Source organism: Candidatus Omnitrophota bacterium, assembly GCA_016209275.1.
Taxonomy (GTDB): domain Bacteria; phylum Omnitrophota; class Gorgyraeia; order Aquiviventales; family Aquiviventaceae; genus JACQWM01.
In genome coordinates this window covers 1-57,536 of record JACQWM010000004.1, presented here as the reverse complement: position 1 = coordinate 57,536, position 57,536 = coordinate 1, and the positions used below count along the sequence as shown (strand labels likewise).

At 62.2% G+C, this 57,536-nt stretch carries 53 protein-coding genes (1 of these 53 running past the window's edge); all 53 read right to left on the bottom strand.

Going from position 1 to position 57,536, the window contains the following annotated elements:
- Nucleotides 1-698 carry the 5' portion of a putative sugar O-methyltransferase gene (locus tag HY737_00780; GenBank protein MBI4596920.1) on the bottom strand. Its footprint begins 367 nt before the window's first position, so 698 of the gene's 1,065 nt are visible here — the first part of the coding sequence; it begins with the start codon at nt 696-698; its stop codon lies beyond the left edge, outside the window.
- Nucleotides 691-1,722: a Gfo/Idh/MocA family oxidoreductase gene (locus HY737_00775; GenBank protein MBI4596919.1), complete on the bottom strand. Its 1,032-nt coding sequence runs from the start codon at nt 1,720-1,722 to the stop codon at nt 691-693. The genes HY737_00780 and HY737_00775 overlap by 8 nt, the downstream gene beginning before the upstream one ends.
- Nucleotides 1,722-2,720, bottom strand: coding sequence for a hypothetical protein (locus HY737_00770; protein ID MBI4596918.1), 999 nt, complete (start codon nt 2,718-2,720; stop codon nt 1,722-1,724). The genes HY737_00775 and HY737_00770 overlap by 1 nt, the downstream gene beginning before the upstream one ends.
- Nucleotides 2,710-3,423, bottom strand: coding sequence for a class I SAM-dependent methyltransferase (locus HY737_00765; protein ID MBI4596917.1), 714 nt, complete (start codon nt 3,421-3,423; stop codon nt 2,710-2,712). Before HY737_00765 ends, HY737_00770 begins: the two co-directional genes overlap by 11 nt.
- Nucleotide 3,424: 1 nt before the next feature.
- Nucleotides 3,425-4,501, bottom strand: a complete 1,077-nt coding sequence (locus HY737_00760) for a TIGR00180 family glycosyltransferase (protein ID MBI4596916.1) — start codon at nt 4,499-4,501, stop codon at nt 3,425-3,427.
- The gene (locus HY737_00755) at nt 4,501-5,619 is read right to left on the bottom strand and encodes a TIGR00180 family glycosyltransferase (protein MBI4596915.1); all 1,119 of its coding nucleotides are present in this window, start codon (nt 5,617-5,619) and stop codon (nt 4,501-4,503) included. Before HY737_00755 ends, HY737_00760 begins: the two co-directional genes overlap by 1 nt.
- Nucleotides 5,616-6,680, bottom strand: a complete 1,065-nt coding sequence (locus tag HY737_00750) for a TIGR00180 family glycosyltransferase (GenBank protein ID MBI4596914.1) — start codon at nt 6,678-6,680, stop codon at nt 5,616-5,618. The genes HY737_00755 and HY737_00750 overlap by 4 nt, the downstream gene beginning before the upstream one ends.
- Nucleotides 6,677-7,804 carry a DegT/DnrJ/EryC1/StrS family aminotransferase gene (locus HY737_00745; protein ID MBI4596913.1) on the bottom strand — a complete coding sequence of 376 codons (1,128 nt, stop codon included), beginning with the start codon at nt 7,802-7,804 and terminating at the stop codon, nt 6,677-6,679. The genes HY737_00750 and HY737_00745 overlap by 4 nt, the downstream gene beginning before the upstream one ends.
- Before the next feature lie 32 nt (nt 7,805-7,836).
- Complete coding sequence (locus tag HY737_00740) at nt 7,837-8,340, bottom strand: GNAT family N-acetyltransferase (protein ID MBI4596912.1); 504 nt, start codon at nt 8,338-8,340, stop codon at nt 7,837-7,839.
- 62 nt (nt 8,341-8,402) lie between these two features.
- Nucleotides 8,403-9,407, bottom strand: a complete 1,005-nt coding sequence (locus tag HY737_00735; GenBank protein MBI4596911.1) for a radical SAM protein — start codon at nt 9,405-9,407, stop codon at nt 8,403-8,405.
- Complete coding sequence (locus tag HY737_00730; protein ID MBI4596910.1) at nt 9,404-10,696, bottom strand: class I SAM-dependent methyltransferase; 1,293 nt, start codon at nt 10,694-10,696, stop codon at nt 9,404-9,406. Before HY737_00730 ends, HY737_00735 begins: the two co-directional genes overlap by 4 nt.
- Nucleotides 10,693-11,673, bottom strand: coding sequence for a GDP-mannose 4,6-dehydratase (locus tag HY737_00725; GenBank protein MBI4596909.1), 981 nt, complete (start codon nt 11,671-11,673; stop codon nt 10,693-10,695). Before HY737_00725 ends, HY737_00730 begins: the two co-directional genes overlap by 4 nt.
- A 3-nt stretch (nt 11,674-11,676) precedes the next feature.
- A complete protein-coding gene (locus HY737_00720) occupies nt 11,677-12,744 on the bottom strand; it encodes a GHMP kinase (protein MBI4596908.1) in 1,068 nt (355 codons plus the stop codon).
- A complete protein-coding gene (locus HY737_00715) occupies nt 12,737-13,195 on the bottom strand; it encodes a dTDP-4-dehydrorhamnose 3,5-epimerase family protein (GenBank protein ID MBI4596907.1) in 459 nt (152 codons plus the stop codon). The genes HY737_00720 and HY737_00715 overlap by 8 nt, the downstream gene beginning before the upstream one ends.
- Nucleotides 13,192-14,241 (bottom strand): SDR family oxidoreductase, encoded by a 1,050-nt coding sequence (locus HY737_00710; protein ID MBI4596906.1) that lies wholly within the window; start codon nt 14,239-14,241, stop codon nt 13,192-13,194. The genes HY737_00715 and HY737_00710 overlap by 4 nt, the downstream gene beginning before the upstream one ends.
- Complete coding sequence (locus HY737_00705; protein ID MBI4596905.1) at nt 14,234-15,433, bottom strand: HAD-IIIA family hydrolase; 1,200 nt, start codon at nt 15,431-15,433, stop codon at nt 14,234-14,236. The genes HY737_00710 and HY737_00705 overlap by 8 nt, the downstream gene beginning before the upstream one ends.
- A gap of 8 nt (nt 15,434-15,441) precedes the next feature.
- Nucleotides 15,442-16,047, bottom strand: coding sequence for an SIS domain-containing protein (locus HY737_00700; GenBank protein MBI4596904.1), 606 nt, complete (start codon nt 16,045-16,047; stop codon nt 15,442-15,444).
- Entirely contained in the window at nt 16,048-19,377 is a 3,330-nt protein-coding gene (locus HY737_00695) for an ATP-binding cassette domain-containing protein (GenBank protein ID MBI4596903.1), read from the bottom strand.
- Nucleotides 19,374-20,396 carry an NAD-dependent epimerase/dehydratase family protein gene (locus tag HY737_00690; GenBank protein MBI4596902.1) on the bottom strand — a complete coding sequence of 341 codons (1,023 nt, stop codon included), beginning with the start codon at nt 20,394-20,396 and terminating at the stop codon, nt 19,374-19,376. Before HY737_00690 ends, HY737_00695 begins: the two co-directional genes overlap by 4 nt.
- A gap of 13 nt (nt 20,397-20,409) precedes the next feature.
- Nucleotides 20,410-21,723: a radical SAM protein gene (locus tag HY737_00685; protein MBI4596901.1), complete on the bottom strand. Its 1,314-nt coding sequence runs from the start codon at nt 21,721-21,723 to the stop codon at nt 20,410-20,412.
- Nucleotides 21,708-22,721: a glycosyltransferase family 2 protein gene (locus HY737_00680; GenBank protein ID MBI4596900.1), complete on the bottom strand. Its 1,014-nt coding sequence runs from the start codon at nt 22,719-22,721 to the stop codon at nt 21,708-21,710. The genes HY737_00685 and HY737_00680 overlap by 16 nt, the downstream gene beginning before the upstream one ends.
- Nucleotide 22,722: 1 nt before the next feature.
- The gene (locus HY737_00675) at nt 22,723-23,745 is read right to left on the bottom strand and encodes a kinase (protein ID MBI4596899.1); all 1,023 of its coding nucleotides are present in this window, start codon (nt 23,743-23,745) and stop codon (nt 22,723-22,725) included.
- Nucleotides 23,742-25,265, bottom strand: coding sequence for a cobalamin B12-binding domain-containing protein (locus HY737_00670; protein MBI4596898.1), 1,524 nt, complete (start codon nt 25,263-25,265; stop codon nt 23,742-23,744). Before HY737_00670 ends, HY737_00675 begins: the two co-directional genes overlap by 4 nt.
- Before the next feature lie 9 nt (nt 25,266-25,274).
- Nucleotides 25,275-26,207: an NAD(P)-dependent oxidoreductase gene (locus tag HY737_00665; GenBank protein ID MBI4596897.1), complete on the bottom strand. Its 933-nt coding sequence runs from the start codon at nt 26,205-26,207 to the stop codon at nt 25,275-25,277.
- A 7-nt stretch (nt 26,208-26,214) separates the two neighbouring features.
- Entirely contained in the window at nt 26,215-27,156 is a 942-nt protein-coding gene (locus HY737_00660; protein ID MBI4596896.1) for a decaprenyl-phosphate phosphoribosyltransferase, read from the bottom strand.
- Nucleotides 27,156-28,202 carry an alpha-ketoacid dehydrogenase subunit beta gene (locus HY737_00655; GenBank protein MBI4596895.1) on the bottom strand — a complete coding sequence of 349 codons (1,047 nt, stop codon included), beginning with the start codon at nt 28,200-28,202 and terminating at the stop codon, nt 27,156-27,158. The genes HY737_00660 and HY737_00655 overlap by 1 nt, the downstream gene beginning before the upstream one ends.
- Complete coding sequence (locus tag HY737_00650; GenBank protein ID MBI4596894.1) at nt 28,199-29,188, bottom strand: thiamine pyrophosphate-dependent dehydrogenase E1 component subunit alpha; 990 nt, start codon at nt 29,186-29,188, stop codon at nt 28,199-28,201. Before HY737_00650 ends, HY737_00655 begins: the two co-directional genes overlap by 4 nt.
- Entirely contained in the window at nt 29,185-30,132 is a 948-nt protein-coding gene (locus HY737_00645) for a GDP-L-fucose synthase (GenBank protein MBI4596893.1), read from the bottom strand. Before HY737_00645 ends, HY737_00650 begins: the two co-directional genes overlap by 4 nt.
- Nucleotides 30,133-30,136: 4 nt before the next feature.
- On the bottom strand, nt 30,137-30,766 hold the full coding sequence (locus HY737_00640; GenBank protein MBI4596892.1) for an SIS domain-containing protein: 630 nt from the start codon (nt 30,764-30,766) through the stop codon (nt 30,137-30,139).
- An 18-nt stretch (nt 30,767-30,784) separates the two neighbouring features.
- A complete protein-coding gene (locus HY737_00635) occupies nt 30,785-31,771 on the bottom strand; it encodes an NAD-dependent epimerase/dehydratase family protein (protein MBI4596891.1) in 987 nt (328 codons plus the stop codon).
- On the bottom strand, nt 31,743-32,714 hold the full coding sequence (locus HY737_00630; protein ID MBI4596890.1) for a GDP-mannose 4,6-dehydratase: 972 nt from the start codon (nt 32,712-32,714) through the stop codon (nt 31,743-31,745). The genes HY737_00635 and HY737_00630 overlap by 29 nt, the downstream gene beginning before the upstream one ends.
- Entirely contained in the window at nt 32,684-33,730 is a 1,047-nt protein-coding gene (locus HY737_00625) for a Gfo/Idh/MocA family oxidoreductase (GenBank protein MBI4596889.1), read from the bottom strand. The genes HY737_00630 and HY737_00625 overlap by 31 nt, the downstream gene beginning before the upstream one ends.
- Nucleotides 33,727-35,139, bottom strand: coding sequence for a UDP-glucose/GDP-mannose dehydrogenase family protein (locus HY737_00620; GenBank protein MBI4596888.1), 1,413 nt, complete (start codon nt 35,137-35,139; stop codon nt 33,727-33,729). The genes HY737_00625 and HY737_00620 overlap by 4 nt, the downstream gene beginning before the upstream one ends.
- On the bottom strand, nt 35,139-36,119 hold the full coding sequence (locus HY737_00615; GenBank protein ID MBI4596887.1) for an NAD-dependent epimerase/dehydratase family protein: 981 nt from the start codon (nt 36,117-36,119) through the stop codon (nt 35,139-35,141). The genes HY737_00620 and HY737_00615 overlap by 1 nt, the downstream gene beginning before the upstream one ends.
- Nucleotides 36,116-36,715, bottom strand: a complete 600-nt coding sequence (locus HY737_00610) for an HAD family hydrolase (GenBank protein MBI4596886.1) — start codon at nt 36,713-36,715, stop codon at nt 36,116-36,118. Before HY737_00610 ends, HY737_00615 begins: the two co-directional genes overlap by 4 nt.
- Nucleotides 36,716-36,728: 13 nt before the next feature.
- Nucleotides 36,729-37,718: a hypothetical protein gene (locus HY737_00605; protein MBI4596885.1), complete on the bottom strand. Its 990-nt coding sequence runs from the start codon at nt 37,716-37,718 to the stop codon at nt 36,729-36,731.
- Complete coding sequence (locus tag HY737_00600) at nt 37,715-38,419, bottom strand: NTP transferase domain-containing protein (protein MBI4596884.1); 705 nt, start codon at nt 38,417-38,419, stop codon at nt 37,715-37,717. The genes HY737_00605 and HY737_00600 overlap by 4 nt, the downstream gene beginning before the upstream one ends.
- Nucleotides 38,420-38,425: 6 nt before the next feature.
- Complete coding sequence (locus HY737_00595; protein ID MBI4596883.1) at nt 38,426-39,571, bottom strand: DegT/DnrJ/EryC1/StrS family aminotransferase; 1,146 nt, start codon at nt 39,569-39,571, stop codon at nt 38,426-38,428.
- 31 nt (nt 39,572-39,602) lie between these two features.
- Nucleotides 39,603-40,241 carry a winged helix-turn-helix transcriptional regulator gene (locus tag HY737_00590; GenBank protein MBI4596882.1) on the bottom strand — a complete coding sequence of 213 codons (639 nt, stop codon included), beginning with the start codon at nt 40,239-40,241 and terminating at the stop codon, nt 39,603-39,605.
- Nucleotides 40,242-40,373: 132 nt separating this feature from the next.
- Nucleotides 40,374-42,191, bottom strand: coding sequence for a glycosyltransferase family 39 protein (locus HY737_00585; GenBank protein MBI4596881.1), 1,818 nt, complete (start codon nt 42,189-42,191; stop codon nt 40,374-40,376).
- Entirely contained in the window at nt 42,188-43,123 is a 936-nt protein-coding gene (locus tag HY737_00580; GenBank protein ID MBI4596880.1) for an SDR family oxidoreductase, read from the bottom strand. Before HY737_00580 ends, HY737_00585 begins: the two co-directional genes overlap by 4 nt.
- A gap of 6 nt (nt 43,124-43,129) precedes the next feature.
- Nucleotides 43,130-44,380 carry an L-2-hydroxyglutarate oxidase gene (lhgO, locus tag HY737_00575; GenBank protein ID MBI4596879.1) on the bottom strand — a complete coding sequence of 417 codons (1,251 nt, stop codon included), beginning with the start codon at nt 44,378-44,380 and terminating at the stop codon, nt 43,130-43,132.
- A gap of 119 nt (nt 44,381-44,499) precedes the next feature.
- Nucleotides 44,500-45,618, bottom strand: coding sequence for a DegT/DnrJ/EryC1/StrS family aminotransferase (locus HY737_00570; GenBank protein MBI4596878.1), 1,119 nt, complete (start codon nt 45,616-45,618; stop codon nt 44,500-44,502).
- Nucleotides 45,596-46,558, bottom strand: a complete 963-nt coding sequence (locus tag HY737_00565) for an SDR family oxidoreductase (GenBank protein ID MBI4596877.1) — start codon at nt 46,556-46,558, stop codon at nt 45,596-45,598. Before HY737_00565 ends, HY737_00570 begins: the two co-directional genes overlap by 23 nt.
- Entirely contained in the window at nt 46,558-47,904 is a 1,347-nt protein-coding gene (locus HY737_00560; protein ID MBI4596876.1) for a nucleotide sugar dehydrogenase, read from the bottom strand. The genes HY737_00565 and HY737_00560 overlap by 1 nt, the downstream gene beginning before the upstream one ends.
- Entirely contained in the window at nt 47,853-48,749 is an 897-nt protein-coding gene (gene rfbD, locus HY737_00555) for a dTDP-4-dehydrorhamnose reductase (GenBank protein MBI4596875.1), read from the bottom strand. Before rfbD ends, HY737_00560 begins: the two co-directional genes overlap by 52 nt.
- Complete coding sequence (gene rfbB / locus HY737_00550) at nt 48,676-49,707, bottom strand: dTDP-glucose 4,6-dehydratase (protein MBI4596874.1); 1,032 nt, start codon at nt 49,705-49,707, stop codon at nt 48,676-48,678. Before rfbB ends, rfbD begins: the two co-directional genes overlap by 74 nt.
- A 145-nt stretch (nt 49,708-49,852) precedes the next feature.
- On the bottom strand, nt 49,853-50,620 hold the full coding sequence (locus HY737_00545; protein ID MBI4596873.1) for an NTP transferase domain-containing protein: 768 nt from the start codon (nt 50,618-50,620) through the stop codon (nt 49,853-49,855).
- Between the two features lie 3 nt (nt 50,621-50,623).
- The gene (locus HY737_00540) at nt 50,624-51,091 is read right to left on the bottom strand and encodes a dTDP-4-dehydrorhamnose 3,5-epimerase family protein (protein ID MBI4596872.1); all 468 of its coding nucleotides are present in this window, start codon (nt 51,089-51,091) and stop codon (nt 50,624-50,626) included.
- Entirely contained in the window at nt 51,072-52,379 is a 1,308-nt protein-coding gene (locus HY737_00535) for a UDP-glucose/GDP-mannose dehydrogenase family protein (GenBank protein MBI4596871.1), read from the bottom strand. Before HY737_00535 ends, HY737_00540 begins: the two co-directional genes overlap by 20 nt.
- A 36-nt stretch (nt 52,380-52,415) precedes the next feature.
- Entirely contained in the window at nt 52,416-55,328 is a 2,913-nt protein-coding gene (locus HY737_00530; protein MBI4596870.1) for a hypothetical protein, read from the bottom strand.
- Nucleotides 55,307-55,981: a fructose-6-phosphate aldolase gene (gene fsa / locus HY737_00525; protein ID MBI4596869.1), complete on the bottom strand. Its 675-nt coding sequence runs from the start codon at nt 55,979-55,981 to the stop codon at nt 55,307-55,309. The genes HY737_00530 and fsa overlap by 22 nt, the downstream gene beginning before the upstream one ends.
- A gap of 148 nt (nt 55,982-56,129) precedes the next feature.
- Nucleotides 56,130-57,374, bottom strand: a complete 1,245-nt coding sequence (locus HY737_00520; protein MBI4596868.1) for a GGDEF domain-containing protein — start codon at nt 57,372-57,374, stop codon at nt 56,130-56,132.
- Nucleotides 57,375-57,536: the final 162 nt, after the last annotated feature.

The window sequence follows — 57,536 nt, the reverse complement described above, 5'->3', positions numbered from 1 at the left end:
CGCGAGATGGACGGCAACTGAGCGATCTGCGCCATGCCGGCGATCCGAGCCTGAGGAAAACTTCGTCCGAGAAAGTAGCGAGCCAAGAGCAGCTGCTCTGGAAAATCCACAAGGATTGACCGGGCCGCCGGATATTCGCGCTTGAGCACATAGGAAAACACGCCATAGCCGCCGCCGATGGAAAGTTCGGTGAACCCCGCCCCATGGGGCGGGGTGAGCTCCCCGCTGAGACGGCTGCCTAAGACCCGTTGCAGCAGGCCAAGAAAGTAAATGTGCCTGAACCAGCGATACGTGAACTGGTAACCGTCGGTGCGAAAGACGTACGGGTGGCCCACCATCGAGCACGGATGTTTTTTCAGCAAGGCGTCGTAGCCATGGGTTTTGAGGAGGGCGAGATTTTCACGAAGCATCTTCACCGACCCTCGCCGTCCTCCGCCGAGAAGCGTCCAGCGGTTCCACCACTGCAGCGAGAAGGACGGGACATCTTTCAGAAAGATCAGCAGCTTCCTGAAATTGCGCAGCCGCTCCGTGTCGATCGTGCCATCAGGTCGGATGAACCGCCCGGGCTGCTCTTTCACCTGCAGCGCCCATTCCGATGTCAGGCGATCCCCGCGATGCTCAAGCAATCCGCACTCCCGGTAGGCGGCCAGATCCTGCTCGATGCCCGCCATCAGCTCGGCTGGTTCTCTCTCAATCATCGTAGCCAAAGACCGATTCGCCAAACCGCGTCAATACGGCGGCATCGCGCAAGGACATCAGAGGAACGCCAGCTCTGATGCCGGGATCCAGCATGGCTGCGACTTCCTCAACAATCCCGACTTTGATCTCAGGGGCGAATGCCGCCACCGGCACTTCCTCCCAGACCCCGAGCGCTGATGTCCTTCTGAAACACTGCTCGAGCGGGCAGAACCGATACGATGAGACCGCCGTATGCAGTTCCACCGACCAGCGGCCGGTGGAGCCCCAATCTGCATGGTAGCTAAACGGGATCCCGCGCACCGAGACACCGGAGCCGACAAATACTGCACCCGTCGGATGCCAGGGCAATGATCCGGCGCGCTGCCCGTTCCACGTCGATGGCCAACCGATCAGCCCGTGGGCCATGCTCATCACGTGCAGGCTGTTGGCAATCCCCCATCGCCGCAGCTCCTCGGCAGGAAACCGCTGGGGCCAATCCGGTTTGATCATCTCGGTGAATGTGTAGGTGCACGAGGTGATCCCACCGTCCTGTGCCGCCCGTGCGCGCGCCTCATGGAACGATGGATAGCTCACCCGGTTGTACGCGCATGCCGCATCCACGCCCTGGCGCTCCAGCCGATCCGCCAGCCGCTCGATTTCATCCGACCGCAGCGCGATCGGTTTTTCGATGAGCAGCCGCCGAAAACCTAAAGCGGCGAGCCGGTCGGCCGCAGCCGCCAAGAACGCGGTCGGCGTGGCAATGATGCCTAACTCATCCGGTTGGGGACGGCACTGCAGATGCTCGAATCCTCCGCTGATGGCTTCAAGACCCTCGAGCGGCTTCAGCGGCTCGATCGACTGCGGCGACCGAGAGCAGACCCGCACGCGGCGCAGGTGAAGGGCTCGCAGCGCTTGGACAAACTGCTGGCCCATGGTGCCATAGCCGATCACCGTGGCCGTGTTACCGCGAAGGTCGGTTGCGGCAAGCGCGGCGGCAAGCTCGGCAGAGGACACGAGCGGCTGCGCGTCCAATGGCATGCTCATCAGGTCACCGGAACCAGCTCAAGATCCCGCTCCAGAAGGCGGCTGAAATGCGGCTGCAGCTCGCCGAGGATCAACCGGTGCGCCACCAACGATTCCTCAAGCGTCGGCAGCGCGCACCGTCTTTGCGCCAAGATGTCAGCGGCAAATCGCTGCGTCATCTGGCTGACCATGATCTGATCCTCAAACGGCACGCTGCGCCATGACCAGCGAGAGGCGGCGTCGCTCTCCACCGCCCATCGCTGGATATGGTCTACGACGCATCGATACGATCGAGTGACGATCGTGATCTGCTCAGACAGCGCATGATCGGCCGCGTAGGCCAGCGTGAACCGGCTGCCGTCTTCGGTCCGTCCCTGCAACGTGCCGCTGAGATCATACTGCCCGCGCTTGGTTCGATGGAGCACCGGATCAATGGACGCCCCGGCCGGCTCGATGCAAGTGGCCCCGGTATAGAACGCAAATAAGTCCGCGTTATGGATGCCATTCGTCACGAGCCCGAGGTTGCCTCCGGTCACCGTCATCATGATGGGCGAGGAAGCCTCCAGCCGCTGCTTGACGCGCTGATGAAACGGGTAAGCCCGAGTTTGGCAATTCACCCATGCCGCACAGCGCCGTGTGCTCAAAAAATCCACCAGCTCTTCGATGGCGCGCAGCGATTGCGCGACGATTTTTTCAAGCAGGAAGTTCGTGTAGCCAAGCGTTTGGGCCACCTGACGAATGAGCTCGCACCGGCCCTCGGCTTGCGTCGCCACGATGCACAGCGCTCCTGCCGGCGTGGCCTCTGCCAACGATGAGAGCCAACGGATCGAGGTCGATGGATTCCCAGGAGCAAGTTCCCCCAGCCGCTTGCGTCCCAAGGCCAAGGCCTCTGGCCTCGGATCGACCACGTCGATGTCTGTCACCTGCGGCAGGCTCGCAATCGCCTGCAGGTGGCGGCTGCCCAACTCGCCGCAGCCGATGAGCAGCACGCGCGCGCCCTCAGACCCCTTAGGCTTCATAGAATGCGATCCCCAAGTTCTTGGTGCGCTGAATGGTGCGCAGTGTGCGCCGCGTGCCATCAAGCGCGCCGGAGGACAACCGGCGCAGGAATTCCGGAACGCCGTACTGGCCTTTGACCGTCAAGCCGATATCATGAAACGCCACCAGCCCGCCCGGGCGGACCAGCGGGCTGTAGAGCAGCCAATCGGTGAGCACTGAGTGGTACTGGTGATCGCCGTCGATGAACAACAGATCAACACCATCCGAAGCGCTCTGATACGCGTTTTGCACCGTCGAGGGTTCATAGCTCATGCCGATCAGGAAGGCGCTGCGCCGGTCATCCAAGACCCACCGCTTGTAGAACCGGCGCATGCTCGTGCCGAAGCTGCGCACGCGCTCATGCGATTTTTCGATCGTGATGACGCGGTTGAAGATGAGCCGCCACAGAAAATGCGTGCTGCCGTAGTAGCCCAGGCCGACTTCAAGCGCGGTCGCGCAGTGTTGGCGCTTGAGCAGCACATCGACAAACTCCTGAATCTCATCCCGGTCCTGCTGAATGCCGGCGTCATCCGGGATCATGAAGGCATCCATCGGCACCCAATCGCTTCGCTCATACCGGCCGTTGCCGTGTGATGCCACCCATGCATCGAGCTGCTCCATGATCCCGGCGGTGGTCTTGCGAGAGGCTCTCACCCGCGGGCGCTGCTGAAGTTGGGTCGTCATGCTACGCTCCATTCCATTCTGTGGCCACCGCCACTCGATACACCGGAAGAAAATCCGCCGCGTACCGCGAGGAAGGCCGCAGCAAGGCGGCCAGCGAGTGCGGATCGTGATAGCGCTGAAACGTCTGGTGAACCGCCCGCCAGGCCTGCCGAGCCGCCGGGATCCGCGCTGCCGCCACTCGTAACCGCGAGGGCGCAGCCGGGGCTCCGCGGCGCTGCTTGCGCCACTCATCGCCGATGATGCGCGCGAGATACGGCCAAAACACGCGGGCCACTACCCGGCTCGCGTCCTCGGCGCTGATCCCATCTTGCCGGATGAGCTCATCGATAAGGCGTTGGCGGAACGCCTGGAACGACGGATACCACGACGGGTGGGCGATCCAATCATACACATGCGGAAATCGATAGCTGTCCTCATGCACCTGGTGGATGAGCGAGAGCCTGGGGAGCGCTTTGACTTTGCCGCGGATCACCGACACCGACACGGCGATCAGCTCATCTTTAAACATGTTGCGATTCTGCACGCCCTCAAGCGATGAGAGCCCCTGAAACATCGCTTGCCACGTTTCCGTGCGGTGCACCGAATACAGCAAGGTGTAGAGGCTCGCCGTGAAAAATTCCTTCAGGCGTTGCGCTCCGGTTGATGCGGAAATCACGGCTTGCGGATACGAGGCCACGACACCAATCGCACCCTGCGCGCCATTGCCCTCGGTCTGAAACCGCAGCCCCTCGCCGTGCGCGGCACTATACTCTGGATGCGCGTCCAAAAACTCGGCACAACGCTTAAGCCCGCTCGGGCAGAGGAAATCATCATCGCCCAAAAAGACGCTATACGGCGTCGTGATGCGCCGGCTCAGCGATTCCAGGGTCGCGCAGGAGCTCAATCCCGGGCAGAGGTGATGCTCAACATTGACCAGCGACTGCACCGACCTGACCGTCGCTTGCGTGCGCTGGACATGCTCAGGATGGCTGGCATCGCCGATCATCACCCGATACGGCATGCGGACCTCCGCGCAGTAGCGCAGGAGGCGGCCCACAAAGTCTGATCGATCCTTGGTCGGGACGCACAACGTCAACATCAGACCGCCACCGCCTCCCCTGACGGCTGTTCAACCGTCTGCCTGAGGTCCTCCACGGCCCGCGCCACCGCCATGAAATCGGTGTGGTACGGTGATGACGGATGCAAGAGGGCGGACAGCGACCACGGGCGCTGATAGCGGTCAAACATGGATCGCGCAGCCCGGCCGCTGCGGCGGAGCCAGGGAATCGCTCGAGCCGCTCTTCGCAGAGACGAAAGCGTCCCCTGGCGGCTCGGACGGCGAAGCTCTTTCTCCCGTACCCCCATCATGACCTTGGCCAAGTAGGACCAAAACACGTCTCGGACGATCTGGCGCGCCTGCTCCATCGGCAACTGATCTTGCCGCATGAGCTCTTCGCTGACACGATCCTCAAAAATGCGATACGAAGGAAACCATTCCGGATCGGTCAGCCACTCGTAGACATGGGGCACTGGCGTGTTGCGCTGATGGACCTGGCGAAACAAGTAGAGGCCATCGAGCGCTTTGACTTTGCCGCGGACCGCAGAGACGCACGTCGCGAGCACTTCGTTCTTGAATCCGTTTTGCGTCTTGATGTCTTCCATCGCGCCCACCCCGGTGAACATCGATCGCCAGATCGCGGCGCGATGGACCGAATAGATCAGGACGTACAAGCTTTTCATCACAAACTCGCCCAGCCGTTGGGCTCCGGTGTCGGTTTCGAGGACCGCTTGGGGGTACGGCCCGACCCTCCCGATCGGTCCGTGAGGATGGCCGCCTTCAGTTTGGAAGTGCAGCCCGATCCCGTGCGCCGCCCCGTAGTCAGGATGTCCCTCGAGAAACTCCACGCATCGCTCCAAGCCTGGCGGGCAGAGGAAGTCATCATCGCCCAGCAGCGCGCAGTACGGTGTGTCCAGCGTCTGATTCATGGCTTCAAAACATGCGCCCACGCTCATCCCTGGGTACTGCCGGTACACCACGTGCAACCGGCCCGCCAGCCGGCGGATGATCTGCTGATTCTGCTCGGCGCGCACCGGGTCGCTGGAATCGGCAATGGCGATTCGATACGGCGCAGACGCCGCCGCGTAGTACCGCAGCAGCCGCCCGAGGAACGCCGGGCGATTAATCGTCGGCACGCACAGGGTGAGCCATTCGCTCATGCAGCCACCATCTCAACGTCTTTCGTGGTCATCGCCTGATAGATCGGCAGCCAATCGGGCTCGGCCCCGCCCTTGCCGCCGCGCACCGCGCGGACGATTCCTCGAAGGCCGGGGATTCGGCGGGCCGCGCGGCGCCATCGCATCGACGCATCGCGATGTGTCATGCCGTCATGCGCGCGCCGCTTTTCCGTCAGCGCCCTCGCCGCATACGACCAGAAGGCCGCCTTCACGATGTCCCGCGCCTCATCCATGGTCAGGCGGTCTTCCTGGGAGAGGGCGGCCGCCACACACTCGCGGAACGACGCATAGGCCGAGGGAAAATTCGCCTCTGTCACCCAGTCAAACACATCGCTCGGCCGAGTTGCAGCACCTGCGCACAACCATGTCCACCACGCATCCGGCCCTTGATGCCCTTCCTTCACAAGATACAGCTGGTCCAACACTCCCACCTTGCCCTGGATGGCGTCCAGGCTCCCCAGCGCGATCTCGCCCCAGTTGTAGCCGAAGCCGCGCTCCACGCACTGCGCAACATTCCGCGCCAAACGCTCCGCGCGGTGGATGGCGTAGTTGAGCACGGTGTAGCCGCGCAGATGATCGTCAAGCCTTTCACCCGCGGTCGCGGCGGTGATGGCCCGCTGCCCATACGGCTGGCGTGACGGCACGCCATGGCCATTGACTTGTTCCACGGTCAGAAGATAGCTGCGGCCATGCACGACGCTGTAGTCCGGGTGCGCGTCTAAAAAACTCACACCGGCGGTCAGCGCGCGGGGCACGAGAAAATCATCATCCGCCCACACCACCACATACGGCGAGGCCACATGCGCTAAGCCCTCATGCAGCTTTTGCATGGGTGGTGTCGACGGCGCCCATCGCTCATGCCGGATACGATCTGCTTCCAGCGCGCGGCGCAGCTCCACTGATGTCAGCGGATCGCTGCTGGAGTCGAGCACACGCATCGGGTAGGGGCAGCCGACCGTCGCGGCATACCGCAGCAGCCGCAGCAGCTGGGGATGCCGGTTGTAGGTCGGGATCAGCACGGTCAGTGATTCAGTGCTACTCATACCAGGACCGCTTTCGCGGTTCGCGCCGTTAAAATCTCCATAAGCTGCTCGCAGACATAGTCCACATCCGCTTCGGTGAGCGCGGCGGACGATGGCAGGCAGATGCCGTACGGGGAGATCCGATACGACACCGGGTTAGCCTTGCGCATCGATCGGCCCCGGCCGTACGCGGTAAACGGCGGCATCGCGCTGATCGGATAGAAAAACGGGCGCCCGCCGATCTTCCGCTCAACCAGCTTCCTGACCAGCGCTTCCTTCTTTATCCGGTAGCGCGGGCTCACAATCCCGGTCACGATCCAAAACGTGCTGTTCACATGCGGGCCTTCCTGGTTCAGCTGCAGACCCTCGACACTCTTCAGCCGCTCGTGATACCAGAAAAAGTTTTGCCGGCGTTTCGCCACCAGCTCGTCGATCCGGCTCAATTGCGCCAACCCCAGGGCCGCCTGGACATTGGTCATCTTGTATTTGTACCCCAGCTCATAGGACCAGTAGAATTTTGATCGCTTGCCCTGCATCAGCAAGCCATGGTGCGCGAGCCCTTTGGCGCGCAGGTACAAGCGCTTGTCATTCGTGGCGAACATGCCGCCTTCGCCGGTGACCATCAGCTTCGTGCCATTAAAGCTGAAGACGTTGATCGTGCCGAAGGTGCCGGCTTTTTTGCCGCGGTACGTGGCTCCGGCCGACTCAGCCGCGTCCTCGATAATCGGAATCCCGCGCTTGGCGGCCATCGTCCGAATCGCATCCATCTCCGGCATGTTACCCAGCAGGCCAACGACCACAACGGCTTTCGTCCGCCGGGTGATCGCGCGCTCAAACGCCTCGGGCGAGATGCACCACGTCACCGGGTCGATATCCACCAAGACAGGCCGAGCACCCACATAGCACACCGGGGCTGCCGAGGCGACCCAGGTGATATCCGGCACGATCACCTCATCCCCTGGCCCGAGACGCAAGGCGAGCATCGCCAGGTGAATGGCCGCCGTGCAGCTATTCGTGGCCAAGCAGTAGGTCATCCCGGTGTACTCAGAGAATCGCCGTTCAAATTCTTCAATGTACTTGATCATGCCAAGATACCAGCCATCCCGGGCGGCCTGAGCCACTAACTGGACTTCGTGCTCCGTCATCGAAGGACCCGCCGATGGGATGAATGGGCGCGTCATATGCGCTGCTCAGTCGGATTCAGTGTTGCCACTCGAATGGAATCCACATATCGTCCGTCAGCGAAGAAATGTCCTCGATAGACGCCCTCGACCTGGAACCCCGCCTTCTGGAACAACCGGGCTGAGGCGTGGTTGGTCGCGTAATAGTCCGCGTGGATGCGGTGCAAACGCATCGTCTCAAACGCGTAGCGGCAGAGCGCGCCGACCGCCTCTGTGGCATAGCCTTTCGACCATTGGGTCTTGTCAAAAATGACGAAGCTCAGCTCCGCCCGCCGATGCACGGGATGGAAATTGAACAACCGCAGATTGCCGATATGGCGTCCGGTGTCTTTCAGGAAGATCCCCACCAAAGTTGACACCCCTTCAACGTTGGATCGCTCAATGAACTGCGCCACCCGCTGATGGTCCCACACCACGTGCCGCGCCTCGGTCAACCCCACCACCTCAGGATCGTTCATCGACGCAACATACACCGGCGTCACATCAGCGGCTGATATCATGCGCAGCGCCAACCGATCCGTAGTGATCGGCGCAACCTCTGTCGTTGGGAAGGCAAGACCCGTCATGGCGATGGCGCCGCGGACAGATTTAAGTAATTAATTCCTGAGATTCGGCTCGGCCCATACGTGCGACCGGGGATGTTGGTCCACACCAGCGACTCTTTGACCTCTAGCAATTGATCGCAGTTGCGGCAGTAGTCCACCGAATCGAAATCTCCGCGCACGTGCGCCGATCGCAAGGCGAGCATCGGCTCGCCGTTGACGATGTCCATGAGGGGCGTGTCTTGCGTATGCCCCAGGACCGCTTTGGAGTCCTGCCCCAGCACGAACGGGCACGGCACGACAGCACCCGATTTGCCGCCCAGTCCTCCGGCGCGAATCTCCAAGACCCCGCCCATCGGGCGTCCGCACGTGCGCTTGGGCCGGTCCTGAAAAATATTCTCCCGAGGGATCGCGTCTTTATACTGGCCGGACCAGTTGTGCTCCAGCCAGATTTCCGCCTGCACGCCCAGATACTCGACCCAATTGGTCACGTACTGCTGGGTCTGGTGCTCGCGCTGGTCATAGTCATGCACGAGATGGTTGGTTTGGAGAAAGGTGGCATACCCCTTCGTCTTCAGCAGTGCGACGCACGCTTTGAGCTGCTGCCGCACTTGGTCAAACGCGTCGATCGACATCCATTTGGCGTAGCTGTCCCGATCCCATCCCTGGCAGGACACTTTGCAAATCGTCAACCCGGCCTGGCAGAGGCTCTCAAAACGCTCTGGAGTCAAGCGGATCCCATTGGTGTAGATCATGCTCGTAATGCCCCGCTCATTGAGGTAGCGGACCGCCTCCTCCAAGCCGGTGTGCAGCAGCGGTTCGCCGGAGCCGCTGAGGTTGACATACTTCAACCCCACGGGAATCGCCTGGTCGATGATCTTGCGGAATTCTTCCAGCGGGAGCCGCTTCAAGAAATCCTTTTCCCGGCCGAACGACTGGGGGCACATGGGGCATTTGAGGTTGCAGCCTCCGGCCATCTCCAGGTTGATTTGCTTGATTTCAACGACGTGCAACTCGTGGCTCATGCACCCTCTCCTCGTGAAGCGGTGACCATCGGGGTCGCCGCGGAATGCCGAAAGCGCGAGCTTTCGGCTGTAATGAGGCGAACCTCAGGCACAGGAAGAAGAAATGTCCCCCCACGCCGCAGATATTCCTGTTGCTGATCCATAATTTCGTCGAGAAAATTCCAGGCGAGCACGACCACCACATCGGGCTGATCCTCAAGCAAGCGCTCTGCCGGCACGATTGGAATGTGCGAGCCGGGCGTGAACCGGCCCTGCTTGAGGGGGCTTCGATCCACGATGTAGTCGATCTCTTGCGGTCCCAACTCAAGAAACCCTAACAACGTGCTGCCTTTCGCCGGCGCCCCATAGCCGGCCACGCGCTTGCTCTCGGCGCGCAGCTGCCTCAACCGCTCCTTCAGCTGCCGCTTGATCTGCTGCGTGCGATCGGCAAACGCCCGGAAGGTGGCCAACCGATCCAAACCAGCACTCCGCTCGACGTCAAGCTGTCGAGCAACGCTCGGCTGCACACGCCCTTCACCCGTTCGCTGCACGAAGACACGCAATTGTCCATGATGGATCGGAAGCCGCTCGACATCCACGACCTGCATGCCGCAGCGCTCAAAGAGGCCCATCATGGGTGCGAGGGCCCAGTACGACACGTGTTCGTGATAGATGGTATCGAACGCTGCCTGCTCCAGCAGATCCAGCAGGTAATGCGCTTCGATGACAAAGACCCCGCCGGGGGCTAACGCGGTGCGAATGCCCTCCATGAAATCACGCAGCTCGGGAACATGCGGGAACGTATTGGTGGCGGTGATGGCTGAGGCTCGACCCCACCGCTGCGCGATCTGCGTGGCGGTTTGGCTATTAAAAAATCCCACGAATCGCTCCATTCCGCTTTCCGCAGCTAGTGCTGCAAGATTTTTGGCTGGATCCACCCCGAGCGTCTTCACCCCGTGGCGCTGGAATCCCCGCAACAGCGTGCCGTCATTGCAGCCGATGTCGACGACAAGGTCGCCCGCGCCCAGGCGGAATCGCCGTGCGACGACATCGCTGAGTTCGAAGAGATGCGCCGTCAGCGTCTCCGACGCCGATGACACATACAGATAGTCAGTGAACATGTCGCGGGGGGCGACGCGCTCCATCAGCTGCACATGCGTGCAGCCATGACAAAACCCGACGCGTAACGGAAACGCAGGCTCCGCCCGCGATAATTCTTCCTTCGTCAAAAATTTATTGGCCAATGCGGTCGTGCCAAAATCGAGAAATGCTTCCACCCGCGTTGACTCGCACACCACGCACGCCGTCATCGTTCGCCGCCGGCGGCGATCGGTGCTTGCGGCTGTGCCAGGTGCTCTAAGAGCTCGCGATGATCCGTGACCCACGCGATCGTCCGGCGCAGTCCTTCGTCTAATCCGATGCGCGGCTGCCATCCGAGTTTCCTTTTGGCCGCCGTGATATCCGCCGACATCTCAAGGATTTCATCCGGCCGCGTCGGCAAGGCGCCTCGGATCACGTTCACCGGATCGCCCATCAGCGTAAGAATCCGGTCGACCACATCGCGCACCCGCGTGCCGATCCCTGAGCCGATGTTGAAAACCGACCCGGCGGCGACCGGCCGCGTGGCCGCCAAGAGGAGTGCGTCCACCACATCGTCAACATACACCAGATCCCGCTGCTGCCTGCCGTCAGTGGTCCGGAGCTCTTCTCCGGCGAGCGCAGAGAGGATGGTCTGCGGAATCAACCGTCGCGGATGCTCCCACGGGCCATACGGCATGAACAGTCTCAGCTCAACAGCCTGGATCCCGTAGAGCCGAGCATAGGTGTGCATCCATATACTCGCCGTCGCTTTGGCCGCGCCGAGCGCGGTGGCTGGCCGCAGCGGTTGGGTCTCGGTGAGCCTGGCACCACTGCCGTACGCCGCGGCGGAGCCGGTCATGACGAACCGCGTCTGCGGCCATGATCGGAGGATCTCCAGCATGATCAGGGTTCCCTTGCCGATCGCGTCCCAATGCGTCTGCGCGCTGATCGTCGGAGGATTAAACGAGCTGCTCGCCAAATGCACGACCACCTCAGGACGCGCCGCGTCAACAGCGTTCGCAACACTCTGCGCATCGGTGACATCACCGTCGTGCAAGCGCAGCGACGATTCGACCTCAATCAGCCGCAAACGATTTGATTCGCGGCGGACCATCACGGTCACCTCATGGCCATCCGCCAGCGCGCGCCGGATGAAGGCCGCGCCGATCATCCCGGTGGCCCCGGTGATCAAAATGCGTTGGGTCATCGTCTACTCCATCGAGGGCAGCAGCACCCGAGAGCCGTGCGCCTCGTAGCGAATCGGCACCTCGGTGAGATCGGCCAGTGCGGCTCTGACCGCCTCTTGCCGCTGCGGTGGCGCGGTGAATAAGAGGAAGCCGCCGCCGCCGGCCCCGCAGATCTTGCCGCCCGACGCCCCGGCCTGCTTGGCGCGCTGATACCACGTTTCGATGCGCGCGTTCGTCATGTTGCTCGTCAACTGCCGCTTCAGATGCCACGAGGCGTCCAGGATGCGCCCAAAGCGCTCCGGGTCAAACCCGTTGCGCAAGAGCGCTTGGAGCTGCCGCGCATGCTCGCGCATCTGCTGCAAATACTCACGATTCGTTTCGGTCCGCTGTTGCTGCAGGCTCAGGATCGTGCTGGCATCCCGGCGGATGCCGGTCCAAAACATCAGTAAATGCGCAAACATCTCATCCAAGACCCCCTCGGCGACGTGCTGGGATTCCACCGTCACCCGGCCGTCGGCCTTAAAGTAAAACACATTCACGCCGCCGAAGGCGGCCGCGTAGTGATCCTGCTTGCCGATCGGCCGGCGCAGCACCTCGATTTCAATATGAGCCGCTTCCTCGGCCAGCGGTCCGGCGGCAATCCGCTCGCCGCGAAGCGCATGGAGCGCTTGCAGCAGGCCGACCGCGAAACTGCTGGAGGAGCCTAAGCCGGAAAACTCCGGCACGTCGGCGATCGTGCTGATGTACAGCGGCGGATCAATCCGCAAAAACCTCAGGCATTCGCGGGCGATGTGGTTCTTCACCTCATCCAAGCGCTCCACATGCTCCGTCTCGGAATAGTTGAGGCGAAAGCCTTCGTTGAACAAGCGCCCGTGCGGCTTGACCGTCACGTACAAGTAGTGGTTAATCGTCGTGCTCAGCACGGCGCCATCTTCGCGCGCATAAAAATCCGGCAAATCCGTTCCGCCGCCGGCAAAGCTAATACGCAGCGGTGTGCGCGTGACGATTAATCGCGGCCGTCGATTTGTGGCGTAGTGCTCAACGAACTCCGCGTTCCGCACTCCGCACTCCGCATTCACAAGCTCAGCCATGCCGCAGCCCCCAGTCGTAGGGAATCTCCGTCGTGAACGGATCGATGCGCACAATCTCTTCGGGCCGATGCGGCTCGGTGGCGCAATTCGCCAGGATGACCAGCCGATCGCCGTACGCCTTATACCCGTTCGTAATGCCGGGCGGAATTTGCACCAGCACGTAGTTGTCTTCCCCGAGAAAGACCTCCTGGATCGTGCCGTAGCTCGGCGAGCCTTTGCGGCCGTCGTACATCACGAGTTTCGCCCGGCCCGAGATCACCGCGTTATGCAGCGTCATGGATGTGTGGATGTGCCAGGCCTTAATCGCCCCAGGCCACGCGCATGAAAAATAGATCTCGCCGAAGCGGATGAAATGCGGGTCAGTCGCCTTGAGCATGTGCATGATCTTGCCCCGCTCATCGACCACCTGCCGCAGCGGGATGATCTTCACGTCGTGTATGGTTCGGCTCATCGCGTTGCCTCCACCGCCGTTCTCCAGCGTAGCGAGCCATCCAGCCGGCCGCTGTCCATTAAATAGCGCAGCCACTTCAGCCGGGTGAACTTCCGATCGATGAAATCCTCTCGGGTCAGCTTCATGGCGGTACACGCCTCATAGAGCTCCTTGGCCCCCTCGCGTACCGTCCACCGAAACTGGAAGTCGGGAAATGCCCTCGCGAACTTGCCGAAATCAGTTTTGTACGTGCGCTGATCAGCCCCGGGATCGGCCAAGCACTCCACCGTGCCGCCCGGCACGGTCTCGGCCACGATCCGCGCCATCTCGATCACCTGATAATTCATCCGGTTCTCGCCGTTGTTAAACGCCTGATTGTGGATCGCCTCGCGGGGAGCTTGCAGCACATGGAGAAAGGCGCGCGAAATGTCCTCCACATGGGCCACCGGCCGCCACGGTTTGCCGTCGCTTTGCAGCGTGATCTTGCCGGTTGTCACCGCCGCCCCCACGAGGTTGTTCAACACCGTATCGAACCGCATCCGCGGCGAGAGGCCGTAGATCGTGCCGTTGCGCAAAAAGACCGGCGAAAAATTCGCATCGGCCAGATGGGAGATGGCCTGCTCCGCCTTGACCTTAGACCTGGCGTATTCTGTCTTGGGATCCAGGGGGGAGGCTTCCGTGACCACGGCCGCTTCTGACATGCCGTACATGATGCACGAGGATGAAAACAGCAACCGCGGAACTCCGGCCTGTTTGGCCAGCTCGGCCAAGCGGACTGACGCGCGGAAATTGATCTGCTCAGTCCACTCGGCGCTTAAGTTGCCGATCGGGTCGTTGCTGAGCGCACCCAAATGCACGATGGCGTCAAAGCCTTCCAGATCGCGGGCCGCCACATCCCGGAGGTCCTTCTGGATGGCGGGCACGCGCACCGCGTCAGGCACGAGGGTGCACTCCGCGTAGTAGTTCGTGTCAAACCCCGTCACCTCATAGCCGGCCTCCAGCATCAGCGGCGCCATCACCGAGCCGACATACCCGTTGTGTCCTGTGATCAGCACGCGCTTAGCCATGGACCGCATCCTCCCGTAATTGCCGAACCGCGTCCAGCAGCGTCGACGACGCTGAAATCATGGTGAAGGGGCAGCCGGCAGCCTTCGCCGCTTGGCCATCGCGCTCATCATCCCCATAGAACCGTGTTCGGCTCAAATCCAAGTGAAACTCCCGCTGCGCCGAAAAGAACATCCCCGGTTTCGGCTTGCGGCACGCACACCCGTCATCCCAATGATGCGGGCAGTAGTAGATCGCATCGATGCTCCCGCCAGCGACGGCCGCCTCCTCGCGCATGCGCCGATGAATCGTTTCCACGTCCTCGGCGCGCATCGCCCCGCGCGCAATACCGGCCTGATTCGAGATCACGATCACCTGATAGCCGGCGTCGTGTAACAGCCGTAGCGCCTCACGAGCCCCCGGCAGCCATCGCCACTGCGCCCATGACGTGACATACTCCCCTTGAGGTGGCCGCGCATTCAGCACCCCGTCCCGGTCGAGAATTACCGCGGGCGTTCGCGCCAAAAAACGCTCAGTCAACCCGAGCCGCTCATGCGAACTGACACTGTAATACCGATGCGACGTAGGAAACGCGAAGAGCGTGCGCCGCGCCACGAGTGTTGGGTAGACCACGCGCTCAAATGACACGTTTTCATCTGGCACGAGCTCCAGCGCCTCGCGTCGAAACAGCCCGAAACCGATATCGACACCCTGCAATCTCGGCGTCGCCCGATTTTTGTCGTAGAACAGCACTGCGCCATCTTCGCTGAGGCGGACATTATCTTTCGTGTACCCATCCTCGTTGCGATAGACCGTGAGCATGGCCTCGGCCCCGGTGTCGAGATAGGACTTCCACAGCGCGTCAAAGCGCAGCGGCCAGTAGTTGTCGCAGTACATCAAGAGGAAGTACTGCTCAATGCGAGGTGCGGCTACCTTCAGCCGCCGGCCGGTGTCATCCTCGACATCCGACACGCTGTACTCGATCGACAGCCCGAATCGCTGGCCATCGCCGCAATACGCCTGGATCACCTTGGGCAAATACCCCAGACAGAGCAGCACGCGCTCAAACCCCTGCTCCCGCAGCAGCTCAAGCAGGTACGCCATAAACGGCTTGCCGTGGAACTCGATCATCGGCTTGGGCCGCGTATCCGTCAGCGGCCGCAGCCGCGTGCCGCGTCCCCCGGCTAAGATCACGGCCTGCTTCGGACGTTGCATCATTTCCTTCATGATGTTGCGGGTCCTGATGCTGGATATTCGGCCTTGCCGATGATCAGATCGACCACGGCCAGCAACCACAACTGATGCGTCGCTTCCACCAAGTTATACGCGCGGCTGTCCACCCACAAATTCTCATCCCCAAACCGGCGCAGCGGGTTCTCCGGTGAAAATCCTGAGAGCGTGATCACGGACGCAAACGATTTGCGCTGCGCCGCCGCGCAGGCATTGAGGATATTCTTGGATGTCCCGCTGGAGGAAATCGCCACCAGCACATCCCCCGGCTCCCCATACAGCTCAACGGCCTTGGCCAGCCATTGCTCATACCCGTAGTCGTTCGCCAAGCAGGTGATGAGATCGGCCTCATTAAAGTTGATGGCCTGAACTCCGGCATTTTTCGTCAGGTCGACCGCCACATGGCTCGCGATGGCCGCACTGCCCCCGTTGCCGATCACCACCGCCTTGCCTCCGGCGCGATGGGCCTGAACCAGGATGCGCTTGATCCTGATCAGCTGCGCGAAGAGGCTCTCTGAGCCTTCCGAGAGCCGGCGGAAGCTTTCAAAATACCGCTCCAAAAACTCTTGCTCATCCGTGCGCGGTTTCACCGTCGGCATTTAGCGCTCCGCAGCCACCGCGACGGGCTCATCATGCAGGTACAAGCCGGCGTAGACGCCCTGCTGCCGCATGAGGGTCTCGTGCGTGCCGAGTTCCGCGATCCGTCCGTCTTTCAGCACCAGGATCTGATCCGCCTGCTTCACCGTGCTGAGGCGATGGGCGATCACGACGCTAATCGCGTCTTCATGCAAGGCGTTGATGGCTTCCTGCACCGCGCGCTCGGTCACCGTGTCCAGCGCGCTCGTCGCCTCATCGAACATCAACACCTGCGGCCGCCGCGCGACCGCGCGCGCAATGGACAGCCGCTGGCACTGGCCGCCGGAGAGCCGCAAGCCCCGATCGCCGACGAGCGTCTCATATCCTTCCGGCAGCGACACCACAAAGTCGTGCAGCTGGGCCACACGGGCCGCCTGCTCGATCTGGGCAGACGAGAGCGAGGCATCGCCCAGCGCGATGTTGTCGCCGATCGTCGCATTGAAGACAAACACATCCTGGGGCACACAGCCGATCCGCGCGCGCCAACCGGCCAAATCCAATTCCTGCAGCGCAACACCGTTGATCAACACACTCCCCGCCCGCGGCGACAACAACCCAAGCAAGAGGTTGGCGAGCGTGCTCTTGCCAGAGCCGGTCGATCCGACGACCGCCGTCACCGTGCCGCGGCGCAGCACCGCCTCAATGTCATGCAGCACCTCGCGATCAGGCCGCGAGGCATAGGTGAAGGAAACCTCGCGCAGCCGCACCTCATCCACCCGCCCGACGGGGCGGCCGCCGAGCCGCTCCTGCGGCAATTGCGTCTGCAGCTCGGCGATGGTCTCAAGCACCGGGCGGAAGCGGCTGAGGTTGACGCTCGCCTTATTCACCGTGGCCAGCGACGGGGCGATTTTCCGGATCGCCAGCAGAAACGCCGCCAAAATCGACAGCCGCAGGCCCAGCCGCGGCACAAGCAGCAAACACGCGCTTAAGCCCACCACGATCACGGCCGCCAGCAGCTCATTCACGATGACCGGCCCGTACTGGAAGAACACCAGCCGCAGCTCCGGCCGCAGCTCCTGCCGCAGCCATCCGGCATACCGCTCCGTCATCCGATGCTCCAAATCGTACGTCTTCACGATCTTCAATCCGTCAATCGCGTCGACTTGGGTCTTGTTTTGGTCGTTGCGCAGCCGATACAGCGTTTTCCCCTCGCCGGCGGCGCGGGCATCCGCATACCAGCGCCACCCTTGCATTCCGGCCAGGGCCACGCCGCCTAAGACGATCGTGCCCCACCACGAGAGGTAGAGCAGCAAGGCGATCATGACGAGGCTGCTGAAGACGCCCATGAAGAGCGAGCCGAGATTCATGATGGCTCCGCCCAAGGTCTCTGCCGGCGCGTTGATCTCATTCAGAATCCGGCCGCGGCCGCGCGAGAGCACCTCTTCGTATTGCGCGCGCAGGAACCGCTCGAACAACACCGCCTTGGTCGCACATCGCAACGTGACCGCAATCTTCGCCGTGTACTGCTGATCGACCACGAAGAAGACGCTGCGGAGCAAAAACAGCGCGCTGGCGATGACGATCAAGGCAAACGCCACCGCTTCAATCGTCGGCGCGATCCCCATCAGACGCAGCAGATCGCCGGCGATCGTCACCGCCGGCCCCTGCGGGACGCGCCCGGCGGCGGTTAACACATCCAGCACCGGCACCGTCATGCCCACAGTGGCCGCATCCAGCACCGCACCCACGAACATCAGCAGCATGATGGCGCCAACTTCTTTCGGGTACGGTGTAACCACGGTCCGCCAGTAAAAGGCCAGCGTCTGGCGCCTGAAGCGGCGGACGATCGCGAATGAGGCGCGACGGGAGATATCGATGAGCCGCTGCTCAAACACGGTGGTCGCCTCACGATGCCACAGGTTGCGGAGCGTCCGAAGAATGCGCGAAGGATGCCGGAGGTAACTCAAGCCATAGAAGGCCGCCATGCCCGCGACCCGATAGACGTTGAGCTCGAACGGACCGACCCGCTCGCAGTACCGGCTGGACCTCGAGAGGTCCATGAAGCAGACGAGCGACTCGAAGTAGTCATTGTCCATGGTTGGAATCTTCCCCGTCGAACGCAGGTACTGGTAGAGCTCGCTTCCGGGATAGGGTGAAAACAAGTACAGCGGCACATCATCCACACCCAGCCAGGCCATCTTCATGGCGAAGCGGAGGGTCTGCCACATGTCGGATCGCCGCTCGGTGGGAAAGCCGATGATGAGGTTGCACTTCAGGCTGATGCCGGCGCGCTTGGCCGAGGCGATGGACTCGACCATCTTTGGCAGGCGGACCTCCTTCTTGATCGCCTTGAGCGTGCGCTCCGACCCGCTCTCCGGGGCGTAGGTCAGGTTGCGGCACCCGGCTTCATACAGTTTGGGCAGCACCTCGCCATCGAGCGCCTCGCTGCGGGTTCCGCTGGGGAGCTGCCACGTGAACACGAGCTTCCGTCGAAGGATCTCGTCGCAGAACTTGAGCACCCAGTCTTTCCGGATGATGGCGGTGAGGTCGTAGAAATCGATGTTCGTCGCCTGATAGTCGCGCAGGTACGCCTCGATCTCATCAATGACCTTGGCCATATCCCGCATCACATACCGCGTCGTCCACATCGCGGGATTGGAGCAGAAGGTGCACTGAAACGGACAGCCCCGGGTGGCTAAGATCGGCATGCTCCGGCCGAGATCCACCCCATGGCCATAGCCTCCGCCAAGATACGATTCGATCGGCACCAGGTCCCACGCCGGCCAGGGGAGCCCATCGACATCCCGAATCCTGTTGCGCGGGGAGGTCATGACGGCGTTCCCCGCCTGCCGATACGCGATGCCTGGGATGGCTCCGAGCTCGCCGCCGCCGTCGGCCCATCGGGCCAGATCGCACAGGAGCTCCTCGCCCTCGCCGATCCCCACACAGGCGACCGCTGGCGACGTCTCGAGGATGTACTCCCATGCCGCCGTGGCGTGTTCCCCGCCGACCGCGATCGGCACGTTGGGACGCGCCGATCCGAGGCGCTGAATCAGCTCTTCGATATGAGGCCATTCCTGGGAGAACATCGCCGAGATCGCGATGAGCCGTGTCTGAGGGGAGATCCGATCAATGATCCGATCGATCGCCAGACCCTGGTACGCGAGATTCGGCCGCGATGTCACGCCGATGTGCTCGATGTCCTCCCCCACGGCGTCGATCACCTGCGGTTCCATCCCTGCCTCCCGAAGGGCGGCTGCGAGGTACGCCGATCCGAGCGGCGGGACGATGGGCGCGCTGTAGGCCCGACGAGAAAACACCGTCGGCGGACGAATGATCGTCACGACGCTCATCTCACCATGCGCTCCAACGGGTCAGTCGGCTGCGGGTGATGGAGTGGGACCTGAGGCTCGACGTACGACGCCACCACTGAGGCGAGGGCATCATCCCACGACACGACAGGACCGTAGCCCAATTCGGTCCTGGCTTTGTCGATCGCGTAGACCCGGTCGCGAGCGAAGAGCTCCACATGATGAACCGTCAGCATGCGCCATGGGCCAGACCGAAGATGCCAGGGCAGCCGCTCGACCGCCGCGGCCGCGGCCCACACGGGCCAATAGGGCACGGGACGCGGCGGCCGCACCCCCAACGCCCTCGCGATGGATTCCAGGGCATGCCGGGCGGTCACCGGCGAGGCGGCTGCGAGATGGTAGAGCTGCCCCACGGCGCACGGGGCCTCGGCCGCCAACCGGATCCCGCAAACGACATCGTCGATATGGGTGAAGTGGATCTTCGCCGCCCCCGGCCCGGGCCGCACGGCGCGTCCTCGGCGGATGGCGTCAATGAGTTTCGGCCAGAGATGCCGCATGCCCGGCCCATAGAGCTGTGCCGGCCGCACGATGGTGACCGGCAGCCCGTCTTGCATCGCTTGCCGCGCGATGATTTCCGCTTCCATTTTTGAACGCTCGTACTTCGTCAGCGTGCGGCCGTACGGGTCGGCTTCCGTCGCTGGAGCCTGGGTGTGTCCGAGCACCCCGGCCGAACTGACATGGACGAAGCGCTTCAGACCCATCGACCGCGCAGCGCGCAGCAACGACACCGTCCCCAGGACGTTGATGCGATGAAATTCCGCGTAGGGGGCGTCTTCGCGATCTGCCATCAGCGCCGCGCAATGGTAGAGCACATCCACCGCGGGCCGGCCAAGACGCTCCGCGTCCCGCAGGTCTCCGCGCAACTCTTCGACCGCGCCGGCCAGATCTGGCGGCAGCGGCGTGGTGTGCCGGAGTGCCAGCACCTCATCGCCGGAGGCTCGATGAGCGCGCGCCAAGGCCGCGCCAAGAAACCCGCTCGCCCCAGTCACCAGCACGCGCATACGACGGCTCCCTTCACCCGTGGATCAGCGCCCGGCTGGCTCGGCGCAGACAGGCCAGCAGCCATGCGGGCCGATAATAATAGGAACAGTAGGCGTGCTCTTTCAGCCGCACGATTTGCTCCGGCTGCAGATGGTCATGCCGAAACGTCGGCGTATAGCAGTCGAAGCGTTCCCAGTCGGCCTCAACGATCCGCTCTTTCAACGACTCGTAAAAAGCGGTGCCAGGAAACGGCGTGCAGACGAAGAACTGCGCGACATGCGTGTTGAGCCGTTTCGCATGGGCCACGGTTTTTCGAATCGTCGCTTCGGTGTCTTCCGGAAGTGCCAGCACGTAGAACACGGTCACCCGGATGCCCTTGCGATCGCAGTAGCGGATGATCGTCTCTTGGTGGCTCACCGTCGCGTTCTTGCGCTTGACACCCATCAGCACCGTGTCATCGGCTGACTCGACCGCCACGTTGAGGACTCGCAGGCCAGCCCGCTCCATGAGATCGAGCAGCGACTGATCGAGCAAATCCAGCCTGGTCTCGCACGCCCATCGCAGGCGGTGGCCGGCCTTGATGATCCCTTCGCAGATGGCGACGATCCGCTTGCGATCCGCGGTGAACAAGGGATCGCGGAACAGCAGGCCGCGGATGCCGTATCGCTCGACCAGGAAGGCGATCTCCTGCAGGACACTCGACGCGCTTCGCTTGTTCCATTCGTAGAAGACCGGGTAGGGACAATAGCTGCACGCATAGACACATCCCCGGCTGCTGAGGATCGGCAAAAACGGCCGTTCCTTCAAGACCGGCAGGTACGAGTAGGAGCGGATGGGAAACGGCGACCAATCCGGAAACGGCAGATCGTCGACCTTGAGCTTCTCGGTTCCGTTCACGACACCTGCCGGGATGTCGCCTTGAGCGAGCCGCTCGCCCCAGACTTCAGGCTCTCCTCGGATGATAAAATCCGCATGGGCTTCATACAGCTCAGGCCTCGCCCCGGAAAACGGCCCGATGAACCCGATCTTGGCGCGCGTGGTCTGCCGAATTCGGTCGGCGGTGCGCAGCTCGGCGGTGTGCTCCACCATGGAGGATTGGATGATCGCTAGGTCGGCATCGTCCGGCACCCCGGGCCCCACGATCACCTCATGGCCGGCGCGCCGGAAGAACGCGGAGAGATACCCATACGACATCAGCGGCACGCGCTCGCCAAAGAGCTTGGCCATCTCGATGAGCTTGGCTGGGAAGGAATCGCCGGCGTTGAACGCCCAGCCATAGCCGGCCATGAAATCCCGATTGATGCACTCGCGCCGACCGGAGCGCACGTCAACTAACGCGATTCGCATCCGGTCCCGACCTGCCATCCTGCGGCCTCCGCCTGCTGAGCAAATCCTTTCCGTGCTCGAACCACGTAGAGCGGCCTGCCCTTCACTTCATCATAGACCCGCCCGATGTACTCTCCGATCACGCCGAGCGCCAACAGTTGAACGCTACCGATGAACAGCACGATGAGCACGATTGACGCCCAGCCAGGGGGCGGATTGACGCTCGACAATCGCATGTATACCGCCCACACGCCGCCAGCAGCCGAGAGGATCGCCGTGACGATCCCGGCCACGGTCGCCAGACGCAGCGGGACGTACGAGAATGACACCATCCCATCGATCGCCAGACGACTGAGCTTGCGCCAGGTCTGACGGGGTGCTCCGACTCGCCGGGTGGCCCGCTCGATCGGAACCCCACATTGCGTGAAGCCCACCCAGGCTCGCAATCCACTGAGGTAGCGGCTACGCTCAGGCAAACGCTTCAGGGCGTTGACGACCGGACGGGTCATCACCGAGAACAGCCCTGAATCCACAGGCAGCGGGGTCGAGGTCATGCGACTGAGCATCCGATAGAACGCGAAGACCACGGCGCGCTTGATGATCGACTCCTTGCGCTTGGTCCGGATGGCGTAGACGACATCGTAACCTTCGCGCACCTTGGCCACCAGCGTCGGCAAATCTTCCGGGGCATCCTGCAGATCCCCATCCATCAGCGCGATGAGCTCGCCGCTCGCATGATCCAGGCCTGCGGTCACCGCGATGGTCAAGCCGAAGTTCCGTGAGAGCTGGACCGCTCGAATGTGCGAGTCAGCCGCGAGGCGCTCCAAGATGTCCCCCGAACGGTCCGTGCTGCCATCATCCACGAAGATGATCTCATAGGACACCCCCATCTCCCACAGGCAGCGGGTGAGCCGCTCGGCCAGCTCTAGCAGAATCGCCTCCTCGTTGAAGATGGGAATGATCACAGAAAGCGCTGGCGCGCAAGCGACGCTTCCCCCGATCTCTCCTGGCTTGGGCATGTCACGTCCCAGTGGTGATGCGTTCTCGCTCGGGAACTTCTTGCGGCTCGTAAAAAATAATTCGGCTGCCTGCGTGCTCGAACCGAAACGGCACATGCAGCAGATCGCGGAGCGCTTCGCTCACGCGCTCATGATCTGTGGGCCTGGCGAACACCAGGAAAAACCCGCCCCCGCCAGCCCCCAGTAGCTTGCCGCCGATCGCCCCGGCCCGGAGAGCCGCGTCGTACATCTCGTCGATCTGCGCCGTGGAGATTCGGTCGGTCAGGCTCTTCTTCAGCTGCCATCCGTCATGGAGCAGGCGGCCGAGTACTGCGATGTCCTCCGTCCCCTGCAGCAGGCGAATCGCTTCATCCACCATCTGGTGCATCCGCTGCAGTTCGGCGACCTTGCGCTCGGTCGCCTTGATCTGCTCCGCGGCGATCTCAGACGCATTGCGGGAGACCCCGGTGAAAAACAGCATGAGATGGTCTTGGAGCTCCGCGAGGCGATCCTCCGCCAGCATGACGGGCGAGACGTGAAACGTGCCATCCCGCAGAAATTCGATGCGATTCAATCCGCCGAAGGCGGTGATCACCTGGTCCTGGCATCCGACATGTTCGTTGAGCCGCTCCTGCTCCACATGAATGGCATCGCGGGCGAGCTGGGCTTTGCTGGGCATCATTCCCTTGAGCCCATACAGGGCGTGCAGCAGGCCAACGGTAAATGAGGAGCTTGAGCCTAAGCCCGTCCGCGCTGGCAGATCTCCGGTATGGTGGAGCTCAACACCCTGCGTGATGTTGAGAAATTTCAGCGTCTCCCGGACCACCGGATGCTGGATCTTAGAGGCATCGTTCACCAGCTCGATCTGCGACCAGACAACCCGGCTGGCGTAGTCAAAAAACGGCGGCAGCCACCGGCACGAGAGATAGCAGTACTTGTTCATAGTGGTCACGAGCACGGCACCCCCGCGCTCGCGATACCACGCGGGATAATCCGTGCCGCCCCCGAAGAGCGAGATGCGAAATGGCGTTCTGCTAATGATCATCGAGCGGTGATTTCCTGAGTGACCGTCTGTTGCCGGATGAGGCGATGCGACACCATCTCGTTGATGTGCGCTGCGGTCTTGGATCCGAACTTCCGCTCGACCATCTCCAGATACCGCGGGTTGGAGAAATAGACGTGAAACGCGTGATCCCGAAACTTGAGCACCTCAGCGCCGGAAAGATGCTTCGTCGGCAGCGGCAGCGTATCCACCGCATGCTGGGAATAGCCGGACCACCGCTCGGGCAGCCGCCACCCCTCCTTCAACGCCGCGTCATACAGCGCGCTACCCGGATACGCCATGGCCGAGTAAAAATTCGCAAACTCGCAGTTGAGCTCAAGGGCCAGATCCAAGGTTTCCTGCATCGTGGAGAGATCATCTTCAGGCAACCCGAAGATGTAATTGCCGATCACGTGAATCCCGGCTGCTTGGACCCGGCGGATGGTCTTGGCGATGTCCTCCTCCCCGATGCCTTTCTGCACGTCATCGCGCACCCGGGCATTGGCCGCTTCGATCCCGAACGCGAGCCAGTTGACCCCGGCCGCTTTAAGCTTCTCGATCATGTCTTCGCGGACCGTGTCCACGCGGGTGTAGGCCCAAATGTTGAGGTCGTAGCCCCGCTCGATGATCGCCTCGCAGATTCCCACGACGTGCCGCGGATTTAAGACGAACATTTCATCCGCGATCTTGATGTTGCGCACGCCGTACTCGTTCACGAGCCGGTCGATCTGCGCGATGACCTTCGGGATGCTCCAAAACCGGTAACTGTTGACGGAGTCCTTGTACCCGAGCTCCTTCTCGCCGCTCTTAAACGGTGCTTGGATGCAGCAGAACGTGCAGTGGTAGGGGCAGCCCAGGGTCGTGTAAATCGCCGCGTACGGTTGCCGCACCAACCCATCGAAACAGTGCCAGTTGTGGGCGCGGTACTTCTCCATCGGCAGCAGATCCCAGGCGATCTCCGGCATCTCCTCATCAAGCTGTTTGACGAGGGGGGCGGAGGGATTGCTGTGGATGCCGCTCCCCTCCCGCCACCAGAGGCCGCGAATCTTCCGAGGATCGATGGTCGAGGACGACGCCAGCGCACTTGCCAGGTCCAGCAGCGTATAGAGCCCTTCTCCGCCGCCGACGTAATCCGCGTCCTCTTCGCGCAGCGTCTGCTGCGGCAGGGCGGCCACATGGCCGCCGACTAAGCACACCGTCGTGTCCACCCCGGCCTGTTTGATGGCGGTGCACGTCGCCCCAGCCGCGGTCATGTTCTGCGTTGAGGCGGAGGGCTGATGGCCATAGACGACCACGGCGGTCAGGCGAGGCTGAAGCAGAGCCAGGCGATCCGCCACCTGCTGCGGGGTCAGCTCTTCGGCTTCAGCGTCAATGATGGCGACGGAAAAGCCCCGCCGGCGCAAAAATGTCGCCATCAGTCCGGCCCAAACCGGCGGCTCAATCGCGGTGAGCGTATTGCTTAAGCCCTGGTAGATCTGCGTGCGGCTCCCCGGATTGACCAGCACGACGTTAAGCGGCATCATCCCATCTCCTCACACATTGGCATACTCGTTGCGACGAATAATTTGATAGCCTTTGATCAGCTCGGCGATCCCGGCGCGCAGCGACACCTGCGGCGCAAATCCCGTGCGCTCGATTTTCTCATTGCTCACGATGTAGTTGCGCTTGTCTGTATCTTCGCCGATTTCCGCCTCGGTGAAATACAAGCCGGGAACCTGCTTCTTGATTTCCTCGCACAGCTCTCGCTTGGACAGATTGGCGTCGGAGAGCCCGACGTTGTACGCCTGCCCCTGCATCTGATCAAAATGGCTGAGGCCATGCAGGAAGACCCGCGCCACATCGCGGATATGGATGTAGTTGCGCTTAAAGTGCGCCTGGAACAGGACGATGGCTCCATCGGTCACGGCGCGGTAGACGAAATCATTGACGAGCAAATCCAGCCGCATCCGCGGGCTGATGCCGAAGACCGTGGCCAGCCGGTACGTCAGGCTATGGCCCGCGGCGAGCACCGCTTGCTCCGCCTCCACTTTCAACCGGCCGTACACCGAAATCGGCCTCAGCGGAGTCTCCTCCGTGCAATGAATGCCGTCTTGCCCGATGCCGTAGCCGCTGTTCGTCGTCGGATACATGATGCGCTGCTGGGGCTGCCGGAGTTTGAGCAGCATCAGGATCGCATCGAGGTTGACGCTCTTCGCCTCCAAAGGATCTTTATCGCACAGCGGAGCCCCGGTCAGGCACGCCAGCGGCAGCACGACGTCCATGCCGCTCAGCAGCCGGCGCATGAGCGCCTCATCTCGCGCGTCGCCTCGCACAATCGTCAGGGTGCGCTGATGGCAGCAATCCAGCAGCGAGGGTTGGTCGTACAGGAAATTGTCGACGACCGTGACCTCGTGCCCTTCCGACAACAGCGCGGGCACGAGCATCGATCCCAGGTAGCCGGCACCGCCCGTCACAAGGATGCGCATGTCGAGGTCACCTCCAATACAACATGACGCCGGCCGCGGCCACCCAGAACATCACCGTCATCTGCATGGGGCGATCCGTCAGCAGCAGCTGGATCGGATCGCCGCCTTCCTGCCGTTGATACACCAAATAGAGGTAGCGAAAAAATCCGTAGAGCACAAAGGGCGCGGTCACCACCGGGCCAGGGGCATGAAACTGCCGGGCCACCTCATCGCTGGCCGTATAGAGGAGGTAGCTGACGATGGCGGCGGAGGTAACGATGCCGATCATCATGTCCAGAAACGGCACGGTATACTCATCCAAGACTTGCCGATGCCCCGGAGCCTCATGGGCCAGCAGGGTCAACTCCGAGCGCCGCTTGCAAAATCCAATGAAGAGGGCCAGCAGCGTCGTGCAGATGAGCAGCCACGTGCTGACCGCGCCGTGAATCACAGCCGCCCCGGCGAGCACGCGCAGCAAATAGCCTGCGGCCACGACGAACACATCCACGATCACCTGATGTTTCAGCCAGCGGCTGTAGCAGAAATTCAGCGCCCAATAGGCCATCAGCACACCGGCAAAGCCGGCAGACAACCTCACACTGCCGAGCAACGCCGCAAGCCAAAGGACCACCATCATCAGCCGCGCCGTGCTCACCGAGAGTTCGCCAGCCGCAATCGGGCGAAACCGTTTGCGCGGATGCACGTGATCCTGCTCGCGGTCCACGATGTCATTCAACAGATACACCGAGCTGCTCATCGCGCAGAACAACGCGATCGCCGCCAGGGTCGCTTCGACAGCGCCAGAGACTCCTAAGCGCTGCGAAAAGAACAACGGGGCGGCGACAAAGAGGTTCTTCACCCATTGCTCAGGACGCAGGGCAACCCACATGGCCCGCAGCTGGCCTCGAGCTCGCGCGGCCTTGGGCTCGATGACCGCAGCCGTGTCGGTCAGCTGGTCGATGGCGTCCATTAAAATGGCCCTTTGAACCGCTGTTCGTAGCTGTAGAATGACTCGTCGCTGAGGTCGGTTTGACCAAGATCCAGCATCCGCTCCACCACCCGGATGATCTCCACCGCCGATGGATAGAACAACGTTTCCAGCGGCCGGGTCGTCGGGCACGGAGTCGGCGCATACCCCAACCGCTCCACCGGGCGCTTCAATGAGCCAAAGCACCGGTGGCTGATCCGTGCCGCCACTTCAGCCCCGAAGCCGCAGAAGACCCAGTCGTGGTCGACGACGATGCAGTGCTTGGTCTTCTCCACCGAGGCCGCAATCACATCTTCCTGAAACGGCGAAACGGTCCGGACGTCGATCACCTCAAGCTCTATCCCTCGCTTCTTGGCCAAGACCTCGGCGGCCTTCACGGCCTCCACGTTCATCCAGGACGTCGCCACGACCGTCGCCGCATCGCCTGCGCGAAGCACTCCAGGCGGCCCCAACGGAATCACGCACTCCTCATCAACCTCGCCCGCGATGTCGTAGAGCCAGCGGTGCTCGAGGAAAATCACCGGATTGTCGTCTCGGATCGAGGAGCGCATCAAGCTGTACGCATCCTGCGGCGTCGTCGGCAGCACCACTTTTAATCCCGGAAAGTGCGCGAAGATGCTGTGCATCGACTTGCTGTGCTGCGCCGATTGGCCCCAGCCGCGGCCGATCATCGCCCGGATGACGAGCGGGAGGCGCAACCGCCCGCCGCTCATGTAGCGCAGGTTGGACGCCATGTTCGCGATTTGATTCATCCCCAGCAGCATGAAGTCTGCGCGGATATGCACATGGATGGGCCGCAGACCCGACAAGGCTGCCCCTAAGGCCACCCCGGTCATCGCCTCTTCCGACAGCGGCGTGCCGAACACCCGCCGCGCGCCAAATTGCTCCACGAGCCCCTTCGTGCTGCCATAAATCCGTTTGTGGTCAGGGACGTCAAGACCGAACACAAACACGTCCGGATCCGCCTCCATTTCTTTCACCAGGGCGCGATTCAGCGCTTCACGATACGTCAGCGTCTTGGAGCTCATCCCGTCACCACATCCGTGTAGAGTTCTGACGCAGGTGGTAGCGGGGCCTGCTGAGCCTGGGCCACGCTGCGGTCAATCTGCCGTGCAACCTCAATGCGAATCGCCTCCAGCTCTGGCTCAGAGTAGCCGTCTTGGAGCAACTCTTTCTCAAACCGTCGTACCGGGTCGAGCCGCTCCGCTTCTTCCGGGGTCGGCCGACGGCGGTAGCCGATGTGGAAATCTTCCCCAGGGCCTACGTGCTCGAGAAACCGCAAATAGGTCAAATGCAGGAATCCCGGCTTAGGTTCCTCGGCCATGCGCTTGAGCATCTCGCGCGTCAGAGCGATTACGCCCTGCAGGTCGCTGCCGTCGCCGCTGGCGACATGGCAGTTGAACCCCGCCACCGCTTCCGGAATCGAGCGAAACCCTTGCCGCTCCGATGTCGGGGTGTGGATGGCCAGCCCATTGTCCTCGCAGACGAACACCATCGGAAGCTGCCGCAGCGACGCAAAATTCAACGTCTCCCAAAACACGCCTTCCTCAACCGCGCCATCGCCGAAAAAGACGACGGCCAACTCGCGAGATTGCCGGTAGACGCTGGCCAAGGCGGCACCCGCCGCCAGCGGAATCGGTGTGCCCACCACCGCCGACGTCGCCATCAGTCCGTGCTCCGGCGAGCACATATGCATGGAGCCAGCCTTGCCTTTTGCCGGCGCGGTGAGGCGGCCGTACATTTCCGCGAAAAATCCATCCACATCATCCGACATGGACAAATACAGCACATGATTCCGATACGTTCCGAACGCCTTGGTCCCCTTCGGCAGGCAATGGCCCACCCCCACCGGAATCGCCTCTCCGCCGATGCCGAGATGCGCCGCCGTCTTGATCTGATCCGAGGGATATTCTTTCCGGATGCGCTCTTCCACCAGGCGGCCCAGCAGCAGCTTCCGGAAGAGCCCGAGGGCTTCTTGCTTCTTCAGTTTCACTCCGCCTTCGCACTGGATCATGCTCCACTCCTTACGGCCGGCATCTCCTGCTGCGTGCCCACAAACCATTGGTACGTCGCTGACAGCGCCTCCCGGATCGTGTGTCGGGGCCGCCATCCCATCTGGTACAGCCGGCTCCCATCCAGCACTTTGACCGGAATGCCGTCAGGCTTGCTCGCATTAAACTGCAACGCGCCTGAAAACCCGACCACCTCTTTGATGAGCTCGGCCACGTCCTTGATGGACACATCCCAATCGCCGGCGATGTTGATCGGCTCAGCACCCTCATACGCGCGCAACACGAACAGGCACGCGCTCGCCAAATCGTCCGCGAAGATGAAGCCCCGCCGGGGCCGCCCGGTCCCCCACACCTCGACGGAGGCCGCCCCTCCCTCCTTCGCCTCGTGCATCTTGCGGATGAGTGAGGCGATGACGTGCGACCGGTCCGGGTGGAAATCATCACCCGGCCCAAACGCATCGCCGGGAATGCCGACGATGAACATGGCCCCGAATTGTTGGCGGTACGCCTGGCACAACGTCATGCCGGCAAGCTTGGCCACGGCATACGGCGCATTCGTGGGCTCCAGCGGCCCGGTGAGCAGGGATTCAATCCGCATCGGTTGAGGGCAGTGTTTCGGATAGCTGCACGAGCTGCCCAAGTACAACAGCTTGCCCACCCCATGCCGATAGGCGCTGTCGATGAGATGGCACGCCACCAGCAGGTTATCCTGCATGAACTCCGCAGGAAAGGCTTGGTTGGCGTGAATCCCCCCGGATGCTCCCGCGGCGATGATCATCGCCTCGGGCGAGGTCCGGCGGAGAAACGCGTCGACCGCTGCGCGATCGGAAAAATCAGGGTCGCGCTCCTCAATGAGCAGGCAGCGCTGGCGCTTGAGCGCGCGCACGATAGCCGCCCCGAGCAGCGTGGTTTGCCCTGCCACGTAGATCGTCGCGTCGCTTCGCATGCGGTTAGGCCGAGGCCCCCTCCTCAGCCAATCCCTTCTCAGTCAGCGTGCAGAGGATATGTCCGATGGTGATGTGGGCCTCCTGGATCCGCTGCGTATTCTGGGAGGGGACCACCAGCGGTAGATCCACCATCGTCGCCAAGAGTCCGCCGCTTTTCCCCAGCAGCCCCACGGTCGTGGCGCCCTTTTTCTTGGCTTCTTCAACGCCCCGGACGACATTCTTTGAAAATTTCCCCGCCAACGGCGAATAGCCGCCGGTGCTGATGGCGACGGCGACATCATCGGCCGTCACCAACGCCTCGACTTGCCGCGAGAAGATTTCCTCAAAGGAGAAATCGTTGCCGATGGCCGTCAGCACCGAGGTGTTGACCGTCAGCGACATCGCCGGCAACCCTGGCCGCACATCGTGGAATTGCCCCACGAACTCCGCCGCCAGGTGCTGGGCATCCGCAGCGCTCCCCCCGTTGCCAAAGAACACGATCTTGCCGCCGCGCCTCAACGCCTTGACCATCGCCGCGGCAATCGCATTGATCGCCTCGGCGTGCTCCTTGAGTTTGATCTTCGTCTGCGCGCTGTCTTCCAGCTCGCTCGCGATCAGCTCCAACCCGGTTGCCGCTTCCACTGCCGTCTTCATCCCCCCGCGCGCCTCCTCTTAGGTCGGTGATACAGCGAACTGTTCCTTGAGCGCATTGACGGTCATCGCCAAGCCCTGCTCCAGGGAAACGGCGGGCTGCCAGTTCAGCACCTGGCGCGCTCGCGCGTTATTGCACACCTGATTGCTCGGCCCGAATGCCGGCTGATGCAGGCACTGCACCTTCGCCCCGAGCAGCCGTGCGATATGCTCCGCCACGTCTCCTAAACCATGCGCCGTGCCGGTGCCCAAATTCACCGGCCCGCCGATAAAATCGGATTCCGCTCCCTTCAGCAGCGCCTCAACCATGTCCTGCACAAATGTAAAATCCCGCCTGACCTGCTCGCTTCTGACGGTGATCGTCCCGCGCTCGCACGCTTCCTTGATCAGCGCAGGAATCAAGAAGTCTGCCGATTGCCGCGGGCCATACGTGTTAAACAGCCGGAAGACCACCGATGGCACGCCGTACTGCCGATGGAATTCCTCGCACAACAACTCCCCGATTCGCTTCGTCATGACATACACGCCCTGGGCCGGATCGATCGGGTGCTGCTCATCGATGGGCAGATATTTCGGCACATTGGTATAGAGCCCGCCGGCTGAGGTAAAAATAAATTTGGTCACCGCGCACCGCCGCGCGATCCGCAGCATGTTGGCGATCCCCATGACGTTTTGGCGATAGGTCAGCTCCGGGCTGCGCTCCGCGGCCGTCAGCATGGAAAACGCCGCCAGGTGGTAGATGACATCGAAGCGCTCCGTCCCTGCCGCCGGAAGATCCCACGCCACGGCATCGGCGTGCAGGTAGGTGATGCGGTCCATCACCGGCTGCAGCCGATCCGGCGAATCCGCGCAATCCAGCACCGAAACCTTCGCCCCCTTCGCGATCAGCGCGTCCGTCAGATGGGAACCAATGAACCCGGCTCCGCCGGTCACTAACACCGGCCGCTGCGCCCACCAGGAGTCGGTCATGGCTCGCCCCTCATACCAGCACTCGGTCGGCGGCGGCATGGGTCCGCCAGAACGCCAACGTCTCGGCGAGCGTTTGGCGCAGCGGAATCTGCGGCTGCCAGCCGAGGCGCTGTAATTTGCTCGGATCGCCGATGAGCGCGGCATCATCCGCCTGGCGGATCCGGCCGGCATCGACCACGACGCGAACCGGCCGTCCTGACAGCGCGATCAGCTCGGTGAGTATTTCCTGCAGCGACGTGCCGATCCCGGCGCACACGTTGTAGGCCTCGCCGGGCGCGCCGCGTTCAGCCAGGAGCCGCAAGGCATTGGCTCCATCGCGCACATCCACAAAATCCCGGATCATCGCCAGATCTCCCACCGGCAAGGCCTCGGCCTCATGCTGCTCGATGCGCACGATCCCCCGGGCGAAATCTGACACGGCATCTCTGGTCTTTCGCGGGCCGATCAGCGCAAATGGGCGCGCGCGGATAACCTTGAGATTCCGGCTTCGCCAATACATGTCTCCCAGCATTTCCTGAGCGATCTTGCTCACGGCGTACGGGCTGCCTGGGCCAAAGGGCTGTGTTTCAGGGATCATCCCGGCTCCTGACGCGCCCCCATAGGCGGCACTCGAGCTGACCAACACGGCGACAGCCTCGCTCGCCGAGGCGTGCATCGCCTCGAAGAGGTACAGCGTGCCGAGCACGTTCGCCGTGAATGTCCCGACAGGATCCTCCCACGAGGGACCGATATAGCCCTGGCTGGCCAAATGGAACACCGCGTCGGGTCGTGCCTCAGCCACCACCCGGTGGAGGGCGGCGCGATCCGACAACTCAATCTCCACGGTGCGGATCTGCTGTGCGAAATGACGAAGATTCTCGGCCTGCCGGTGGACCGTCCCCCAGACCTGCCAGCCGCGCGCGAGCATCAGCTCGGCCAAGTGCGAGCCGATGAACCCGCCGCAGCCGGTGATCAAGCACGTTTGGCTGGATGCTCTTCCCATGCCCCGCGCCCAGGTTCAAGACTTACCGTGACACCGCGCTGTGCCGCCTCATACGCCGCGAGGACGAGGCGAATGCCCTCGACCCCGTCTGCTCCGCTGCCGAGCGGCTCGCGTCCCTCGGCGATGGCCGAGGCGAATTCCCGCCATTCGTCTTTCCATGACGAATCTTGGCCGCGAAACTCGACCACCTCTTCAGCAAACGGCGCATCGAAGGCGCGACGGCCCAGCATCACTCGCTCGTTGCCGTAGCTGCCGCCCAACCCTTCGATGACGGCATACCCATCTCGGCCGAAGACTTCCAAGGAAAAGATATTCTTCCATTGGGTGAGGCTGGCATGGATGGAGGCCATCTGGCCTGCCGCCGTCTGCAACAGCACGAATCCGTTATCCTCAAGCGGCCCGGTCTGCCAGTACGATGTGCCGACGAAGCCGGTCACTTTCTGGAAATCGCCCAGGAACATCCGCGCCAAATCAATCGCATGAATCCCCTGCTCCATCAACTGCCCGCCGCCGACGATTGCCGGATCCGCTCGCCATTCCTGCTCATAGCCGGGGCGGCCGCAAATGCCATAGCGGCACCGCACGAAAATAAGAGGCCCGGTGTTGCCCTGATCGACCCAGTGTTTCGCTCGGATCACCCCGGGATGATGCCGGTGGTTAAATCCGCATTTCAACACCCGTTTGGCCGCCCATGCGGCGGCGACCATCTCGGTCGCCTCCTCCAGCGTGCGCGCCAACGGTTTTTCGCACAACACGTGCTTGCCGCTCGTGACGGCGGCCAGCGTAATCGCATGATGCAAATGGGGCGGCGTGCACACCAGAATCGCGTCAAGATCATCCCGCTGAGCCACCCAATCCCAGCCCACCGCCGCCTCGCATCCAAGCGGACGGGCCAGCGCTTCAGCGGACGCCAGATGCTCCGACGAAATGACGACAATCTCCGTGTTCGGAAACGCCTTCAGAATAGGAGCTCGCCGCTTCGCCTGAAGCCCTGCCCCGACGATGCCAACTCTCATGATCGTTGCTCCTCAGCGCCTGTCCCACGCCCTGCCGCAGCTGCCGAAGGCAGCGCTGCGCGAAGCGCAGGACCCTTCGGGCCAGCGGCAGGGCGTGGGACCGTCCCCCGGCCGATGCCGATGTACTGGCAGCCAGCCTTCATGACCATCGCCGGATCCAGGAAGTTTTTCGTATCCAGAATCAACGGAGTTCGCAGCGTATTTCGCAGCGCGCGAAAGTCTAGCTCGCGAAACTCCGGCCACTCGGTGCTGATGACCAACGCATCCATCCCTTCAGCCGCTTCGTAGGCGCTGTGGCATAACCGGAAGGTCATGGCGGAGCGCAGTTCCGACATATCCGCCTTTGGGTCATAGGCGCTGACCTGGGCCCCGGCAGCCACGAGATGGCCGATAAGCTCCAAGGCCGGAGACCGCCGCAAGGTGCTCGTCCCGGCTTTGTACGTCAAGCCCAGCAGGCCGACCTTCAAGCCGCTCAGCGTCCCAAAACGGTGTGTGAGTCGAGTCAGGACTAAGCGCTTCTGTCGTTCATTGACCTCGAAGATCGCATCGAGCAAGGGGGTCGCGCTCTCGTGGGCGCGTCCGACATGTTGAAGCACTCGCAGATCGCGCGCTAAGGTCCCGCCGCCAAAGGGTGCTCCTGGCACGACCAGCGCATGCCGGCCGATGCGCTCATCGGCTCGCAGCGCGTCGGCGACTTTCAGACCATCCGCGCCGACCGCATCGCAGAGCTGCCCTAATTCGTTCGCGAAACTGACACAGGTGGCGAAAAACGCGTTGAGCGCGTGCTTGGTCATTTCGGCCGTGGCCAGGTCCATGAAGATCCGCGGCGAGGGCACGTCGCTGAAGAACGCATCGACCGCCTCCTTCGCGCTCTCATCCTGTGCCCCGATGATCAGCATCGTCGGATTCAAGAACCGCGCGAGGGCGTTCCCCAGCCGCAAATTCTCCGGCACATACGCCAGGCGGGGAGGCTGCGTCGGTTGGGCCTGTTGGAGGATGTGGCTCAACCGCTGGCAGGTGCCGACCGGCATCTGGCTTTCCATGAGGACCATGGCGCGCGGTTGCAGCCACGGCGCGATCGCGCGGATGGTCTCACGCACCGGGCTGACATCGATCTCATCGTTGGCATCCACCGGGGTATCGAAGGCAATGATCACCGTTTCGGCGCGCCGCACCGCCTCCTCAAGATTCGACGTAAAGGTCAGCCGGCCATCCGCGAGATGCTGCTGGATCAACTCGGCGAGTCCCGGCTCAAACAGCGGCGGCTCACCGCGCATGAGTCGCTCGATGCGCTCGCGATCGGCATCGACGCCAATGACGCGGTAGCCAAGCTTCGCAAGACAGGCCGAGGTGACCACGCCCAAATGCCACAACCCAATCGTGCACACCTGCGTCGCTCGTCGTGGCATCAATGCACACCGGCCAACACGTTCAAATATTGCTGGATCGCCACGCGGATCGCATCTTCCGAGGTCAGCTTCGCCGACCAGCCAAGCGCGTTCACCTTGCGCACATCCAGGTAGACCGTCGCCTGGTCTCCGGGCCAGCCTTCCGCCCCTCCGGTGTACCGAAAACGCACGTCCTTCAATCCCATTTCTTCCAGCAGGATGCGCACAATCGTCATCACCGAGGCGGATGAGCTCGTCCCGACATTGATGATGTCGCATGCCGGATCCTGCGGCGAAAATACGCGCGTCACCAGATGCAGCATTCCGTCAACGCACTCATCCACGAGAAAATAATTTTTGGCCCCGCTGCCATCGCCGAGGATTTCCATCTCGCGCGGGTTCTTGGACAGCTTCTTCACGAAATCGCAGATGCAGCTATGCCCCATCCGAGCGCCGATCGCATTGCCCAGCCGCACAATCCTCGCGCGAAGATGAAACATTTCGCAGTAGGCGCTGATCATGCCTTCGCAGGCCAGCTTGCCTGCGCCATAGAGCGACAGCGGCATCAACGGCCCGTACGTCTCCGGGCTGGGGCTGACCGTGGCCCGGCCGTAGACCGCGCCGCTAGAGGTAAACACGATCGGCCCAATACCGTGCCGGCGCATCGCCTCCAGCACATGGTACGTCGCCACGACGGCGTGCTTGATGTCCAGCTCCGTATTCTTTAACCCGGCAGGAATGTCGGTGTTGCCCCCCAGGTGCCAGACGAATTTGGTCCCGGCCATCGCCTGAGCGACGCGATCGCGATCGAGCAAATCCGCCTCAACGAACGTGATCCGTCCGCTGCGCGCGTGCGGCTCAACCCAGTTGATCCCTCGGCAGAGATTGTCGTACACCGTGACCTCGCAGCCGGCGTCCACCAAGCGATCCACCAGCACGCTGCCGATGAACCCAGCGCCCCCGGTGACGAAAAACGGGCCCAGTGATTTGATCTCGCTCATGAGGACGGCCTTGTTGGATCGAGAATGTAGTCGACGGCTTCGTCAAAATTCTCCGCCAGATACGTGGGAAAGAGCTGCTTGCGCTTCATCACCCGTGTTAACAACGAGCTGGTGTGGCCCACCAGGATGGTATGGCAGCCTGCCCGCTGCCCGGCTTCAACATCCACCAAGCCATCGCCGACCATAAATGACGACCTCACCTCGGAGGCTCGCTCCCTGGCGGCCTGCAGAATCAGTCCCGGCTGCGGTTTGCGGCACGCGCAGCGTTTGCGGTATGGCTTTCGCGCAGCCTGAGGGTGGTGAAGGCAATAGTACTCTCCGTCGAGGCGCACCCCTTCGCGCGCCAGCAGCCGCTGCGCCTTGGCTCGGATGCGCGCGAACATCCGCAGCGTTAACTGGCCTTTGGCGATCCCTGGCTGATTGGACACGAGGACCACCTGAAACCCGGCCGCCTGAAGGGTTTTAATCCCTTTGGCCACGCCGGCCATCAGGCGAAATTGCTGCGGCCTCAGCGGCGTTTCGACGCGCCCATGCTCGGGGACGTAGATGAGATGATTCACGACGCCATCGCGATCCAAGAAGACGGTTTTGCTCATGATGCAAGGTGCTCTAGATGTTCAAGATGATCCGCGACCCGGTGGCCTCGAACCGAAAGGCGATTTCCTTCAGCGATTCCTTGGCCAGCAGGGCGCGAATGCGATGCTTGGCCTCAGGGTGGCAGTAGAGCATCAGAAACCCGCCGCCGCCGGCACCCATCAGCTTGCCGCCTAAGGCACCGGCCTCCATGGCGATCTGATACCAGCGATCAATGCTGCCGTTGGAGATGTTGCCGCCGAGCTTCTTCTTGGAATCCCAATGCGCATGGAGCAGCCGGCCGAATCCGTCAAGGTCACCGGCTTCAAAGGCCGTTTTCGTTTTCAGGCCGATCCGCTTGATCTCATGGAGACTTTCCAGCGCCTGGCCGTTCCCGCTGGAGATCGCTTGCGCGTGCCCGGCTTGAATCTCGCTGGCCGTGCGTGAGAAGTTGGTGTAAAAAAACACCAGGCGGTTTTCCAGCTCTGAGACGACATGCGGATCGACCTTCAGGGCATGCACCGCCACTTTCCCTTTAGTGCTAATGCCAAGCGAGAGCAGCCCGCCATAGGCCGCCACATATTGATCCTGCAGCCCGCCCGGCTCTTTCAGGATGATCCGCTCGATCGTCAGCGCCTCACGGGCCAGGGTCTCTGGGGTGGGGTGCTCGCCTTTATAGGCGTGCAGGGCGTTGAGCAGCCCCACCGTGAAGCTGCTCGAGGTGCCTAACCCTGTGTTCGCCGGCACATCGGAGATGGAGACGATTTCAATGCCTGGGGCGATCTTCAGCAGCTCCAGCGCCTCCCGGACCACGGGATGCTGGATTTCCTCACGCGTCTTCACCACTTCTTTGCGATGGTAGCCGGTAAACCGCACCGTCTCCTCGAAATGCTTCTTGACGACGATGAACACAAACCGGTTGACCGCCGCCGTCAAGATCAGCGATTCAAACTGCTCGTAATACGCCGGCAGGTCGGTGCCTCCCCCGCCCAACGGGATGCGCACCGGCGTTCGAGAAATAATCATCGGGCCAATCCCGTGCGTTCCACGTATCGCTCAAACCGGGCCAAGCCCGGCGGGGCGCCGACTTCGTAAAACGGCTCGGCCACCATGTACGACGCCAGCGCATCCCGCGCAATCAGCCGCTCATAGAGCGTATCCATGTCGCAAAACGTCTTGGAGGGGATGAGGCGCAACACCGATTTTCTAAAGATGCGTAGGCCGTAATCGATCGTATCCAGCCCAGGCACGCGGCCCTGCCTGGTGTAGAGGGTCACAAAACCGCCTCGCACCTTGGCATTGCTGCGGCCATACCGCCCGCGATTCTTGAACGCCACCATCAGCGCCGTGAGGTCCCGCCGCAGAAAATACGTAATCGGCTCCATCGGGTTGATCGGCAAGTAGGAGTCGCCATTCAGCACGCAAAACCGCTCATCGAGCAATGCGGCCGCATGCTTCAACGCCCCGGCTGTTCCGAGCAACCGCCGCCCCTCTTGTGCATACGCGATGCGCATGCCAAACGCCCGGCCATCCTTGGCAAACGCTTGAATCTGTGCTGCGCGGTGGCCGACGCAGAGCACCACATCCCTTAACCCGTGCCGCGCGAGCCACGACAGCTGATACTGCAGGAATGGTTTCCCCTGCACGCGGACCAGGACTTTTGGGAGCCGGTTCGTCAGCGGTCGAAGCCGCGTGCCAAGCCCGCCGGCCAAAATCACCACCTGCATCGCGCGTCAGGCGAAGAACGACCGAACGCTCTCGGCCGCATACACTAAGTCGTCCTCGGTCAGATATTGATGGACCCCGAAATGCAGCCCGGTCCTGCCAATGCGCTCGGCCACGGGAAAGGCCCCTGGGGTGTACCCCAGAAACTGAAACGCCGCATGCTGTGTGGGCAGCGAGCCGAAGAGCGTCTTGCACTGAACGCCCCGCTCCTCCAAATACTGATACAGCGGCTCCATTGATGCGGCCGGGTCGCGCAGCACGAACGGCACCGCATGAGGGCAGATCACTTCGCCAGGCCCGTCGCGATAGAGCACGAGATGTTCTTCGAGCGGGCTGAGCAATTCCCACAATCGGGCCAGGTGCCGGCGGCGGATGGCAAACGTCTGGTCGATCATCTCCAACCCTTCCAGGCCGATCGCGGCCTCCAAATCATTCATCTTGGAATTGTAGCCCACGCGATCGAAGGCGAAATAGAGCTGCCCGCCGCGGCGGCCGTGGCTGCGGATGGAGCGGCACAGGGCGTCCAACGCCTGATCATGCGTGACGATCATGCCGCCTTCGCCGCTGCAGATCATGTGCGCGGCGTAAAAGCTGAATAAGGCCAGTTCGCCGAAGGACCCCACGAGTTTCCCGTTCAAGCTCGCCAGATGCGCCTCGCAGCAATCCTCGATGACCGCCAGCCGGTGCTGTCTGGCGATGGCGAGAATCTGGTCCATCTTGCATGGCTTGCCCATCGTATGCACGACTTGGATGGCGCGCGTGCGCGGCGTGATCGCGGCCTCAATCAGCGCTGGATTGATGTTCAAGGTTTCTAATTCCACGTCGACAAACTTCGGCGTCAGACCCGCGGCCAGAATGCAATTGCCGGTGGCCACAAAGGCGAGCGCCGGCGTGATCACCTCATCGCCGCGCCGCGCACCCCGGTCCAGCAAGGTCGACATGGCCACGATCCCTGCGTCGGTGCCTGAGCTTGTCGCGATGGCATACTGGTAGCCGAGCCGCTTGGCAAACCCTTCCTCAAGCCGCTTGACGTTGGGCCCTTCGGACACCCAATTGCGGTCAAGGGCCTCGGCCAGATACCGGCGGGCCGTTGATCCGACTTCGATGTGGCCGAACGTGATCCGGTACGACGGCGCTGCAGTAGATACGGGCATCAGTGGTCCTCTCTGTGTTGGGTGGTGAGGCTTACGCGACCTCGTGCGCTGCGACCTCAACCGCCTGAGGTGTTGTCATGACCGGATGGGCCAGCGAAATGATGCGCGCAGGAGACACCCCCAGCTTCAGCAGCCGCTCCACCCCGGTCGTATCGCCCCAGGGCCGGGACGCCTCGATGATGTAATCATAAGCCGCGGTCATGACGGTTTCGATCCCCTGCACCGGCTGGCCGAGAAACCGCTCGCGACGCAACGGCTCCTCCACCACACCGATGAGCTCGAGCTTCATTTCATGGATCGTGAGAAACGCGATCTCGGCCAGCTCTCCGGTGCCGGAGAGCAGGATGCGGCGCTGCCCCTCTTGGGCGACGAGTGCTAGCTGCTCGCGCAGCGAATGGCGCACGCGGCTGTACAACTGGAGCGAGTATTCGATGAATTCGTACGTCAGGCGGGACTTCTCGAGGATGCCTTGCGGGGTGATCAGGTACCGAAGCCGATTGCTCTTTGTACCGATGATCTTGACATAGCCCTTCTTGACCAACCGTCGCAGCATGAGGTTCGTCATGCCGAGGGCGACGCCGATCCGTTTGGAGATTTCGCGCTGGGAGGAATCGGGCGATCGGCTCAGCTCATCAAGCAGATGCATGTCGCGGTAGGTGTTTTGGGTCATCCGCCCACGCGTTCAATGGTTGAACGCCTTGCACCCACCACGATCATCCAATGATAGAGCAGCATTTATTGAGAGCGCTCGCAAGACTGGCCGAAGTACGTACGAGGAAGGTTCCCGTTCATGGACTGAACGTTACGGATGATACTCTATCCGATCTGACCGTTTTGTCAACTGAAAAAGACCATAGGCGGCCAGCAAAATCACATACGGCTCCATGGGCACGCGATGGCGGTAGGCGGATTCAAAAAACAGATGCGGCAGCGAGCGGCACACCAGCACGAGCAGAATCAGCCACCATCCCAGCCTCTGCGTGGGCGAGCGGATCGATTGCGCGAGCACGCGAAATAAGCCGATAAACGCCAACACATAGGCATAGCTCCACAGGCCGTAATAATAGGTGCTGCGCCGCAGAAGAAACACCGGATCAAATGACCCGTAGCCTTGATTCAAACATAGCGCTTTGAAATTTCCGATGACCTCCTGCGTCACCTTGACGAGGACAGTGATCGGCTGCTGCCGAAGTCGCTCCCGGGCGGCGACCGGATCCGTCCATGGATTAAACCAGGTCCGAACCTGCGCGGATGAATTGGGATTGATCATCCACTGCGCGCCCATGCGGCCCCGCAAGCCGCCCCCCTTCCCGGCGACAAACGGCGAGAGCACCACGAGAAATCCGACGGAGAGCATCGCCGCGTGCCACAGCGCCTTGCGCCATCCGACCACTCGCGACATGCCGAGCATCAACCATCCGAGCAGCCCGAGCCAGAAGACGCCATTGCCCTCGCGGGTCACCGTGGCCCAGCCGAGCAAGGCGCCAATCCCCAACATCCACCGGCCCCAGCGCGCCGGCTGCTGGACATACCGCACCAGGCACCAGACCACGAGCAAGGTCCAAAACAGATCCAACGCCTGGTGACCGATGGACGCGGCCGCGAAAATCATCGGAAAGTTCAGCGCCCCGAAGACCGCGGCCACCCGCGCGACCATGACACCGAAGAGCCGCTTGCCGATGCTATACAACAGCAGACAAGCTGACGCGCCGATGAGGGACTGGAGCGCGCACACGAGAAAATAGTTTCTCCCGGCGACATGATACACCGCGGCTAAAAATCGGACATAGCCTGGCGCAAACATGGGAATGTTTCCCCATCGAGGATCAACCGTTCCCTGCGCCAGCGCCCAGGCTAGGGCGTCATAGGCCGGTCCATCGGAACCTGCGTTGAGGAAGTCCGGGCTGTGCAAGATACGCACGGTATAGAACAGCCGAAAACCAAGTGCGAGCAGAAACACGCCCGCCAGAAACACGCGTTCGCGCCGCACCCATTGCCGCAGGCGCGCAGCGCCTGTTGCCACTCGTGCCACTCCTGTGGCGATCGCCGCACACAACCCCAATGCCGTGGCCAAGAGCGTCACCCAGGGATTGAGCGCAGCCGATGAGACCCAAAACCCCGCATAGCTGATCACCAGTGGCATCAGGTAGCCATCCGCCGCCCCGGGAGCAGCCTGCCGCCAGGCCGCCATGAAGCGGATCGTCCACACCAGGCCGATGGCCAGCGCCATGATCCAGAACACCTGCCAATAGCGCACATACCAGATGGAAAGCTCCAGACCGTGCTGGGACGTCATCTGCCAGACCAGCGTCGCCAGCAGCGCGGACAGATGCACGCCAAACCCTAACCGGACGGCATCCGCTAGGCTCCGACGAGCGCCGAGGAGCGCATTGTAGGCCAGCGTGTAGAGTGCGACACTCGCCCAATACAGCACCGGCAGCGGAAATCCGCGCTCATCGGCGATCGGCAGCGACAGCCGCACCAGGCCGCCGCGCCACCACCACACCTCGGCGAGCACCACGGCGCACAAGCCGACGCCGGCACAGACCGCCAGCGCCGCGCGCCCGACGGAGATGCGGGGTGGAGTCTTCCTCGGCAATTCAGCAACAGTCGTGGTCATGGCGCTGCGGCGCGGAACCAGGCGATGGTCTTGGCGAGCCCTTCATCCAGGGTCGTGCGCGGCTGCCACTGCAGCAGCGTCTTGGCGCGCGTCAAATCCGGCCGGCGCTGCTTGGGATCATCGATGGGCAGCGGGCGAAACTCGATCCGGCTCTTCGTTCCGGGAAACTGCGCGATGATTTTTTGCGCGATGTCGAGCATCGTCCGCTCATCCGGGTTGCCCAGATTGACCGGATCGTGAATGTCGCTGTCCATGAGCTTGCGGATCCCCTCGATGAGATCGTCGATATAGCAGAAACTCCTGGTCTGTGCGCCTTGGCCGTAGACCGTCAGGGGTTCCCCCTTCATGGCTTGCCAAATAAATGTTGGCACGGCCCGGCCATCATCCAGTCTCATGCGCGGCCCATACGTGTTGAACACCCGAATGATTCGAGTATCCACGCCGTGGGTGCGATGGTAGGCCATGGTCAAGGCTTCGGCGAACCGCTTGGCTTCGTCGTACACGCTGCGCGGCCCGACCGGGTTGACATGGCCCCAATAGGTTTCCGGTTGCGGATGCACGTCAGGGTCGCCGTAGACTTCCGAGGTGGAGGCCAGCAGAAATTTCGCGCGCTTGGCTTTGGCGATCTCGAGCGCGTTGAGGGTTCCCAGCGATCCAACCAGCAGCGTTTCCACGCCGTGCTTGAGATAATCGACAGGGCTTGCGGGAGAGGCGAAGTGCAGCACGTACTCCAGGGAGCCTGAGAGTGGGAGGGGTTGCGTGATGTCGTGCCGGCTGAGGGCAAACGCGGGCTTCGAGAGCAGATGCGCGATATTGGATTGCTGCCCGGTGAGAAAATTATCCACGCACACCACCTGATGCCCTTCGGCGATCAAGCGATCGCACAGATGCGATCCAATAAACCCCGCCCCGCCGGTCAAGAGGATGCGCATGTCGCGTTACTGTAGCCTACCCGTCCTGGCTGCGTCAAGCCGAACTCCGGCGTCCAAACCGAACGCGCTGGCCACCATCTGCGTGATGTGCTGGCCGATGCGGATGGAGGCGGTGGCGGCGGGCGAAGGCACGTTGCGGACGTGGACGGCGTTGATGGCGGTGGCGATATCAAAGTCATCCAGCAGTCTTCCCTGCTGGTCAACCGCTTGGGCCCGCACGCCGCTGCCATTGGGCGTGACGTCGCGCTCTTGAATCTCGGGCACCAACCGCTGCAAGGCTCGGACAAATGCCCGTCGGCTCCATGATCGATACGCTTCATGGAGCCCGGTGCGCCACTGGGTGCGGCTCATGCGCCAAAATCCTGGGAACCCGAGCATCGAGGCCAGATCCGGGAGGCTGACATCGGTCTTGCGATATCCTTCCCGCTTCCATGCCAGCACCGCGTTCGGGCCCGCGTGCACCCCGCCGTGGATGGACCGGGTGAAGTGCACGCCGAGGAACGGCATGGCCGGGTCCGGCACCGGATAAATCATATGCTTCACTAGATACCGCCGCTGCGGCCTCACATCGTAATACTCCCCGCGGAACGGAACGATCTGCACGTCCGATGATCCGTCCGCGGAGCGCGCAAGCCGATCGGACTGCAATCCCCCGCACGTGATCACATATGGCGCGCGGCACTCGCCCTGCGTCGTTTGCAGCACCCACTCGCTTCCCCGCCGGGCGATTCCCGTCACGCGCGTTGAGCACTGGATCACGCCTCCGCGCTGGCGAATGACCGAGGCCATCGCCTCAGCCACCTGCCCGTAGTCCACCAACCCGGCGCTGGGCACATGGAGGGCGGCGATGCCGCGCGCATGCGGTTCGAGCTCGCGGATTTCTTCCGGGCCGATCCGCCGCAGCCCGGCCACGCCATTCGCGATGCCGCGCTCATAGAGCGTCTGAAGCCTCGGCAGCTCGGAGGCCTGGGTGGCCACCACGAGCTTGCCGCACATCTCAAAGGGAATGGCGTGCTGCCGGCAAAACTCGATGAGCAACGTCGCCCCGGCCACGCAGGTCTGAGCCTTGAGCGACCCGGGACGATAATACAAGCCAGAGTGGATGACGCCGCTGTTATGAGCTGTTTGATGCGCGGCAACCTGCGGCTCTTTCTCGAGCACGGCGAGGGCAAGACCGGGCTGCTGGCCCAGCAGCTCCATCGCCGTCGCCAACCCGACGATGCCGCCGCCGACAATGATCACATCATCATAAGCCATAAGAGGAATTTTCGATTATCGAGTTACGATTGTCGATTAATTGTCGATGTGCGATTGACGATTGACAATTGGCAATCGAAAATTCAAAAAATTAATCGTCAATCGAAAATCGTCAATCGTCAATTCGTCTTAAGACTTTCGGCTAATGTTTTGACGACGCGCTCAATCTGCTCATCACTCAGCTCAGGATACATCGGCAAGGCCAGGACGCGCTGGGCCACGCGACGCGCGATGGGACACGGCGCGCATCGCACCGACGGTTCACGAAACGCGGGCTGGTCGCAGAGCGCTGAGGGGTAGGCGACTTGTGTCGCAATGCCCTGCTCTGCCAAATGCTGTTGCGCGCGATCGCGATGAGGCGTTTGGATGACATACAGATGATAGACATGGCCATAGCCGGGCAACGTGCTGGGCAGCGTCGCATCCTCCAGCTTTGCCGCCGTTAAGGCGTTGGCATACGCTGCGGCATGCGTCTTCCGCGCCTGCGTCCAGGCGTCCAAATGACGCAATTTCACGCGGAGGACGGCGGCCTGCAATTCATCCAACCGGCTGTTGGTGCCAAGCGCCAGATGCTGGTACCGTTCGCGCCCCCCGTGATTGCGCAATACGCGCACCTGCTCGGCCATCTTCGCATCGTTGGTCACGACCATGCCGCCGTCGCCATAGCCGCCGAGATTTTTCGTCGGATAGAAGCTCAGGCAGCCGGCATCGCCGAAGCTGCCAACGCGCCGCCCCTGCACGGTTGCCCCGATCGCTTGGGCGCAGTCTTCGATGACCCGCCAGCCTCGTTGTCTGGCCATCGTCATCAGCTCAAGCATCGCACAGGGATGCCCGTAGAGATGGACCGGGATGATCGCTTTTGTCTTAGGGGTTGCGGCGGCGGCCGCCTGGTTCAGATCAAGCGTGCAGATCTTCGGATCGATATCGACGAGCACCGGGGTCGCCCCGACGAGCAGGATCGCCTCAACGGTCGCCGCAAAGGTATAGGCCGTGGTGATGACTTCATCGCCCGGCCCGATCCCGCAGGCTCGAAGCGAGAGGATCAGCGCGTCGGTCCCTGAGGCGACCGCCGCCGCGTGGCGCGTGCCGCAATAGGCGGCAAGCTCCTGCTCAAGCGCTTCCCCCTCAGGCCCGAGCACAAACTGGCCGCTGTCCACGACCCGGGCGATGGCCGCATCGATCTCCGGCTTAATCGAGAGATATTGGGCACGAAGATCAATGAAGGGAATCTGCGGCATGAGTTGACTGATGAGCCCGGAACCACTCCACCGTGCGACGCAGGCCTTCGGTAAACTGAACTCGGCCCTGCCAACCCAAACGGCTGTTGGCCTTTGACGGGTCAGCGAGCGTTCGATACACATCCCCGGGACGGGGCGGTTGGAAGGACGGCGCGATCTGCAGGCCGAAAATCCGATTGAGAGCTTCCCACAACTCCAGCACGGAATGCTCTTCGCCAAGAGCCACGTTGAACACCTCGCCGCTGACCCCGGGGACTGTTGAGGCCAACACCGTAGCGTCGACGACGTTCTCGACATACGTAAAATCGCGCGTTTGGCGGCCATCGCCATAAATAGGCGCGGGTTCTTTCCGCAACAGGCAGTCGATGAATTTTGGAATCACCACGGCGTAATCATTTTCCAGGCTTTGCCGCGGGCCGAAGACATTGAAATAGCGCACCGCCACGGTTTCCAAGTGAAAGGCGCGCGAAAACATGCCGCAGAGCAGCTCATCCGCCAGCTTCGAGGCGGCGTAGGGCGAAATCGGTGCCGCGGGATGATCCTCCCGCAGCGGCATCGTCTTGGCTTCCCCATACACGGAACTGGAGGACACGCAGACCACTCGCTTCACCCGCGCAGCGCAGGCCGCGTCGAACAGATTGACGGTCCCTAAGACATTGACCTCCATATACCCATACGGATCCGCCATCGACTTCGGCACGCTGCGCCAGGCGGCTTCATGGATGATGGCGTCGATGCCCTGGCAGGTCGCGGCCACGATGGCGCGATCCCGAATGTCGCCTTCAATGAATTCGATGCGCGAGCGGCTCTCAGAGAGATTGTCGAGCGTGCCGGTGGAGAGATTATCGAGCACGCGCACCTGATGCCCGGCGCGCAGCAGCGCATCGACGACATGCGAGCCGATGAACCCCGCCCCGCCTGTGACGAGATAGCGTGACATTACAGTGTGATCACCTTCTGGCTCTTGCCCCCGGAAAACTGCCGAAGATGGTTGCGGGTGTCGACGATGACGGGCGCATAACGCAACACCAGGTCATAGTCCACCCTGGAATGATTGGTGAGGAGGACCGCGCAATGCGCCGAGCGCAGCGTGGCCGCCGTGAGTGCGACCGAGCGGGCGGTCGCCCCGTTCAGTGGCACCGAGGGAACAAACGGATCGTGATAGGTCACCCGCGCCCCGCGTTCATGCAACAGCCGCGCGACATCAAAGGCCGGAGAGTCCCGCAGGTCCCCCACGTCGCGTTTATACGCCAACCCCAGCAGCAGGATGGTCGCACCCTTCATGGCTTTGCGCCGGTCATTGAGCGCCTGCACCACGCGGTTCACCACGTGCTCAGGCATCGCGCCGTTGATCTGCGAGGCCAGCTCGATGAACCGCGCCTCGAAGCCGTGCACGCGCACCTTCCAGGCCAGATAGACCGGGTCGCTGGGGATACAGTGCCCTCCGATTCCAGGGCCTGGATAAAACGGCATGAAGCCGAACGGCTTGGTCTTCGCCGCCTCGATCACTTCCCACACGTCGATGCCGAGGCGATCGCAAATCAGCGCCATTTCATTGACCAACCCGATATTCACGGCGCGGAAGGTGTTCTCCAGCAATTTCACCATCTCGGCGGACTTGGCACTTGAGACCGGCACCGTCTGCTGGATGATCGCGCTGTAGAGCGCTTGCGCCATGGCCGTGCAGCGCTCGGTAATGCCACCGATGACCTTGGGGATGTTCCGCGTCATGAAGGTCGGATTACCCGGATCGATCCGCTCCGGCGAAAAGGCCAGACAGAAATCTCTTCCCACCGTCAGCCCTTGCGCTTCCAAGGCGGGGAGAATGACTTCCTCGGTCGTGCCGGGATAGGTCGTGCTTTCCAGAACAATCAGCATCCCCCGATGCACCCGCTTGGCGATTTCCTGCGAGGCGGAAATAATGTACGACATGTCAGGTTCGCGCGTCTTGCGCAGCGGGGTGGGCACGCAAATGATCACCGCATCCTGATCGCTGAGGGCATCAAAGGAGCCGGTGGCCTGCAGGCGATGCGGCTTGCGCACCGCCGCCAGCTCCCGGTCGGAGACATCAAGAATGTAGGAGCGCGCGCTGTTCACCCCCTCAACGCGGGAGCGATCGAGATCGATCCCGGTGACGGCAAATCCTTCTTTCGCAAACTCAACGGCCAGCGGCAGGCCCACATACCCCAGGCCGATGACGCCGATGCGGGCCGTGCGGCTGCGGATGCGTTCGGCTAATTCAGCCAGCGCTGCTGGCGCAGATACGCGATGAGGGCTTCGTCCCATGATCGCAAACTCCTTCCTGTCGTTTCGTGTTCCGTGGCCAGCGCGGAATAGGCTGGCCGAGGTGCTGGCCGCTGAAGCGCTGCCATTGGAATCGCGTGGACCAGCGTCGGGTCGCATCCCATCAGCGCGGCAATGCGCTGGGCAAACGCGAGGCGGCTGCAGGCTCCGGCATTCGCCAGATGGTAGATGCGCGGGGTGAATCCCTCATGGCGCGCAACCGCCGCTTCGCCTAATCGGATGAGCTCCGCGGCCAGATCATCAGTGAATGTCGGCGAGGTCACTTGATCGCGAAACGCCTCAACTGGTTGATGCGCGCGAAGCCGCTCGGCCACCTGATGACAGAAATTCATCCGGCCGGCGCCAAACAGCGTGCTCGGCCTCGCCACGATCGCGCGCGAGTGCCGCAGGGCCGCCTGCTCGCCCTCGAGCTTGCTGCGGCCGTAGACGCTGATGGGATGCGGCGCATCCGACTCCACATACGGCCGTCCCTTCGCGCCATCGAACACATAATCGGTGCTGACATACAGCAACACCGTGTCCGTCTGTTGGATGGCGCGCGCCAGATGCGCCGTCGCCTCCACATTCATGCGACGCGCCAGCGCGGGATCCTGCTCGGCCTCATCCACATTCGAGAGCGCTTGCGCGTGAATGATCAGCGCGGGCTGCTCGGCCTGCAAGAGGCGCTGTGTGGGCTCAGCCTCGGCAAGATCGCACACCCGATGCCGCCCCAACGAGGGCACCAATGCTGGATGGCGCGACACGCCCACCACGTCAGGGTGCTGAGCGAGCAGCTTGATGAGGGCTTGGCCCAGCAGACCGGTTGAGCCAGTGATAAGAATCTTCACGCAGTTGCCTCACGAGGGGCCGCCACCACATCTCCTGTGTGCGATACCAGGCGGTCGTCCTGGCCAATCCATCGGCAAATGTCACGCGCGGCTGCCATTCCAGCGCGCGCAGCCGATCATCCCGCATCGCATACCGCCGATCATGCCCGGGGCGGTCTGCCACATGCTCGATGAGCGATGCGGAAGCGCGCAACAGCTCCAAAATCATCCCCACGGTCTGCAGATTCGGCTGCTCGCTTTCGCCGGCCACATTGTACACCTCGCCTAACGCACCCCGCTCGATCACCGCCTGGATCGCGGCGCACGCATCGGTGACAAAGAGCCACGCACGGCGCTGTTGGCCGTCGCCATACACCGGAACCGATCGCCCATCCAGCACGTTCGTGATGGCCAGCGGAATCAGCTTCTCGGGAAATTGTCCCGGACCGTAGCAATTGGTCGGGCGCACGACGATCACCGGCAGTCCGTACGTGGCGTAGTACGATTGAGCCAGCAGATCGCCGGCCGCCTTGCTGGCCGCGTACGGGCTCTTGGGTGCGAGGGGCGCTGTTTCCTCAACCGCTCCGTTGAGCACCGGCCCGTAGACTTCATCCGTGCTGATGTGGATAACCCGCTTGACCCCGGCGGCCCTCGCCGCCTCCAGCAGCACGCGCGTGCCTTCAATATTCGTGCGCAAAAATTTCGCGGCGTTGGTGATGGAGCGGTCCACGTGCGTCTCCGCGGCGCAATGCACGAGCAGCTCGCAGCCCGCGATGGCCTGCTCCACGATCGCCCCATCGCAGATATCGCCGTGAAGCAGGGCGTGCCGCCGCTCGTCCACATCCGCCAACCGCTCCGAGGAGCCGGCGTAGGTCAGGGCGTCGAGGTTCACCACCGTATCCGCTGGATGAGCCTTCAGCCACGCGCGGATGAAGTGCGACCCGATGAACCCAGCACCCCCAGTGACTAAAATCCTCATAGGGGATTTTCGAATGACGATTGCCGATTGACGATTAATTTTTGATTGACGATTGCCGATTGTTGATTGGTAAATAGTAGTTCGTCAATCACCAAATCGAACGTTAATCGACAATCGACAATCGACAATCGACAATTCGCCGGTTTCATCTCTGCGCAGAGGGTTCAGTTGCTAGAGGAGGAACGTGGCCCTGCTGGAGCGCTCGTTCTCTCACTAACGTGGCCGCTCGATACAGCGTCTCAGGCAGTCCCGCATCGGTCCACCAGCCGTCCAGCAGGTCGTACGTCATCTGGCCGGCCCGGATGTAGTCATTGTTGACGTCGGTGATCTCCAGCTCCCCGCGCCCTGAGGGTTTCAGCGTCTGAATAATGTCAAACACCCGCGGATCGTACATGTAGATGCCCGTCACAATAGAATTCGACTTAGGCTTCTGGGGTTTTTCTTCGATCCCGATGATCCGATCGCCCTGCAGCTCGGCGACGCCGAAGCGCCAGGGATCCTCGACCTCCTTCAGGAGGATCTTGGCCCCTTGCCCCTGCCGGGCGAACCGCTCCACCGAGGGCCGGATGCTTTTCTCGACGATGTTATCTCCCAGGATCACCACGATGGGCGCTCCCCCAGCAAAGTGCTCGGCGAGGCTGAGGGCCTCGGCAATGCCGCCTTCGCCGCGCTGATAGGTGTAATCGATGTGCTTCAAGCCGAAGTCGCGCCCGTTGCCGAGCAATCGGAGGAAATCGCCGGCGTTATTGCCGCCGGTCACGATGAGAATTTGGCTGATCCCGGCATCCACCAGCGTCTGGAGAGGATAATAAATCATCGGCCGATCATAGACCGGCAGCAGATGCTTATTCGTGATGCGCGTGAGCGGCTCCAGCCGTTTTCCAAGCCCCCCGGCCAGAATCACCCCTTTCATCGCTTACCCATCCTTGCGCGCCCAGTCATATGGAATGTCGCCGCCGTGGGGCGGGAGGCGGTACTCATCCGGCTTGGCATGATGGTACGGCTCGCTGGCGATGTTGATGACGAGGGCTTCCGGCTCCGTCAACCCTTTAAACCCGTGATAGATGCCGGCGGGAATCTGCACGAGGAGCTGCTGCTGCGCCCCCATGAAGAACTCGTTGATGAGGCCCTTCGTTGGAGAGCCCGCACGGCCGTCATACAGGACGAGCTTGATCATGCCGGCGACGCACACAAAGTTGTCGACCTGCCGCTTGTGATAATGCCATCCCTTCACGACGCCGCGATACACCGCCGTGCAGTAGACCTGGCCGAATTTCTGGAAGAGCGGCTCATCCCGTCGCAGCATTTCGAACAAACACCCCCGCTCATCCGGAATGACCTTCAGCGGTTTGACCCGCACCCCCTTAATGAGCCGCGTCGCCATTGCGCCCAACTCCCACGTAGCGGAACCCCAGGGCTTGCATCCGCTGCGGCTCGTAGATATTTCGCCCGTCCACGATCAGCGGCTGCCGCATGAGCTTCTTGAGCCGCGCGAAATCCAGCTCCGTAAACTCGTTCCATTCGGTCAACACCGCCACGCAATCCGCCGCCTTCGCCGCCTCGTACGGATCCTTGCAGAGCTTCACGTGAGACAGCAGACGCGCGGCCTCGCCCATCGCCTGCGGGTCAAACGCCTTGACCGCGGCCCCTTCTGATTGCAGCGCGCGGATGACGTCGATGGAGGGAGCAAATCGCATGTCATCGGTGTTCGGTTTGAACGCTAAGCCTAAGATGCCGATGGTTTTGCCTTTCACCACCCAGAGGGCCTCATGGATTTTGGCCACAAACCGCCGCTTTTGCTCCTCGTTAATGGCGCGGACCGCCTTGAGCAACTGAAAATCGTATCCGAGCTGCTCTGATATCTTAATGAACGCATCGACGTCCTTCGGAAAGCAAAATCCGCCATACGACACGCCCGCGCTCAAGAAGGCCCGCCCGATGCGATGATCCAATCCCATGCCCTCCGCCACGCGCTCCACATCGCCGCCGGAGCGCTCGCAGATGTTTGCGATCGCATTGATAAAAGAAATCTTCATCGCCAGGAAGGAGTTGGAGGCGTGCTTGATCAGTTCAGCGCTGCTGATATCCGTGACCACAAGCGGGGCATGCAGCGGCGCATAGAGATCCCGGAGCGCGTTCTCTGCTCGAGCGCTTTCCACCCCCAGCACCACGCGGTCCGGCTTCATGAAATCTTGGATCGCGGTGCCCTCGCGGAGAAACTCCGGGTTGGAGGCCACATCGAAGGACACCTTGCGTTTCAGATGGGCCTTGATGGTCCGCGCAATCCACTGCCCGGTCTGCACCGGCACGGTGGATTTCTCCACGATGAGCCGATAGCTGCGCAGATGGCCGGCAATCTCCCGCGCGACCGCCTCCACGTAGACCAGATCGGCCTCCCCGGTGGTCTTCTGGGGCGTGCCAACGGCGATAAAGAGGACGGTGGACCGCTCCACCCCGCGGCCCAGCGAGACGGTAAAGCTTAAGCGCTTCTCCCGCACCCCGCGCGCCACGAGCTCCTCCAATCCAGGCTCGTAGTAGGGCATGAGGCCCCGCCGCAGGCCGCTGATACGCGCGGCGTCATTGTCCACCATGATGACCCGATGCCCCAGGTCGGCAAAACAGGCCCCGGTGACTAATCCAACATGCCCTGCGCCAATAACTGCGATATCCATGCACGTAACCTTATATTATAACAGAAATAGCGCTGTCTACTGTTGAATGCGAATCGGCGAGAAGGGGCTGCTCTGGGAGCCGATCTTGGGCTGGTGGTAGGAGTCGCCGGCTTCAATGGGCATCTGGGGAAAGGCTTTCAGGGTCAGGGTGAAGAGCACCTCTTCGCCGAATTCCCGATCCACCCGATAGATGAACTCCGCCATCCAATCGTGCAAATCACGGCGCAGGCTGTACTGGTATTCCCGGAGATTGTTAAACCGCTTGGCCGATCCGGAGACTTCCTTCCAGGTGTAGCGGTGAAACGTCGTGAGCTGCCATTTTGGGCTGAGCCCCCAGTCGAATTCCATCACCGTTTCAGTCTTGTCATTCTGCGAATACCGGTGCCCCATCCCGAAGTACCACTGCCCTTGCGGCAGCAATTCGATGCCCCCCCGCACGCCGGGCTCAAACGCCCGGTAGACCGGCGCTTGGACGTCCGAGGCGGCATACGCGGTGGGCTGGCCCTGGCCGCCGACGAGTACCAGGTCCATGTTCCAGGTTTGAACCCGGGTATCCCGCGAGCCCTTCGGAAAATGGCTGGGAATCTCCCACGCGGTCTCCAGGCGCATCCAGGGCCACGGGTACGTCTCGACATCCACGCTAAACTCACCCAGCCGACCGCCCTGCTTGTTGCCCCGGCCCCGATATGTATACGGGACCGACACGAGGAGTCGTGCCAGATCCACGTTACGGAGCTTGTTGTTCGGCCCTAAGGGGCGGCGGGTTTGGAGTTTGTTCTCCAAGCCGAAGGTCATCCGATTTGTCACACCCTCGGCGGCGGAAAAGCTGAGCAGATTATCCGGAACGGTCGGGGGGGCCACGTACTCGTAGGCCAATGTCGGCGTCACCACATGCCGCAGCCAATGAAGATTCAGACCAGCCCAGTTGCTCATCACCGGGAAGACGCGGAAGAGCTTCAGGCTCGCATCGGCTCCCATCGAAAATTGCCCGCTGAGGAAATCGCGCTGCCCCTGGCGATCCGTGCCCTGCCGATCCTTGGTGTAAAACGTCTGCCGCATGCCGGCACGGGGGGTCACCTCCAGCGGCCGAAACAGGCTCATGGCGTACTTGAGCTCTTGGAACCAATCCACTCGAATGGCATCGGTATCGTTGTCCGAATGCGGCAATTTCGTCTGCAAGTTGGCGATATCCAGCGCGGCTTCGGAAAATAGCTGCGAGGTGCCGATCTGCTTCGGGTTCACCTGAAAGGTCAGCTCAGGCTCGGCATTCGTGGTCGTATCAAACCGATTGACGCGCCGGCGGAACAGGCTGGTCAGCGCATAGGCATCGGTGCTCTGCACCGCGGAGATGAAGCTCTCCGGGCTTTCATCCTTGGTGAACTCCTCGCGAAAGAGGAATTCCTGGCGGAAATTCGCGTCGCTGAACTTGGAAAAATTGGTGATCACGTTGGTGTCGGGCATCGGCTGCCACTGGTGGCGCAGCATCGCGCGATACCGGTCATGATCCGCGCCCTTGGGCCGCTCCTCCGCTCGCATGGCGCGGTTGCCGACTTGATTGTAGTAGAGCTTGATCAGCCCCCGGCCGAATGCCGTGGACTCAAAGGCGTGATCCCACCCTTCCCCCCACGCGAAGTTCCGCCTCCAGTCCAGATGGAAATTGCCCTGATGGTTCTGGGGCCACTCATACCGGTAGCCGGTGAGCACGAATTGCTCCCACGGCTTTTTCTTCCCTGGAATCACGTAAAAGGGCGATTGCAGCTCTGAAAACACCATCCAGGGCAGATAGAACACGGGGACTTGCTCAACGAACAGGGCCGCGCTGCTGGCCCGGGCCAGCCGATCCTCGGCGAACACGATGGCCCGCCGCCCGGAAAATTTGAAATGCGGCGGCTCCATGTCGCAGGAGGTCAGGTACCCCGGGGTCACTTCATAGACACCCTCGGCGACATGCTCCACGGTTCGGCCATGCTGATGCCAGGGCGGCGAGGAGACGGTCCCTTGGAGGAACCGCCCCTTATGCGTCACGAAGTTGTACTGGGCGGCGTCGCCGCGGAACACCTGCGCGCCCTGCTCAAGGCGAATGCGGCCCTCGGCATAGACGTCCTTCGTGTCGGTAAACAGGGTCAGGTGATCGGCCGTCAGCAATGTATCCTCGTAGACCACCTCCACATCGCCGTCGGCCACGGCAACCTTTTGATCCGGGGACATATGCATCTGCCGCGCGTTGATCTGCACCGCCCCGCTCGGCGGAGTCGGCCGCCCCCGCAGGCTCGGTATGGTGGCCTGCGCGTCGCCGGATGGCGGCGGCAGAGGCGAGCCCACAAACACCGGTGATAATTCTACCGATGGGGCGCGCTCCGCCGGTGCCAGCGCGGCGATCTCCGCGGGCGCTGGAGCAGGCGCTGAGGGCTCCTCAGCGCGCTCCGCGATGACGGCCGGCACGGTGGGTGTCGCTTCTGCGCGCTTCGCGGTGACCTGCTTGCGGGCTTCGCGCTTGAGCTGCCGCTCATGCTGCTTGGCCACGCGCTCGGCCTGCTGCTGCTCGTGCGCCAGCGCTCGATCCCATCGTGACTGCTCGCGCGTGATCTGCCGCTCCATCGCGCGCAGCGCGGATCCCGCGCGCCGCTGCTGCCGCTCTTCCTCGGCCAGTCTGCCCTTTAAGGCGGCCAATTGCTGCGGGGTGAGCTGCGCAAAGCCAGCGGGGGTTTGAAGGCGCTGTTCTGCAAGCTGCGTATACAGCGGGGCCCAGGGATCGTTGGGGTGCAAGGATGCGGCGCGCTCGGCGGCATCAAGGGCTTGCGAATACTCGCCGCGCTTGAGGGCGGACAACGTCTGCGCCCAGCGGTGCTGTTCGTCATCCGCGGCCAGCCGCAGCGGCCAGGAGGCGGTGATGACGCAGACGGTCAGAAAACACGTGAAGGCGTGTTTCAACGCGCGATGGCCTTCCACGATTTCGCCTCAGGAGGAAGCTGCTCCCAATCCTTGAGAAACCGCGCCAATCCTGCGTCGGTCAGCGGGTGCTTCACGAGCGCCTCGAGCACGGCAAACGGCATCGTCGCCACATCAGCGCCGATCGTCGCCGCCTCCACCACGTGCAGCGGATGGCGGATGCTCGCGACCAGGATCTGGGTGGAAAACGGGTAGTTGGCGTAGATCGTTTTGATGTCGCGGATCAGCTGCATCCCATCACTGCTGATGTCATCGAGCCGGCCGACGAACGGCGAGATATAGGTGGCCCCGGCTTTCGCCGCCAGCAGGGCCTGGCTCGCAGAAAAGCAGAGGGTGACGTTCACGCGGATGCTCTCCGCGGCGAGCTGGCGCGTCGCCTTTAACCCGTCTTTGGTCAACGGGCACTTCACCACGATGTGCGGATGCAACTTCGCAAACATCCGGCCTTCCTCCACCATGCCGGCGGCATCGGTGGCAATGGTCTCCATGCTGACCGGGCCATCCGCGACCTGACAGATCTCCTTCAGCAGCGGGAAAAACTCGCGCCGCTCTTTCGCCACGAGGCTCGGGTTGGTCGTGACCCCGTCGATCGCGCCCCAGCTTTTGGCCTCTCGGATTTCCTTGAGGTTTGCGGAATCCAGAAAAATCTTCATCTGTCGCGCTCCTTGGATACTATTGACGTCATTACCCGATCACGTTAGCACAACTTTATCCAGAATTCCACCTTCCAGCCGAACGGCGATCCATGACCCATGACGCATGACCTATGACGAGAACTGTTTTTCAGTCATGTGTCGTGGGTCATGCGTCTTGTGTCGCCGTTCCGGCCGTTTGGTCCCACACCACAACGCGGTTGCGGCCGGAGCGCTTGGCGGCATACAGCGCTTGGTCGGCGTGGTCGATCAGCTCCTCCAGAGTCGAGGCGTGTGTTGGATACGCCGCCAAGCCGATGCTGACGGTTTGCTGCAGCGTCTCGTCATAGGCGCGGATGGGTGCCTCCTCCACGAGCTGGCGGATGCGGTCCGCAATCGGCACGGCTTCGGCCAGCTCGGTCTCAATGAGCAGCAGAATGAACTCTTCCCCGCCGAAGCGGGCGAGCAGATCGATGTCGCGCAGGCGCTGCTGGAGGCGTTTCGCCACCTGCTGCAGCACCACATCGCCGACGAGGTGCCCGTAGGTGTCGTTCTTCTGCTTGAACCAATCGAGATCGACCATCAGCAGCACGCTCACCAGGCCGTGCCGCGTGCAGCGCGCGATTTCCTCCCTGGCTCGGCTCATGAAATGCCCGCGGACGAACAAGCCGGTGAGCGCATCGGTCACCGCCATGGCTTCCACTTGCTCATACAAGATGATGCGCGAGCATTGCAGCGAGAGCTGGTTCGCCACGATCGCCAACACCGCTTCCTCTGATTCGGGCAGATCCTCCGCGACAAGAACCGCGACCGGCCGCTGCTCACGCGCGAGCGCGATGGCGCACAGGGGTGGCGCCACACGCACCACCTGGCTTGTGCTCGCCGTTTGCGCAACGAGGCCTTCTTCCTGGGGAAGCAGCGGGCCGGCGGATGCCATCTGAAAGCTCCCGTCGGCCGCCGCGGCCGCGCGGAACGCCGTCGGCGGTGTTGGCGTCAGATCGATGAGCCGCCATCCGCGCACATGCAGCAGCCGGGGCGCTAACACGAGAAAGATGCGAAACAGCTCGGCCATGCGCAGCGCTCGGCTGGTTTCCTTGGTGACGTGGTAGAGATCGGCCATCTGAGTGATCCGGCACTCTTGCGATTCGTTGAGGGCCTGCACGCTCAGGAGCGCGCGTGAAGCATCCGACACGCGCGCGAGCCGCGCTCCCTGTTCCTGCTGGTAGCGGCGGATGATGCGGCCGACCCGCCGCCGCTCCCCGGCCAATACCCACGGCGATGCCGCCAGCGCGCCGGCGTACCCCCATCCGAAGATGCCGCTGAAGGCCTGCGGCTGGCCCATGACAAAGACCGCCAGCGTCATCGCGGTGGAGAGCGCCACCGCCCAGGCCGGCCCCCAGAGACCTAGCCCCATTGATCCCGCCCACAAGATGAGTACGATAGACATGGATTGGTTAAGGGTAAAGTCGTGTTCCAGCCACCTAGTTTAGTATCATGGAGGCATGACCCGGCGGCACCGATGCCCACACTGCCAGTACACGAGAACGTGGGTTGTCCGACGAGGAAAGCGTCGGTG

What these genes read in the sequence shown, in the direction of transcription:
- HY737_00775 (MBI4596919.1), bottom strand. Translation starts at nt 1,722, where the DNA reads ATGAGCATGCCATTGGACGCGCAGCCGCTCGTGTCCTCTGCCGAGCTT.
- HY737_00770 (MBI4596918.1), bottom strand. Translation starts at nt 2,720, where the DNA reads ATGAAGCCTAAGGGGTCTGAGGGCGCGCGCGTGCTGCTCATCGGCTGC.
- HY737_00765 (MBI4596917.1), bottom strand. Translation starts at nt 3,423, where the DNA reads ATGACGACCCAACTTCAGCAGCGCCCGCGGGTGAGAGCCTCTCGCAAG.
- HY737_00760 (MBI4596916.1), bottom strand. Translation starts at nt 4,501, where the DNA reads ATGTTGACGTTGTGCGTCCCGACCAAGGATCGATCAGACTTTGTGGGC.
- HY737_00755 (MBI4596915.1), bottom strand. Translation starts at nt 5,619, where the DNA reads ATGAGCGAATGGCTCACCCTGTGCGTGCCGACGATTAATCGCCCGGCG.
- HY737_00750 (MBI4596914.1), bottom strand. Translation starts at nt 6,680, where the DNA reads ATGAGTAGCACTGAATCACTGACCGTGCTGATCCCGACCTACAACCGG.
- HY737_00745 (MBI4596913.1), bottom strand. Translation starts at nt 7,804, where the DNA reads ATGACGGAGCACGAAGTCCAGTTAGTGGCTCAGGCCGCCCGGGATGGC.
- HY737_00740 (MBI4596912.1), bottom strand. Translation starts at nt 8,340, where the DNA reads ATGATATCAGCCGCTGATGTGACGCCGGTGTATGTTGCGTCGATGAAC.
- HY737_00735 (MBI4596911.1), bottom strand. Translation starts at nt 9,407, where the DNA reads ATGAGCCACGAGTTGCACGTCGTTGAAATCAAGCAAATCAACCTGGAG.
- HY737_00730 (MBI4596910.1), bottom strand. Translation starts at nt 10,696, where the DNA reads ATGACGGCGTGCGTGGTGTGCGAGTCAACGCGGGTGGAAGCATTTCTC.
- HY737_00725 (MBI4596909.1), bottom strand. Translation starts at nt 11,673, where the DNA reads ATGACCCAACGCATTTTGATCACCGGGGCCACCGGGATGATCGGCGCG.
- HY737_00720 (MBI4596908.1), bottom strand. Translation starts at nt 12,744, where the DNA reads ATGGCTGAGCTTGTGAATGCGGAGTGCGGAGTGCGGAACGCGGAGTTC.
- HY737_00715 (MBI4596907.1), bottom strand. Translation starts at nt 13,195, where the DNA reads ATGAGCCGAACCATACACGACGTGAAGATCATCCCGCTGCGGCAGGTG.
- HY737_00710 (MBI4596906.1), bottom strand. Translation starts at nt 14,241, where the DNA reads ATGGCTAAGCGCGTGCTGATCACAGGACACAACGGGTATGTCGGCTCG.
- HY737_00705 (MBI4596905.1), bottom strand. Translation starts at nt 15,433, where the DNA reads ATGCAACGTCCGAAGCAGGCCGTGATCTTAGCCGGGGGACGCGGCACG.
- HY737_00700 (MBI4596904.1), bottom strand. Translation starts at nt 16,047, where the DNA reads ATGCCGACGGTGAAACCGCGCACGGATGAGCAAGAGTTTTTGGAGCGG.
- HY737_00695 (MBI4596903.1), bottom strand. Translation starts at nt 19,377, where the DNA reads ATGAGCGTCGTGACGATCATTCGTCCGCCGACGGTGTTTTCTCGTCGG.
- HY737_00690 (MBI4596902.1), bottom strand. Translation starts at nt 20,396, where the DNA reads ATGCGCGTGCTGGTGACTGGGGCGAGCGGGTTTCTTGGCGCGGCCTTG.
- HY737_00685 (MBI4596901.1), bottom strand. Translation starts at nt 21,723, where the DNA reads ATGCGAATCGCGTTAGTTGACGTGCGCTCCGGTCGGCGCGAGTGCATC.
- HY737_00680 (MBI4596900.1), bottom strand. Translation starts at nt 22,721, where the DNA reads ATGCCCAAGCCAGGAGAGATCGGGGGAAGCGTCGCTTGCGCGCCAGCG.
- HY737_00675 (MBI4596899.1), bottom strand. Translation starts at nt 23,745, where the DNA reads ATGATCATTAGCAGAACGCCATTTCGCATCTCGCTCTTCGGGGGCGGC.
- HY737_00670 (MBI4596898.1), bottom strand. Translation starts at nt 25,265, where the DNA reads ATGATGCCGCTTAACGTCGTGCTGGTCAATCCGGGGAGCCGCACGCAG.
- HY737_00665 (MBI4596897.1), bottom strand. Translation starts at nt 26,207, where the DNA reads ATGCGCATCCTTGTGACGGGCGGTGCCGGCTACCTGGGATCGATGCTC.
- HY737_00660 (MBI4596896.1), bottom strand. Translation starts at nt 27,156, where the DNA reads ATGGACGCCATCGACCAGCTGACCGACACGGCTGCGGTCATCGAGCCC.
- HY737_00655 (MBI4596895.1), bottom strand. Translation starts at nt 28,202, where the DNA reads ATGAGCTCCAAGACGCTGACGTATCGTGAAGCGCTGAATCGCGCCCTG.
- HY737_00650 (MBI4596894.1), bottom strand. Translation starts at nt 29,188, where the DNA reads ATGATCCAGTGCGAAGGCGGAGTGAAACTGAAGAAGCAAGAAGCCCTC.
- HY737_00645 (MBI4596893.1), bottom strand. Translation starts at nt 30,132, where the DNA reads ATGCGAAGCGACGCGACGATCTACGTGGCAGGGCAAACCACGCTGCTC.
- HY737_00640 (MBI4596892.1), bottom strand. Translation starts at nt 30,766, where the DNA reads ATGAAGACGGCAGTGGAAGCGGCAACCGGGTTGGAGCTGATCGCGAGC.
- HY737_00635 (MBI4596891.1), bottom strand. Translation starts at nt 31,771, where the DNA reads ATGCCGCCGCCGACCGAGTGCTGGTATGAGGGGCGAGCCATGACCGAC.
- HY737_00630 (MBI4596890.1), bottom strand. Translation starts at nt 32,714, where the DNA reads ATGGGAAGAGCATCCAGCCAAACGTGCTTGATCACCGGCTGCGGCGGG.
- HY737_00625 (MBI4596889.1), bottom strand. Translation starts at nt 33,730, where the DNA reads ATGAGAGTTGGCATCGTCGGGGCAGGGCTTCAGGCGAAGCGGCGAGCT.
- HY737_00620 (MBI4596888.1), bottom strand. Translation starts at nt 35,139, where the DNA reads ATGCCACGACGAGCGACGCAGGTGTGCACGATTGGGTTGTGGCATTTG.
- HY737_00615 (MBI4596887.1), bottom strand. Translation starts at nt 36,119, where the DNA reads ATGAGCGAGATCAAATCACTGGGCCCGTTTTTCGTCACCGGGGGCGCT.
- HY737_00610 (MBI4596886.1), bottom strand. Translation starts at nt 36,715, where the DNA reads ATGAGCAAAACCGTCTTCTTGGATCGCGATGGCGTCGTGAATCATCTC.
- HY737_00605 (MBI4596885.1), bottom strand. Translation starts at nt 37,718, where the DNA reads ATGATTATTTCTCGAACGCCGGTGCGCATCCCGTTGGGCGGGGGAGGC.
- HY737_00600 (MBI4596884.1), bottom strand. Translation starts at nt 38,419, where the DNA reads ATGCAGGTGGTGATTTTGGCCGGCGGGCTTGGCACGCGGCTTCGACCG.
- HY737_00595 (MBI4596883.1), bottom strand. Translation starts at nt 39,571, where the DNA reads ATGCCCGTATCTACTGCAGCGCCGTCGTACCGGATCACGTTCGGCCAC.
- HY737_00590 (MBI4596882.1), bottom strand. Translation starts at nt 40,241, where the DNA reads ATGACCCAAAACACCTACCGCGACATGCATCTGCTTGATGAGCTGAGC.
- HY737_00585 (MBI4596881.1), bottom strand. Translation starts at nt 42,191, where the DNA reads ATGACCACGACTGTTGCTGAATTGCCGAGGAAGACTCCACCCCGCATC.
- HY737_00580 (MBI4596880.1), bottom strand. Translation starts at nt 43,123, where the DNA reads ATGCGCATCCTCTTGACCGGCGGGGCGGGGTTTATTGGATCGCATCTG.
- lhgO (MBI4596879.1), bottom strand. Translation starts at nt 44,380, where the DNA reads ATGGCTTATGATGATGTGATCATTGTCGGCGGCGGCATCGTCGGGTTG.
- HY737_00570 (MBI4596878.1), bottom strand. Translation starts at nt 45,618, where the DNA reads ATGCCGCAGATTCCCTTCATTGATCTTCGTGCCCAATATCTCTCGATT.
- HY737_00565 (MBI4596877.1), bottom strand. Translation starts at nt 46,558, where the DNA reads ATGTCACGCTATCTCGTCACAGGCGGGGCGGGGTTCATCGGCTCGCAT.
- HY737_00560 (MBI4596876.1), bottom strand. Translation starts at nt 47,904, where the DNA reads ATGGGACGAAGCCCTCATCGCGTATCTGCGCCAGCAGCGCTGGCTGAA.
- rfbB (MBI4596874.1), bottom strand. Translation starts at nt 49,707, where the DNA reads ATGAGGATTTTAGTCACTGGGGGTGCTGGGTTCATCGGGTCGCACTTC.
- HY737_00545 (MBI4596873.1), bottom strand. Translation starts at nt 50,620, where the DNA reads ATGAAAGGGGTGATTCTGGCCGGGGGGCTTGGAAAACGGCTGGAGCCG.
- HY737_00540 (MBI4596872.1), bottom strand. Translation starts at nt 51,091, where the DNA reads ATGGCGACGCGGCTCATTAAGGGGGTGCGGGTCAAACCGCTGAAGGTC.
- HY737_00535 (MBI4596871.1), bottom strand. Translation starts at nt 52,379, where the DNA reads ATGGATATCGCAGTTATTGGCGCAGGGCATGTTGGATTAGTCACCGGG.
- fsa (MBI4596869.1), bottom strand. Translation starts at nt 55,981, where the DNA reads ATGAAGATTTTTCTGGATTCCGCAAACCTCAAGGAAATCCGAGAGGCC.
- HY737_00520 (MBI4596868.1), bottom strand. Translation starts at nt 57,374, where the DNA reads ATGGGGCTAGGTCTCTGGGGGCCGGCCTGGGCGGTGGCGCTCTCCACC.